This is a genomic window from Acetobacter sicerae (assembly GCF_011516765.1).
In the GTDB taxonomy this organism is placed as follows: domain Bacteria; phylum Pseudomonadota; class Alphaproteobacteria; order Acetobacterales; family Acetobacteraceae; genus Acetobacter; species Acetobacter sicerae.
In genome coordinates this window covers 1-57,550 of sequence record NZ_JAAABN010000011.1, presented here as the reverse complement: position 1 = coordinate 57,550, position 57,550 = coordinate 1, and the positions used below count along the sequence as shown (strand labels likewise).

At 58.0% G+C, this 57,550-nt stretch carries 49 protein-coding genes (1 of these 49 cut by a window edge); 22 read left to right on the top strand and 27 right to left on the bottom strand.

Annotated features, from left to right (window positions below):
- The 3 genes from GVI59_RS12660 to GVI59_RS12650 all read left to right on the top strand — a co-directional run.
- On the top strand, window positions 1-1,618 hold the 3' portion of the coding sequence (locus GVI59_RS12660) for a glycosyltransferase family 2 protein (RefSeq protein ID WP_338422099.1). 404 nt of this gene lie to the left of the window's left edge; only the last 1,618 of its 2,022 coding nucleotides appear in the window; its start codon lies beyond the left edge, outside the window; it ends in the stop codon at window positions 1,616-1,618.
- A gap of 105 nt (window positions 1,619-1,723) precedes the next feature.
- The gene (locus GVI59_RS12655) at window positions 1,724-2,359 is read left to right on the top strand and encodes a D-sedoheptulose 7-phosphate isomerase (RefSeq protein ID WP_173574574.1); all 636 of its coding nucleotides are present in this window, start codon (window positions 1,724-1,726) and stop codon (window positions 2,357-2,359) included.
- 13 nt (window positions 2,360-2,372) lie between these two features.
- A complete protein-coding gene (locus tag GVI59_RS12650; protein WP_173574573.1) occupies window positions 2,373-2,639 on the top strand; it encodes a hypothetical protein in 267 nt (88 codons plus the stop codon).
- Between the two features lie 125 nt (window positions 2,640-2,764).
- Here the strand turns inward: GVI59_RS12650 and GVI59_RS12645 are convergent, their stop codons facing one another.
- Window positions 2,765-3,055: a putative quinol monooxygenase gene (locus GVI59_RS12645; RefSeq protein ID WP_173574572.1), complete on the bottom strand. Its 291-nt coding sequence runs from the start codon at window positions 3,053-3,055 to the stop codon at window positions 2,765-2,767.
- 243 nt (window positions 3,056-3,298) lie between these two features.
- Between GVI59_RS12645 and GVI59_RS12640 the strand changes: the two genes are divergently transcribed.
- Entirely contained in the window at window positions 3,299-5,134 is a 1,836-nt protein-coding gene (locus GVI59_RS12640; protein WP_173574571.1) for a cation:proton antiporter, read from the top strand.
- On the opposite strand, the gene GVI59_RS12635 is transcribed toward GVI59_RS12640, so the two are convergent.
- A complete protein-coding gene (locus GVI59_RS12635; RefSeq protein WP_173574570.1) occupies window positions 5,112-5,648 on the bottom strand; it encodes a L,D-transpeptidase family protein in 537 nt (178 codons plus the stop codon). The two genes, GVI59_RS12640 and GVI59_RS12635, sit on opposite strands and share 23 nt — an antisense overlap.
- A 279-nt stretch (window positions 5,649-5,927) precedes the next feature.
- Here GVI59_RS12635 and GVI59_RS12630 point away from each other — a divergent pair, with 279 nt between their 5' ends.
- Window positions 5,928-6,644, top strand: coding sequence for a response regulator transcription factor (locus tag GVI59_RS12630; RefSeq protein ID WP_173574569.1), 717 nt, complete (start codon window positions 5,928-5,930; stop codon window positions 6,642-6,644).
- A 206-nt stretch (window positions 6,645-6,850) separates the two neighbouring features.
- On the opposite strand, the gene GVI59_RS12625 is transcribed toward GVI59_RS12630, so the two are convergent.
- The 6 genes from GVI59_RS12625 to GVI59_RS12600 form a co-directional block, all read right to left on the bottom strand.
- Entirely contained in the window at window positions 6,851-7,318 is a 468-nt protein-coding gene (locus tag GVI59_RS12625) for a molybdenum cofactor biosynthesis protein MoaE (RefSeq protein WP_173574568.1), read from the bottom strand.
- 5 nt (window positions 7,319-7,323) lie between these two features.
- A complete protein-coding gene (locus tag GVI59_RS12620) occupies window positions 7,324-7,587 on the bottom strand; it encodes a MoaD/ThiS family protein (protein WP_173574567.1) in 264 nt (87 codons plus the stop codon).
- Between the two features lie 136 nt (window positions 7,588-7,723).
- The gene (locus GVI59_RS12615; protein WP_173574566.1) at window positions 7,724-8,365 is read right to left on the bottom strand and encodes a hypothetical protein; all 642 of its coding nucleotides are present in this window, start codon (window positions 8,363-8,365) and stop codon (window positions 7,724-7,726) included.
- A 145-nt stretch (window positions 8,366-8,510) separates the two neighbouring features.
- Window positions 8,511-9,107, bottom strand: coding sequence for a CDP-diacylglycerol--glycerol-3-phosphate 3-phosphatidyltransferase (gene pgsA, locus GVI59_RS12610; protein WP_173574565.1), 597 nt, complete (start codon window positions 9,105-9,107; stop codon window positions 8,511-8,513).
- 188 nt (window positions 9,108-9,295) lie between these two features.
- Complete coding sequence (gene uvrC, locus GVI59_RS12605; RefSeq protein ID WP_173574564.1) at window positions 9,296-11,200, bottom strand: excinuclease ABC subunit UvrC; 1,905 nt, start codon at window positions 11,198-11,200, stop codon at window positions 9,296-9,298.
- A 294-nt stretch (window positions 11,201-11,494) separates the two neighbouring features.
- Window positions 11,495-12,568, bottom strand: coding sequence for a dipeptidase (locus tag GVI59_RS12600; protein ID WP_173574563.1), 1,074 nt, complete (start codon window positions 12,566-12,568; stop codon window positions 11,495-11,497).
- A gap of 149 nt (window positions 12,569-12,717) precedes the next feature.
- Here GVI59_RS12600 and GVI59_RS12595 point away from each other — a divergent pair, with 149 nt between their 5' ends.
- Window positions 12,718-13,512, top strand: a complete 795-nt coding sequence (locus tag GVI59_RS12595) for an exodeoxyribonuclease III (protein WP_173574562.1) — start codon at window positions 12,718-12,720, stop codon at window positions 13,510-13,512.
- Window positions 13,513-13,528: 16 nt separating this feature from the next.
- Here the strand turns inward: GVI59_RS12595 and GVI59_RS12590 are convergent, their stop codons facing one another.
- Window positions 13,529-14,629, bottom strand: a complete 1,101-nt coding sequence (locus tag GVI59_RS12590) for an aminotransferase class I/II-fold pyridoxal phosphate-dependent enzyme (RefSeq protein ID WP_242013089.1) — start codon at window positions 14,627-14,629, stop codon at window positions 13,529-13,531.
- Window positions 14,630-15,099: 470 nt separating this feature from the next.
- Here GVI59_RS12590 and GVI59_RS12585 point away from each other — a divergent pair, with 470 nt between their 5' ends.
- Window positions 15,100-17,610 (top strand): TonB-dependent receptor plug domain-containing protein, encoded by a 2,511-nt coding sequence (locus tag GVI59_RS12585; RefSeq protein ID WP_173574560.1) that lies wholly within the window; start codon window positions 15,100-15,102, stop codon window positions 17,608-17,610.
- 247 nt (window positions 17,611-17,857) lie between these two features.
- On the opposite strand, the gene GVI59_RS12580 is transcribed toward GVI59_RS12585, so the two are convergent.
- Together GVI59_RS12580 and GVI59_RS12575 are read right to left on the bottom strand one after the other, a co-directional pair.
- Window positions 17,858-19,027 carry an aminotransferase class I/II-fold pyridoxal phosphate-dependent enzyme gene (locus GVI59_RS12580; RefSeq protein ID WP_173574559.1) on the bottom strand — a complete coding sequence of 390 codons (1,170 nt, stop codon included), beginning with the start codon at window positions 19,025-19,027 and terminating at the stop codon, window positions 17,858-17,860.
- A 361-nt stretch (window positions 19,028-19,388) separates the two neighbouring features.
- Window positions 19,389-20,588: an adenosylmethionine--8-amino-7-oxononanoate transaminase gene (locus GVI59_RS12575; protein ID WP_242013092.1), complete on the bottom strand. Its 1,200-nt coding sequence runs from the start codon at window positions 20,586-20,588 to the stop codon at window positions 19,389-19,391.
- A 348-nt stretch (window positions 20,589-20,936) separates the two neighbouring features.
- Here GVI59_RS12575 and bioF point away from each other — a divergent pair, with 348 nt between their 5' ends.
- From bioF to bioD, 3 genes are read left to right on the top strand one after another with little or no spacing between them, the layout of a single operon-like run.
- Window positions 20,937-22,127, top strand: a complete 1,191-nt coding sequence (gene bioF, locus GVI59_RS12570) for an 8-amino-7-oxononanoate synthase (protein ID WP_173574557.1) — start codon at window positions 20,937-20,939, stop codon at window positions 22,125-22,127.
- Window positions 22,127-22,774 (top strand): alpha/beta hydrolase family protein, encoded by a 648-nt coding sequence (locus GVI59_RS12565; protein ID WP_173574556.1) that lies wholly within the window; start codon window positions 22,127-22,129, stop codon window positions 22,772-22,774. Before bioF ends, GVI59_RS12565 begins: the two co-directional genes overlap by 1 nt.
- Window positions 22,764-24,203: a dethiobiotin synthase gene (gene bioD, locus GVI59_RS12560; protein WP_173574555.1), complete on the top strand. Its 1,440-nt coding sequence runs from the start codon at window positions 22,764-22,766 to the stop codon at window positions 24,201-24,203. Before GVI59_RS12565 ends, bioD begins: the two co-directional genes overlap by 11 nt.
- A gap of 221 nt (window positions 24,204-24,424) precedes the next feature.
- On the opposite strand, the gene GVI59_RS12555 is transcribed toward bioD, so the two are convergent.
- From GVI59_RS12555 to ubiA, 3 genes are all read right to left on the bottom strand, one after another.
- A complete protein-coding gene (locus GVI59_RS12555; RefSeq protein ID WP_242013088.1) occupies window positions 24,425-25,642 on the bottom strand; it encodes a DEAD/DEAH box helicase in 1,218 nt (405 codons plus the stop codon).
- A 253-nt stretch (window positions 25,643-25,895) separates the two neighbouring features.
- The gene (locus GVI59_RS12550) at window positions 25,896-26,072 is read right to left on the bottom strand and encodes a hypothetical protein (RefSeq protein WP_173574553.1); all 177 of its coding nucleotides are present in this window, start codon (window positions 26,070-26,072) and stop codon (window positions 25,896-25,898) included.
- A gap of 625 nt (window positions 26,073-26,697) precedes the next feature.
- Window positions 26,698-27,624: a 4-hydroxybenzoate octaprenyltransferase gene (gene ubiA, locus GVI59_RS12545; RefSeq protein ID WP_173574552.1), complete on the bottom strand. Its 927-nt coding sequence runs from the start codon at window positions 27,622-27,624 to the stop codon at window positions 26,698-26,700.
- A gap of 255 nt (window positions 27,625-27,879) precedes the next feature.
- Here ubiA and GVI59_RS12540 point away from each other — a divergent pair, with 255 nt between their 5' ends.
- The 4 genes from GVI59_RS12540 (at window position 27,880) to GVI59_RS12525 (ending at window position 33,379) form a co-directional block, all read left to right on the top strand.
- Window positions 27,880-28,644 (top strand): 16S rRNA (uracil(1498)-N(3))-methyltransferase, encoded by a 765-nt coding sequence (locus tag GVI59_RS12540; protein WP_173574635.1) that lies wholly within the window; start codon window positions 27,880-27,882, stop codon window positions 28,642-28,644.
- 48 nt (window positions 28,645-28,692) lie between these two features.
- Entirely contained in the window at window positions 28,693-30,096 is a 1,404-nt protein-coding gene (locus tag GVI59_RS12535; RefSeq protein ID WP_173574551.1) for a glutamate--cysteine ligase, read from the top strand.
- 74 nt (window positions 30,097-30,170) lie between these two features.
- Window positions 30,171-32,099, top strand: a complete 1,929-nt coding sequence (locus tag GVI59_RS12530; RefSeq protein ID WP_173574550.1) for a bifunctional 2',3'-cyclic-nucleotide 2'-phosphodiesterase/3'-nucleotidase — start codon at window positions 30,171-30,173, stop codon at window positions 32,097-32,099.
- Between the two features lie 116 nt (window positions 32,100-32,215).
- Window positions 32,216-33,379 carry a bifunctional 2-C-methyl-D-erythritol 4-phosphate cytidylyltransferase/2-C-methyl-D-erythritol 2,4-cyclodiphosphate synthase gene (locus GVI59_RS12525; RefSeq protein ID WP_173574634.1) on the top strand — a complete coding sequence of 388 codons (1,164 nt, stop codon included), beginning with the start codon at window positions 32,216-32,218 and terminating at the stop codon, window positions 33,377-33,379.
- 191 nt (window positions 33,380-33,570) lie between these two features.
- Here GVI59_RS12525 and GVI59_RS12520 read toward each other — a convergent pair whose 3' ends face one another.
- Window positions 33,571-33,966: a nuclear transport factor 2 family protein gene (locus tag GVI59_RS12520; protein ID WP_173574549.1), complete on the bottom strand. Its 396-nt coding sequence runs from the start codon at window positions 33,964-33,966 to the stop codon at window positions 33,571-33,573.
- A gap of 93 nt (window positions 33,967-34,059) precedes the next feature.
- On the opposite strand from GVI59_RS12520, the gene GVI59_RS12515 reads away from it, so the two are divergent.
- On the top strand, window positions 34,060-34,872 hold the full coding sequence (locus tag GVI59_RS12515) for an AraC family transcriptional regulator (protein ID WP_173574548.1): 813 nt from the start codon (window positions 34,060-34,062) through the stop codon (window positions 34,870-34,872).
- 125 nt (window positions 34,873-34,997) lie between these two features.
- Here the strand turns inward: GVI59_RS12515 and GVI59_RS12510 are convergent, their stop codons facing one another.
- On the bottom strand, window positions 34,998-35,750 hold the full coding sequence (locus GVI59_RS12510) for a cation transporter (RefSeq protein WP_173574547.1): 753 nt from the start codon (window positions 35,748-35,750) through the stop codon (window positions 34,998-35,000).
- Between the two features lie 64 nt (window positions 35,751-35,814).
- Here GVI59_RS12510 and GVI59_RS12505 point away from each other — a divergent pair, with 64 nt between their 5' ends.
- Window positions 35,815-36,222, top strand: coding sequence for a MerR family transcriptional regulator (locus GVI59_RS12505; RefSeq protein ID WP_173574546.1), 408 nt, complete (start codon window positions 35,815-35,817; stop codon window positions 36,220-36,222).
- 110 nt (window positions 36,223-36,332) lie between these two features.
- Here GVI59_RS12505 and GVI59_RS12500 read toward each other — a convergent pair whose 3' ends face one another.
- Together GVI59_RS12500 and GVI59_RS12495 are read right to left on the bottom strand one after the other, a co-directional pair.
- A complete protein-coding gene (locus tag GVI59_RS12500) occupies window positions 36,333-36,764 on the bottom strand; it encodes a DUF3574 domain-containing protein (protein ID WP_173574545.1) in 432 nt (143 codons plus the stop codon).
- A complete protein-coding gene (locus GVI59_RS12495) occupies window positions 36,765-37,616 on the bottom strand; it encodes an NUDIX hydrolase (RefSeq protein WP_173574544.1) in 852 nt (283 codons plus the stop codon).
- 200 nt (window positions 37,617-37,816) lie between these two features.
- Between GVI59_RS12495 and GVI59_RS12490 the strand changes: the two genes are divergently transcribed.
- The 5 genes from GVI59_RS12490 (at window position 37,817) to GVI59_RS12470 (ending at window position 44,685) form a co-directional block, all read left to right on the top strand.
- A complete protein-coding gene (locus tag GVI59_RS12490; protein ID WP_194299130.1) occupies window positions 37,817-39,670 on the top strand; it encodes an ABCB family ABC transporter ATP-binding protein/permease in 1,854 nt (617 codons plus the stop codon).
- A 63-nt stretch (window positions 39,671-39,733) separates the two neighbouring features.
- Window positions 39,734-40,012 (top strand): hypothetical protein, encoded by a 279-nt coding sequence (locus tag GVI59_RS12485; RefSeq protein ID WP_173574543.1) that lies wholly within the window; start codon window positions 39,734-39,736, stop codon window positions 40,010-40,012.
- A gap of 190 nt (window positions 40,013-40,202) precedes the next feature.
- The gene (rpmB, locus tag GVI59_RS12480) at window positions 40,203-40,502 is read left to right on the top strand and encodes a 50S ribosomal protein L28 (protein WP_010668081.1); all 300 of its coding nucleotides are present in this window, start codon (window positions 40,203-40,205) and stop codon (window positions 40,500-40,502) included.
- A gap of 197 nt (window positions 40,503-40,699) precedes the next feature.
- The gene (fusA, locus tag GVI59_RS12475) at window positions 40,700-42,784 is read left to right on the top strand and encodes an elongation factor G (protein ID WP_173574542.1); all 2,085 of its coding nucleotides are present in this window, start codon (window positions 40,700-40,702) and stop codon (window positions 42,782-42,784) included.
- 296 nt (window positions 42,785-43,080) lie between these two features.
- Window positions 43,081-44,685, top strand: coding sequence for a glycosyltransferase 61 family protein (locus GVI59_RS12470; protein ID WP_173574541.1), 1,605 nt, complete (start codon window positions 43,081-43,083; stop codon window positions 44,683-44,685).
- Between the two features lie 427 nt (window positions 44,686-45,112).
- On the opposite strand, the gene flgH is transcribed toward GVI59_RS12470, so the two are convergent.
- The 8 genes from flgH to GVI59_RS12430 all read right to left on the bottom strand — a co-directional run bounded on the left by flgH (window position 45,113) and on the right by GVI59_RS12430 (window position 53,597).
- A complete protein-coding gene (gene flgH / locus GVI59_RS12465) occupies window positions 45,113-45,838 on the bottom strand; it encodes a flagellar basal body L-ring protein FlgH (RefSeq protein WP_173574540.1) in 726 nt (241 codons plus the stop codon).
- 29 nt (window positions 45,839-45,867) lie between these two features.
- A complete protein-coding gene (gene flgA, locus GVI59_RS12460) occupies window positions 45,868-46,863 on the bottom strand; it encodes a flagellar basal body P-ring formation chaperone FlgA (RefSeq protein ID WP_173574539.1) in 996 nt (331 codons plus the stop codon).
- Window positions 46,860-47,645 carry a flagellar basal-body rod protein FlgG gene (gene flgG, locus GVI59_RS12455; protein WP_173574632.1) on the bottom strand — a complete coding sequence of 262 codons (786 nt, stop codon included), beginning with the start codon at window positions 47,643-47,645 and terminating at the stop codon, window positions 46,860-46,862. The genes flgA and flgG overlap by 4 nt, the downstream gene beginning before the upstream one ends.
- 45 nt (window positions 47,646-47,690) lie before the next feature.
- Window positions 47,691-48,431 (bottom strand): flagellar basal-body rod protein FlgF, encoded by a 741-nt coding sequence (flgF, locus tag GVI59_RS12450; protein ID WP_173574538.1) that lies wholly within the window; start codon window positions 48,429-48,431, stop codon window positions 47,691-47,693.
- A gap of 92 nt (window positions 48,432-48,523) precedes the next feature.
- Window positions 48,524-49,726 (bottom strand): 5-demethoxyubiquinol-8 5-hydroxylase UbiM, encoded by a 1,203-nt coding sequence (gene ubiM / locus GVI59_RS12445; protein ID WP_173574631.1) that lies wholly within the window; start codon window positions 49,724-49,726, stop codon window positions 48,524-48,526.
- Window positions 49,727-49,762: 36 nt separating this feature from the next.
- Window positions 49,763-50,368: a nitroreductase family protein gene (locus GVI59_RS12440; RefSeq protein WP_173574537.1), complete on the bottom strand. Its 606-nt coding sequence runs from the start codon at window positions 50,366-50,368 to the stop codon at window positions 49,763-49,765.
- A 147-nt stretch (window positions 50,369-50,515) separates the two neighbouring features.
- A complete protein-coding gene (locus GVI59_RS12435; RefSeq protein ID WP_173574630.1) occupies window positions 50,516-51,787 on the bottom strand; it encodes an MFS transporter in 1,272 nt (423 codons plus the stop codon).
- Between the two features lie 172 nt (window positions 51,788-51,959).
- Window positions 51,960-53,597, bottom strand: coding sequence for an alginate export family protein (locus GVI59_RS12430; RefSeq protein WP_242013086.1), 1,638 nt, complete (start codon window positions 53,595-53,597; stop codon window positions 51,960-51,962).
- 1,089 nt (window positions 53,598-54,686) lie between these two features.
- On the opposite strand from GVI59_RS12430, the gene purU reads away from it, so the two are divergent.
- Window positions 54,687-55,565 (top strand): formyltetrahydrofolate deformylase, encoded by an 879-nt coding sequence (gene purU / locus GVI59_RS12425; protein ID WP_173574536.1) that lies wholly within the window; start codon window positions 54,687-54,689, stop codon window positions 55,563-55,565.
- A 506-nt stretch (window positions 55,566-56,071) separates the two neighbouring features.
- On the opposite strand, the gene GVI59_RS12420 is transcribed toward purU, so the two are convergent.
- Complete coding sequence (locus GVI59_RS12420; RefSeq protein ID WP_173574535.1) at window positions 56,072-57,433, bottom strand: dicarboxylate/amino acid:cation symporter; 1,362 nt, start codon at window positions 57,431-57,433, stop codon at window positions 56,072-56,074.
- Between the last annotated feature and the right edge of the window lie 117 nt (window positions 57,434-57,550).

Genomic DNA, 57,550 nt, shown 5'->3' with positions numbered 1-57,550 from the left:
AGGGGGTAGCCTAAAAAAATCGTGTCGAAGCCGTGTCTCTTTCGATGTCCATATGACTGTCGGAAGCGATGACATTGAAGCCGCCCGGCTCACCCTGAACTCGTTCTTCAGGCAGGAAGACGTGAACTGGACGCTGCATGTGGCCGCCTCTGCCGAGGTATTCGGGCGCCTGAATACCGATCCGGACCAGCGGCGCATCCGACGCACGACAAAGCGGCTCGAAGGGCAGGCGACCTATGTCGCTTTCATTGAACCGGGAGATCGGCTGGCAGACGGCGCTCTTGCCCGTATCGTCACAGCGCTGGAAGCCCGGCCTGAAACCATCCTGCTTTTCACGGATGAAGACAGGATTGATCGGACAGGCGATCACGTCGGAGCCTGCCTGAAGCCGGGCTGGAGCGAGGATCAACTGCTGGCAAGTGATACGCTTGGGCAGCTCTGTATCTTTTCAAGGCGTCGCGTGCAGGACGTTGCCGAGGAACTCGATGGCGTTGAGGAATCACGTGAGCTGCCACCGACCTCGGCCTGCTGGCTGTATGCGCTGAAACTCGCCGTCGTGGAGGGCAGGAAACCGGGACAGATTGTTCATTTGCCGAGTGTGCTCTTCCATCGTTTCAGAAACGATGCCGATGATGTCTTTCTCCAATCGCACTTCCGCCGGTTGGCGGAAAAGCATCTTGCGCGTCATCGACCGGATGTCGTTCTGACAGAAGCGGCTCTGGTGCCGGGAAAAACAGAAAGTCTCCGGGTTCGTTATCCGCTGCCATCCACTGTTCCGCTTGTGTCGATCATTATTCCCACAAAAGACAGGCCGGATTTTCTGCAAACCTGCCTGCGGGGGCTTCTTGAAGAAACGGATTATCCACGTTTGGAAATCATCGTGGTGGATAACGGTAGTGTCCGTTCTGACATGCTGGCGCTGCTTGAGGACCTGTCCCGCCATCCGATCGTGAGCATTCTCCGACAGGAAGGCACATTCAACTGGGCGCGGCTGAACAATCAGGCTGCGGCGCTTGGTCGCGGAGATGTGCTGCTTCTGCTCAATGATGACGTGCGAATTCTGCATCCGGGCTGGCTGGATGAGATGGTGCGGCAAAGTCTGCGTCCGGGAGTAGGTATTGTGGGCGCACGGCTGCTCTATCCGGACGGCACACTTCAACACGCCGGGGTGATGCTGTCGCGGGATGGTGCGACGCATCTCCAGCGCGGGGCGAAAGCCGGGGATATCGGGTATCTGAACGCGCTGATCTGTCAGCGGGATCTGAGCGCCGTCACTGGTGCGTGTCTGATGATCCGTAGGGAAGTCTTCGATCAGGTCGGCGGCATCGACGAATCGTTCGCGGTATCCTGCAATGATATTGATCTCTGCCTGCGTGCCGGTGCAGCGGGATGGCGGGTCGTATGGACGCCGCATGCGACCCTCACGCATGTAGATGGGGGAACACGCGGGCGGGATGTGAGCCCGGCACAGATTCTGAAACACTGGCAGGAGACGGCGCGGCTGGTCGGGCGTTGGAAAGAGTGGATGGAGCGTGATTTTCCGCTCAATCCTTCTTTGCAGGTTACGGATGATGCGCTGCTTCTGCGTTTTCCATGTCGATCCGAAGATATGACGTGAAGGAAGGCTTCCGGGGCTGCCCTGTCATGAGAGAGGCGGCTATAGAAACGGTTTAGACATGTCCTTGGCGTAGTCTCACGCTATTGTCAGCAAGGATAACAGGTGATGCTTGAGAGGGTAGCCATGGACGATGCAGCGCAAACAGTCGGGGCCGACAAGGGGTTCATGACCGACTATCTGCGTCAGTCCGCCGACGCGATGGCGGCGTTTGCGCAGGATGAGGTCTCTCAGGCGATCATGCTGGACATGGGTGCACGGATTGTGACTGCGCTGGAAAACGGCGGACGGCTGCTGATTGCGGGCAATGGCGGCAGCGCTGCCGATGCGCAGCATATCGCCGGCGAGTTTACGGCGCGGCTGATGTATGACCGCCGCCCCCTGAGCGCGGTCGCGCTGACCACTGACACGTCCGGCATCACCGCCATCGGCAATGATTACGGGTTCGCCGATATCTTCTCCCGTCAGGTCATGGCGCTGGGGCGGGAAGGGGATGTCTTCCTCGGTATCACCACCTCAGGGCGTTCACCCAACATCCTGCGGGCTTTCGAGGCTGCGCGTGAAATCGGTCTGGTGACGGCGGCTTTCACAGGACATGCCGGTGTGTTGGGCGCACATTGCGATGTGACGCTTGCGGTTCCGGCCAACTGGACGCCGGTGATCCAGCAGCTTCACATCACTGCCGCGCATATCGTCTGCGGGCTGGTCGAACGCGCTCTGTGTCCACGTCCGGTTGGTGTGTGAGCAGAAAACGGTTGTGACGGACGAAAGCAGGCAGCCGCCGGGAGAGGACGTCGCCGTTCCCCCCGTTGATCCGGTGGAGGAGCAGGCGTTTCTGGAGCGGTGTCTGCTGGAGCTTCTGGAGAAAAGGCAGGCTGACGACCGGCACATTCGGGCGCTGCAAAGCCGTGTGACCACTCTGGAAAAGCAGCTTGCAGAGGCGCGTTTCGGCCGGATCGGGCCGGTCGCGCTACAGACTGCGAGAAAACTGCTCAGACGACTGAGGCAGCGCAGGCGACTTTAAGAGTCGCTGACTGGCTCAGACGTCCGAAGCAGTTTCGGGTGAAGCTTTTTTTCAAAAAGCCTCCGGAAATTGATTCCCGTGAAACACGAAGCGCCTCGCTTGCAGGGCGTCTCCGCGTGGGTGTTTCAGACTGGCTGGAGAATGTGGATCTCGATGGGGGTTGCGAGAAGCGGTTCCAGTATGGCGGCCATATTCTTGAAATGAGGCGTTTCCAGATGGTCCTGAAGCGCCTGACGGCTTTCCCAGCGTTCGATGAAGACGAGTGTTTCGGGCGCATCGAGATCACGGAACGGCGTATAGGCATGATTGGTCGCCTCTGCGCGTGACGGCACGACACAGGCCTTCATGGCTGCGGCCGCTTCGTCTCCCTTTCCTGGTTTCACCTTCACAATGGCGACAACTTCAATCTGAGACATCTGCGTGACTCCCTGATGCGTGGACGAGCGGTGTGGCGTACGGACACGGGCCAGCACCGGCGATAGGCGCGCAGTGTGGACGGGATCGGTGTTTCCGCCAAGAGCAGCGCCTCTATGGGGAGTTGTCGTCAGTCGTGTATAAGCTGATCAGATATCAGCATTGAACGCGGCACAGAGCTTCTGCCCCGCGTGGTTTCACAGCATGGGAGAGAAAATGGCGGACATGCGTACGAGGGTCGCAGCATGACACAGGATGCAGCCTTTCTTGTCTTCCTTGTTTTCTGCGGCGGCATGGCTGCGCAGTGGATTGCCTGGCGTTTTCGTCTTCCCGCCATTGTCCTGCTCTTTGTGCTGGGGCTGGTTCTGGGGCCGGGGCTGGATATCCTTCATCCCTCCACACTGATCGGCCCTCTGTTCCATCCCATCGTCTCGCTAGCCGTGGCGCTGATCGTGTTCGAAGGCGGTCTTGCGCTGGACTTCCGACAACTCAGCGTGGCTGGCGAAGGTGTGATCCGCCTCACTCTGGTCGCTCTCCCCATCAACTGGATTCTGGGGTCCGCCGCCGCGCATTATGTCGGTGGGCTGGCGTGGGGACCTGCCTGCCTGTTCGGTTCCATTGTCGTGGTGACCGGTCCGACGGTCGTGCTGCCATTGCTGCGGCAGGCGAAACTGAAGCCACGTATCGCCGCCTTTCTGCGCTGGGAAGCCATTGTCAACGATCCGGTCGGGGCGATCCTCGCGACGCTCGTGCTGGAAATTCTGCTGATGAAGCCGAATGAAGGCACATCAATCTATTTCACCGAGATGATGCCGCATCTCCTGATCAGCATGATCGTGGCAATCGGTCTCGGCATCGGCGGAGGCTGGAGCGTCAAGCAGCTCTTTGTCCGGGATCTGATGCCCGAGACGCTCAAGATGCCGCTGCTCCTCACTCTGGCGCTGGCAGTCTACGGGTTAGGCACCCTGTTCATGGACGGGGCCGGTCTCATGGCTGCGACCGTGTTCGGCATGGCGCTGGCCAACATGCGTGTGCCGGGGCTGGGTGAACTGCAGCGGATGAAGGAGAGCATGGTCGTTCTGATCGTCTCGCTCCTGTTCATCCTGCTGACCGCCGACCTCCATCGCGTCGTTCTGGCCCGTCTGTCCTGGTCCATATTCGCTCTGACATTGGCGATGATCTTCGTTATCAGGCCGTTGGGGATTTATCTGGCGACATTGAGGAGCGGCCTGAGCTGGAGCGAACGTATCTTTGTGGGATGGATCGCGCCGCGCGGTATTGTCGCGGCGGCCGTAGCCGGTGTGTCCGGGATTCGACTGAGTGAGGCCGGTTTCGCCAGTTCCGAATTCGTCATGCCTGCCGTGTTCGCGCTCATTGCGGCGACCATGCTGCTCCATGGGTTTTCGCTGACACCTCTGGCGCGGAAACTGAAGCTGACTCTCTCCAATGTGCCCGCACTGGCGATTGTCGGGGCCAATCCCTGGACACGCAACATGGCGGAGGTCGTGGTCAGGGCCGGGACGCCGGTGACCATGGTCGATACGGCGGCGCGGGGGCTGGTGCCCGCAAAACGGGCGGGTATTCCGGTGCTGCACGCCGAGATGCTGTCCGATGCCGGCGCCGAGAGTCTGGAGGAACTGCCTGCGGACTATCTGATCGCCGCCACCCCGGACGCGATCTATAACGGCATGGTCTGCGCGCACCTTGCGCCGCATTTCGGACGGGCGCGTGTCTATCAGGTCAGTCCGGGCCTCAAGAAGCTGGATGAGTATCGCGGTCTGAGCCGGGATGCGCGCGGCAAACTGCTGGGTGAGCCTGCGTGGAACTTCACGCTTCTGGATACACTCTATCAGGATGGCTGGCGTTTCGTGGCGTTACCCGTCACGCCGGAAACCGAAGTGCAACTTTCACGACGAGTTGAAGACCGTCTCGATTTTCTCACGCTTCGACCGGGCGGCGGGGTCATGATCCACTCTGCGGAAGAAGGGCGGGACGCGCCGCCCGCTGTCGAAGAAGTGATCATTTCCATGGTGCCGCCCAGACCCAACGCCCCACCGGTTACGACGTCGCCTCAACCGTGATCGAGGCGAGCCCCATGGCGAGGACTTCCCGCAGATCGGCTTCGGTCAGGGCGATGCAGCCTTCCGTTGGGGCTCTGTCCGGCGACTGGAGATGCAGGAAAATCGCTGAGCCGCGACCTGCGACCGGCGGATTGTCGTTGTAACCCAGCACGCCGACGATGTCGTAGAGATGGTCCTCACGCCACAATTCTTCGTGACGGGCTGGGTGTGGCAGCGTGATCTGCCGGTTGTAGTCGGCATGTGATGGATCGTCGCACCAGCCATCCTGCCGGGTGATCGGCTCAAGCAAAAGGCGCGAGCCGTCGGCATGGACCGGCCCCGGTATCGGGCGGCTGACCCGATCTGCGCGGTAAAACAGCTTCCGCAGTGGGAAGGTGCCCACCGGGGTGGCGTGATCCCCTTCTTCCTTATGGTGCGTGATGCCGGCAGCGCCGATCACAGCCGGGAAAACCCGGTTTGCGCAATGCAGTCGTGCAGTGCAGCCGCTTTCAGGAATGAGTGTCGCATGTATCATGATCACGGTTCCGGTTGCAGGTGAGGTTTCGGGGGGCTGACGGGTCTGCTGACAGCCCTGTGTCGCTGTGATGCTGCAAGAGCGTCATGGAGAGCCGGTTTTTGTATCGGAATGATGGCAGAGTGGAATTGGCGTTATCCTCCGTTTCATGCCAGTCTGTCACGACGCCGTGAAGCAGAGGTTCGGCACTCGCCCGCCGAAAAGGGTGAAGTGAGTCGGTTGCCTCTTGCCGTAGTGGTAAAGGGCGCTTACTGAGCCCGCAAAAAGAAGAGGTAGTGAATGTCGGGCGCACGTCCAATCCTGATCGTTGATGATGACCAGACGCTGCGACAGATGCTGGTTGAGCAGCTGCAGGTCGAGGGTGAGTTTCAGGCCGTGGAGGCCGATTCCGTTGCCGCCGCATGGGAGGCGCTGAAGGCTCCGGATGCGCGTTTCGACGCCATCATTCTCGATGTGACGCTTCCGGACGGAGACGGCCGCGACTTCTGCGTGGAACTGCGACGGGCAGGGCTGCGCATGCCGATCGTCATGCTGACAGGCTCGGATGACGAGGCTGACATCGTGCGCGGTCTGGACGCCGGTGCGAACGATTATGTCGCCAAGCCCTTCCGCATCGCTGAACTGCTGGCCCGTCTGCGCGCCCAGCTTCGTATTTTCGAAAACAGTGAAGACGCGGTCTTTACGGTTGGTCCTTACACCTTCCGTCCGTCCGCCAAGCTGCTGGTGGAGACGACCCGCAACAAGCGCATCCGCCTGACGGAGAAAGAGGCCGCGATCCTCAAGTTTCTCTATCGAGCCGGTACGCGTCCCGTGCCACGTCAGGTGCTGCTGAATGAAGTCTGGGGCTACAACGCTGCCGTGACGACGCACACGCTTGAAACGCACATCTATCGTCTGCGTCAGAAGATCGAGCCGGATCCTTCCAATGCGACGCTGCTGATTACGGAAGGTGGTGGTTACCGCCTTGACCCGGAAGCCGGCGTTCCGGCCATTTGATGAAAAGCCGTTCTTCCTTCAGGGAAGGGCGGCTTTTTTTTATGATTGTTGTCTGTCTGGTAAACAGAAGACAGCGCGGGGTCTTCTAACAGGGCGACCGTGTTGTTTTGTGGGGTTCGGGGCTCTTCCCTGAGGCGCGTATCACCGCCTGAAAAGCGATGCCTCAAAAGCGCGGTCCTCGGCTCTTCCGGAACGTGCGGCAGGTTTCACCACCTTGCGGCGATCGCCTCATCTTCCTGTCGGCTTTCCACCCAGACTCGCCGTCCGTCGGCAAATTCTTCGGCTTTCCAGAACGGCGCACCCGTTTTCAGTCGGTCGATGAGAAAGCGTGTGGCGTCCAGAGCTGCGCCACGGTGAGCGGCGGCAGCCAGCACCAGCACGATAGGCTCTCCTACAACCAGTCGTCCCACACGATGAATGATCGTGCATCCGACCAGACTGAATCGCTGCAATGCGTCTTCAGCCAGCGTCGTCAGGCTCTGTTCGCACATGCCGGGATAATGCTCCAGCTCAAGAGCCACCAGCCCGCCACCGCCGCGCACAACTCCAAGAAAAGAGCCCAGACCACCTATATCCGGACCAAGAGTCAGCAGGCGTGCCGTTTCCGTTCCCATATCAAAGGGAGAAGGCTGCACTACAACACGGATTCTGCGGGCGTTTTCCTGCGACGACATGGCGCTTATCCACCGGTCATGGGCGGAAAAAAAGCAATCTCGTCGCCATTGTGCACAGGTGTCGAAAGGTCTCCCATGACCTTGTTGACCGCCACACGCATACGGGGAAACCGGGAAAAAACAGCCTCAAAGGTGGTGTCTGCCTGACGTCTGGCAGTCAGAAAGTCTTTCACCGTCAGAACATCCGCACTGAGCGCGACCGTTTCACTTCCCCGCCCGAACTGCTCGCGCAGACCGGCGAAATAGAGAACTGTCACACTATCACTCATGCCGAATTCCTGTTTTCGCAGTCTGACGCGTTCCGGATAATATACGGAAACTGACATTCACCAGTCAGGCGGTGTTGCCCTTATCTTATCCGATATTTCCGCCAGACCGCACCTTATTCTGACGAAACAGCACGCGTCAGTGCGTGGTGGCTGGGTCAGTCGAGAGCAGCGGCGTCACGGGAATAACAATATCCTTCTCTCCCTTGGCGGGGCCCGGAGGCGCCGCAGCGGCCTTTCCGGTGGCGTCCTTCGCACTGTGCGCAGGCGCTGCGCCACCATGAGGCAGGGAAGAGGTCTTCACGGTCTTGATCGAGCCGTCCGGATGAATCAGAGTCGTCGTGCCATCGCCATTCGGAATCTCGATAGTGGAACTGGCCGCTTTCCCACCACCAAATTTGGACGCGACATCAGGTTCTACGCTGGGCAGGGCTGCGGATGTCCCCGCACCTGAGAAAGAATCCTGGAAATCCTCGCCGATCGAGAGCTTGCCGCCATCCGGAAGGTCCCCGGCTGCTCCGCCAACCTGGGAATCGTGGTCAGACGCAACATCCGAAAGGGAAGGCAGGGGCTTCGGGGCCCCCGGCCAGATATTCCCCGCCTCAGGCAGCAAAGGGGTTTCGGTCGTGGCGTAACCACGCACCCGCCGCAGCGTCTCCGATTCCCCGTGAGGCTCGTTGGGATTGGCTCCCGGAAGTGTCGCCGTATCGGTAAGCCATTTGTCAAAGCCGGAACAACCGCTCAACACCAGTAATGACGCTACAAGAGCGGCTTTCCGCATAAGTTCTTCCTCGTCCAGATGGTCCGCGTAGTGCGGGCTTTGATACAAGCGTGACAGCCACAGGTAAATTCCAGCTTACCTGAAAGTCATGTTCTTTCACATTCTCAGGTCATGAGACTGATGAAGCGTGGCGAACAGGTCACGCTTAACCCGATGTTTTTTCGGCACCTCCGGCCTTTTCCACATGCCGCAACCCGGCCACCAGATAGTCCCATCCCGTCATCAGTGTGAGAACCGCTGCGATCCACAGCATCACGGACCCCATGAGACTGACCGGCAGCCACGGCATGTGCAGCAGAACGCCCGTGCTGTCGCCAGCCAGCAGGAACCCGATGGCGGTCATCTGGAAACCGGTCTTCCACTTCGCCAGCCGTGTGACGGGCAGGCTGATACGGGTGCCGGCGAGATATTCCCGCAAGCCGCTGACCAGAATTTCCCGGCACAGAATCACGATAGCGGGCCAGAGCGCGCCATAGGTCAGCTTGTTCAGACCCGCCAGCACCATCAGGGACGCGCCGACCAGCAGCTTGTCGGCAATCGGGTCAAGCATGCGCCCGAGATCCGACTGCATCTGACGGGAGCGGGCCAGATGGCCGTCAAAGTAGTCCGTCACCGCCGCCGCAATGAAGAGCAGACACGCCCCGGCAGCCGCCTCCGCGCGATTCATGGCCACAAGCGCGACCAGAACCGGAATGGCGACGATCCGCGACAGGGTCAGAAGATTCGGCAGATCGGTTATCATGGGGACCACGTTACTCCACTTTGCCACGAACAGGAACGGCACACAGCAGAACATCTGCCTTTTTTATCAGCAGGAAAGCTATCGCAGCGGGACACTTCCCGGGCGTTAAAAGCCCGTGAGGTTCCGAACAGCCAATAGCCGTTTCGGGTTGTCGTGCTTTCCGGGATAACCTAGCGGGCGTTCGCCTGTCAGGCCGGGGTCCAGTCCGGATGGAAGTGCCCATAAATGGCGCGGGCTGTCTCCCGGTTTACGCCCGACACCGCTTCCAGCTCGGCCAGGCCTGCCTGACTGACGCCGCGCGCCGAACCGAAATGGTTCAGCAGCGCCCGCTTGCGGGTCGGACCGATCCCCGGAATCTCGTCCAGTTCCGATTTCACGAACGCCTTCGAACGACCGGCGCGATGCGTGGTGATGGCGAACCGATGCGCCTCGTCACGCAGCCGCTGGAGGTAGTAGAGCACCGGGTCGCGCGGTTCGAGCTGGAAGGGCGGGGCGTCAAGCGTGTGGAACCACTCGCGTCCGGCATTGCGGTCTGGCCCCTTGGCGATCGACACCAGCTTCACGTCCCGGACGCCCAGTGAGTCCAGCACGCTCTGCACGGCGGAAAGCTGGCCCGCACCACCGTCGATCAGCAGCACATCCGGCCAGTCGGCCGACTTCTCGCGCCCCTGTTCCGCCGCCTCTTTCAGCGCCCGTCCGAAGCGCCGTTCCAGAACCTCGCGCATCATGCCGAAGTCATCGCCGGGGGTGATGCCGCTCCTGATGCTGTATTTCCGGTAGGACCGTCGATCGAAGCCTTCCGGGCCGCCGACGATCATCACGCCATAGGGGTTTGTCCCCATGATATGGCTGTTGTCGTAAACCTCGATCCGGTTGGGCGGTTCATTGAGACCGAACACCCTCGCCACCCCATCCAGCAGCTTGGCCTGACCAGCGCTCTCGGCCAGCTTGCGCTCAAGCGCCTCCCGGGCGTTGGTCTCGGCGTGTTCCACCACCTCGCGTCGTTCGCCACGCTGGGGCCGCAGAATCTCGACCTTGTGGCCGCGCTTGATCCCCAGCGCCTCGCTCAGCAGAGGTGTCTCCTCAAGCTCGTGATTCACGAGGATGAGCGCGGGGGGAGGCTTGTCGTCGTAGAACTGCGCCAGAAAGGCCGCCAGAATGTCGGCGTCAGTCTCGTCCTTCGTGTGGGCCGGGTAGAAGGCCCTGTTGCCGTTGTTCCGCCCGCCACGGATGAAGAACACCTGAATGCAGGCCTGCCCCGCTGTCTGCCAGACTGCGATGACATCGGCATCGCGGATGTTGGATGGATTGACGACCGTCGAGTCCTGCATGCTGGCCAGCGCCCGGATGCGATCACGCAGGATCGCCGCCCGTTCATAATCCAGCGTCTCCGCCGCCTGCTCCATTTCCTTCGCGAACTGCGCTTTCAGCGTCGCGCCTTCACCGGCGAGAAACTCCTTCGCCTGCGTGACAAGGTGGCCATAATCTTCCTGACTGATCCGGTCGACGCACGGCGCGGAACAGCGCTTGATCTGGAACAGCAGGCAGGGCCGCGTGCGTGACGAGAACACGGAGTCCGAGCAGGTCCGCAGCTGAAAAACCCGCTGCAGGATGGTGATGGTCTGATTGACCGCCCACGCCGACGCGAATGGTCCCCAGTAGCTTGCGCCTTTCTCCATCCTGCCGCGATGTTTGGCGAGCTGGGGGAAGTCGTGCTGCCCGGTCAGCATCAGCCACGGGTAGCTCTTGTCGTCGCGCAGAAGGATGTTGAAGCGCGGCTTCATGCGCTTGATGTAGTTGGCCTCAAGCAGCAGCGCTTCGGCCTCGGTATGGGTCGTGACGATCTCCATGGAAGCCGTTTCGGACACCATCCGCCGCAGGCGCTCGGGCAGGCGGGAGAGCTGCGTGTAGGACGTCACGCGCTTCTTCAGCGCCCGGGCCTTGCCGACGTAGAGCACTTCGCCTTTCGCGTTGATCATCCGGTAGACGCCGGGTGACAGCGGCATGGTCTTCAGGGCGGTCTGGATAACCTCCACGCCCGTGAGGGGGGACTCCGGCATTTCCGCAGTCGCTCCAAGGGTTTCGTCTGTCATGGAATATTCATCCACTGAACGTGTGGATAACTTTGTGGAAGAAAAGATGACAGATTGATGGACCCCCCGGTCTTCCGCCTTGAATCTTGGATTGCATATTTTTTAATCAAAGCAATTAACGTGTTGTTTTTATTGTGTTTTATCACCTGAACATTTTCCCCGAAGGGCCGAATCGGCAAAAGTGAATGGAAATACAGGGAGTCAATCCCGGAGGTGGACAAAATCGGTGATCCCATTCTGATCGCCACTTCACGCAGCGATCCCGGTTTGTTCGCAGAAGCGAATCCGTCCCTTTTACAGGCCCGCCGCGGCAGCTTCTTCACCCTTGCGGAGGAGCCGTCGGAAGTTGCCACCCCAGAACGCCTGGATCTCGCTGCGGTCGTATCCACGACGCATCAGTTCCGCTGTCAACGCGGGGGAGGCCGCTGCGTTTTCCCAGCCTTCCAGCTGGCCGCCACCGTCGAAATCCGATGAAATCCCGACATACTCGACCCCCAGCCGTTTCACGACATAGTCGAGGTGATCCATGTAGTCCGCGACCGTCGCCCGACGACCGGCCAGCTCCGCGCGGGGACGCAGAAATCCCCCGATCGCGGTGATCTGGATCAGGCCACCGCTGGCCTTCAGCGCGTCAAGCTGTACGTCGTCCAGATTACGCGGGTGATCGCACAGGGCCTTCACGCAGGCATGGGTCGCCACCACCGGCACCGAGGAGACCTCGACAGCCTGAAGCATCGTCTCCCGGCCGGTGTGAGAGACGTCGACCAGCATGCCGAGACGGTTCATCTCGGTGATGGCCTCCCGACCAAGAGCGGACAGGCCGCCGTGCATCGCCGCCGGATCAGCAAGCGCCCGGCTGGGCTGCCCGGAATCACCCAGCGCGTTGTGCCCGTTGTGGGTCAGCGTGACATAGCGTGCTCCGAGCGCCCGGAACTTCGCCAGCATGCCGATATCGTCGCCCATGCCGTAACCGTTTTCCACGCCCGGCACGACCGCCAGCGCTCCGTCACGCCACGCGGCTTCGATCTCATCCACCGTGGGGCAGACGCGGGCAGTGATGCCGTTGCGCGTGCCCTGCATCCGGTTGATCGCTTCCAGCATGGCGATTGTCTGCGTCTGCGCGGCATTGTGCCCTTCCGCGTCCAGCCTGCCCTGCGGCAGATACGCGACGAAGCACCCTGCCGAGAGATGTCCGCGCTGCATCTTGGGGAAATCGACAAAGCGATCCGGCGTATCGAGGAACGCGTCGTCACGGTCCGGCCACGGAATATCGATGTGGCTGTCGAGCGTGAGCAGCGAATTATGGAGGGCGAGCACCTCCTCGGTAATCGGGGCGGGAGCGGCCTGACGGCTGGAATCGGATATCATGGCTGAGAAATCGTGTCCGTATCGGGAGTTTGCAAGAGCGCGCCCGTCAAACGGGCCGTCCCTACTGTGCCCTGCGTGACACAGCGCTGACCAGACCCGACAGAATCCCCCTTGCCTCGGCGCGTCGTTTGGGCGATCCACCACGCCCCATGCGTATCGTGACCTGGAATATCAACTCGCTTCGCCTCCGTCTTCCGCTGCTTGCGGAGCTGGACAGGCAACTGCGTCCTGACGTGATCTGCCTTCAGGAAACCAAGGTGCCTGACGAGTTGTTCCCGGCGGAGGCGCTGACCGAACTGGGCTACGCGCATCAGGTCCGGCGCGGCATGAAAAGCTACAACGGTGTGGCGATCCTCTCCCGTCATCCTCTGGCGCCGGTTCCGGACGCGCCTGACTGGTGCGAGCGCGGCGACTGTCGCCACGCGGCGGCCAGCGTTGCCGGAGAGCACGGTCCGGTCGAAATCCACAATTTCTACGTGCCAGCGGGCGGCGACATTCCTGATGTCGAGGAAAATCCGAAATTCGCCCACAAGCTCGCCTTTGTGGATCAGGTGACCGAGTGGTTCCAGACGCATCATCGCAAGCGCACGGTGATTGTCGGTGACCTGAACATCGCCCCGCTTGAGCATGACGTTTGGAGCCACAAACAACTCCTCAAGATCGTCAGCCATACCCCGCCGGAGACGACCCGCCTCAATGCCTGGCTTGATACGGGCTTCGTCGATGCGATGCGTCACTTCGTGCCGCCGACGGAGAAGCTTTACACGTGGTGGTCCTACCGCAACCGCGACTGGAGCGCCTCCAATCGTGGACGACGGCTGGACCATATCTGGGTGACACCGGATCTGCAGGATGTGCTCCACGGCATGCAGGTCATCCGGGAGGCGCGGAACTGGACCTCGCCGTCAGACCATGTGCCGGTCATGCTGGATTTCGGAGCGTAACCTCAGCTTATTCCCATCAGGTCCGGAAAATTCGGTCCACCTGCCGGTTGAAAAGCTGCATCTCTTCCGCTGAGCCGATCGTGATACGGGAGACGTTCGGCCATATCGGCCAGTTCCGTCCAATAATGACCCCGTTTTTTTCAAAAGCTTCCGCTACTTCAGCAGCCGGACGCTTCCAGTCCACCATGATCATGTTGGCCTGACTGCCGGGGAGGACTGGGATGCCCCGCTTTGTAAGGTGCTGTTCGACAGCCTCCCGCACTGCCGTCATGTCGTCCCGCCGCTTCCTGATCTGGTCCGGCAGCAGAAGGCTTTCTTTCGCACCGGCAAGTGCCGAGACGTTGATAAGTCTTGTGGCAGCTTCCCCGTCATATCGCATCATGCGCTGATGCAGGTCAGGATGAGCGAAGCTGAGGCCCACCCTGAGCCCCGCCATGCCAAACAGCTTCGAAAAGGTTCTGAGGATCAGGAGATCCCTGCGTTCGCGCAGAAGAGAAAGCGCGCTGGGGTTGCTGGTGAAATGGATATAGGCCTCATCAACCAGCACAACGGCATCAGCAGGCTTGTTATCCAGCAGCCATCTGATCTCATCCAGAGGCGTTGAGGTGCCCGTCGGATTGTTTGGTGAGCACACATAATAAAGACCAGCCTTTGGATTTGCCTTCAGCAAGGCCCTGGTGCTCGTCGCATAATTCTCTGCGGCGGTCAGAGGTACGCGATGGACCGGGATATTGAGGTACTTCGCTACCTTCCAGGGCACCTCGAAGGTCGGATCAACCGTTACAAGTCCCCTTTCAGGCGAAGTGAAGGCTGCGACACTACGGATAAGCGGGTCCATCGAACCCTGCCAGACCAGAATCCGATCAACGGGAACGTGTTCTACACTGGCGACGGTTTGAAGGAAGTCTTCATGGAGATGAGCCGGGTCATATCTGTTGCCTGACAGGATTTCTTTCTGGGCAGCCTGAGCTGCCTGCGGCAAAGGGCCGGTCCAGTATTCATTCTTGTCTATATAGGTGGTGGCATGCGTCTGCCCTGCTTCACCTGTTGGCGTACGGGCCTGAGCTGTTGGAAAAAGTTGGGAAAAAGACACGCCTGTTCCCAGAAGGCCTGCCATTCGGGTAAATTGCCGACGTGAAAACTCCTGAGAAATAGAGTGTTTTGCAGGGCCGGGGCTTGTTGGATCGGTCATGTTTCTGTCTCTGATTGCGTCTTTTTGCAGGAAAACACTAAAACATGATTTCAGATAATGAGAAATTCAAAACATTTTCTTTTGCAGGGAGGCTCGCGCTTTCAATATCAGCGATGATGCGTTTTCGCTGAAGGCAGATTGCCTGTGCGCTGCAAGAAATCACTTATGTTTATGCCGGAACTTCAATTCATTTAGAAATGACAATCTGATGCATTTCAAAATATTGATATGAATTTCCTATGGGTATGTATAAATAATATATTCTAAATAATTTTGTATTTATTATGTGTATATATCTTTAGTTTTTATAATATAATATGTATTTATTATTAAATTGATAATATAGTTATTTTGAAATTTTTATGAGGAAATCTATAGCGTTCGGATACCAAAAAATGCACCGCACTGTTCTTCTTATGGGCACTGTTTCTCTTGTCAGTATCGCAACGCCCGCCTTGAGCGCTACGACGATCTCCAAAGCAACCCTTCATCGGACAAAACACCCTCCGTCTGTCGATAACAGACAGACTGCCCAGAATGTTTCCGTGAAGCCGTCAGTTCGCCGTCCTCATTCACAACAAAAATCCCGTGATGCAGGAAAGGATAATGCCGAAGAGATCCATGTGTCAGGAGGACATGCCTATCGTCGCGCTGCGCGGAACAGTTCCACACCCGTCACCGTTATCTCTTCTGTAGAACTTCGACGCTCAGGCCAGATCAATCTTGCCGACGCTATTGCTCGCATTGATCCCTCGATTACCACACAGGCACAGGGATGGGATTCGGCAGCCCTGACGTCTTCGATCCGTATGCGTGGTCTCAATCCCAACGAAGTCCTTGTTCTGGTGGATGGAAAGCGACGGCATACTACAGGAAATATCGTGACAGATTCAGGTCCTTTGCAGGGATCGACCCCTGTGGATCTGAATATGATCCCTACCAACGCCATTGATCATATCGAAGTGCTGCGTGATGGAGCCGGTGCCCGGTATGGTGCAGATGCTGTTGCAGGCGTCATCAACATCATCACCAAAAAAGCGGCATATGGCCTGAATGTCGTCACGGACACGGGAGCGGATGCTTATAACGGCGATGGATGGCGTTACAGGGTTGGTGCGGACGGTGGTCTGAAATGGGGAAATAATGGTTTTCTTCATCTGAGCGGCGAAGTTTATCATAAGGATTTCTTCATTTCGAAATCCCGTTCAACGCGAGACCACAGATGGTCACAGGGAGACACGTGGAACCCTTATTCAGATCACAGTGTCAGCACGCCCGAAGAAACGCGTGAAAATCTTTCCATCGAATGGGGAAAGGGTATTACTGAGGAAATCGAGACTTATGGTCTCATTACCTATGCTCATCGTCATGCCGAGACCAACCAGCATTACCGTCTTCCAAGCGCGGCGCCATCCGTTTACCCGGCGGGATTTGCTCCCATTGAAACGATCGAGGAAAATGATTTTCAGGCCAATCTGGGCGTGAAAGGCCACAATCTGTTCGGTTTCGACTGGGATCTCAGCACGTTGTATGGCGAAGATGATGAAGACCTGGGTGTAAACAACACGATCAATTCAAACATGCTGACCAATCAGGGCTGGAGCCCAACCCGTGTCCGGACTTCCAGCTACCGGCTTTCGCAATGGACCAGCAATTTTGATGCGCATCGTGCTTTCAATATAGCCAACACGGTTCCGGTGACCTTTTCTCTTGGCGCCGAACATCGTCTGGAAATGTACCACATCCAGGCTGGTGAGCCTGCCTCCTATCTCAACGGTGGCACGGCAGCATGGGCAGGTCTGACCGAGCAGAGTGCCGGTTCATGGGAACGGCATGTCTGGTCCGGCTATCTGGACAGCGATTTCCATCCTCTCAAACACTGGGATCTCGATTTTGCAGGCCGTTTCGAACATTATACGGACGCGGGGAATGCTGAAACAGGCAAGATATCGACACGTTATGACTTCACCCGGCGTATCGCCGTTCGTGCGACCATCAGTAATGGCTTTCGTGCGCCAAGCCTGCCTGAATCGCACTTCAGTTCACTGAACGTCAGTCCGACTGGAGCAACGGGATTGCTGGGTGCAACTGACGCTGCGGCAGCACAGATAGGTGCGACAAAACTCAAGGCTGAGCGATCCACCAATGTGGAAGGTGGATTCATTCTGGAACCGGTCGACGATTTTCATGTCTCTGTGGATGTTTATCAGATCAATATCCGCAATCGTATCAATGGTTCCAATTACGTCAGTGGACAAACTGCGTATGACGCCATTTCCCGGACCGGCATCACCCTCCCTTCGGGGCTTGATCTAAGTAATGTTCAGGCTAACTACCTGGCCAATATCGGTAGTACCCGCACGCAGGGACTGGATATTCAGGCTGATTATCGCTGGCGTCTCCATCGCTATGGCACGCTGGACCTTTCCCTCATGCTCAATCTGAATCGCACCCGCATGCAGCATATAAACAGCAATGCGTTCGGGCAGTCTCTCGCCAGCGCCCAGACAATCGCTTATCTGACAACAGCTTCTCCTCGCAGCAAGATCATCCTCAACGCCTACTGGACCAAGGACAACTGGGATGTGAACATCCGTGAAACCCGATACGGACAGACGTCTTCCATGTTGAGTTATTATGATCTGGCCCCGGCAAATCTACAGTATTCCACAACACAGTTCGCTCCGTTTGTGAATACGCCGGTCTGGCTCACGGATCTGGAGGTCGGCTATCGTGTCAATCCGCACTGGCACTTTGCTGTGGGAGCCAACAATATCTTCAACATGCGTCCCCGCAAAGTAAATCCGGTCAACAACTATCTCGGCGCTTCAATCTATGACGCGCACGGCGCAAATATCGGTTTCGAGGGCGCTTATTATTACGGTCGGATCAATGCGACTTTCTGAAGAGGCATTCCTCTGCAGTGGGAAATAAAAAAGTCCCTTATTCTGAAGAATAATCAGGCTGTTGTGCCGTTGCCTTGGAAAAATCCGGGTCGAGCATCTGACGCTGGCGACGAATCTGAGCCCAACCGCGTATGTTATGACGCGGCGCTTTATGCTGGTCGTCCGACTGGCTCGGGATTTGGCATCACCATCAGACCATGTGCTGGTGATGCCTGACCGCGGGGCGTAACACCCCATAGCCAGTCCATCAGGCCCGGAAAATCCGGTCCACCTGCTGGTTGAAAAGCCGCATCTCTTCCGCTGAACCGATCGTGACACGCGACATGTTTGGCCAGATCGGCCAGCTTCGACCGATGACGATCCCGCCCTGCTCAAAAGCCTGCACCACTTCCGCCACCGGACGACCCCAGTCGACCATGATCATATTGGCCTGACTGCCGGGGATGAATCTGATCCCTCTTTCTGCAAGATGCTGCTCGACAGAGTTTCTGACCGCAGTCATGCCTTCACGCCGTTTTCTGATCTGTTCCGGTAGCAGGAGGCTCGCTTTGGCTCCGGCGAGCGCAGAGACATTGATGTAGCCTGTGGCGGCCTCTCCATCATAACGCATCATGCGTTGGTGCAACGCGGGATGGGCGAAACTCAGACCGACCCTGAGGCCCGCCATACCGAACAGTTTCGAAAATGTTCTGAGGACAAGAAGATCCTTGCGGTCCCCCAACAGGGATAGGGCGCTGGAACTGTTTGTGAAGTGAATATAGGCTTCATCCACCAGAACGACAGCATCGGCAGGCTTGTTGTCCAGAAGCCACCTGACTTCATCCAGCGACGTTGGCGTGCCTGTCGGGTTGTTTGGCGAACAGAGGTAATAGAGACCGGCGTTCGGATTGGCCGCCAGCATGGCTCTGGCGTTTGTCGCATAGCGATTTTCTGCGGTCAGAGGTACGCGCTGAAGCGGAATTCCCAGATATTTCGCCACTTCCCAGACAACCTCAAAGGTCGGATCTGATGTCACCAATCCCCGTTCTGGCGAGCAGAAAGCGGGCACGCTGCGGATCAGTGGATCAGTCGATCCCTGCCAGACCAGTACGCGTTCGAACGGAACATGTTCCACACTGGCGACTGTTCGCAAAAAATCGTCATGCACATTGTCCGGATCATACCGGTTTCCAGAAAGGATTTCCTGCTGGGCTGCCTGCGCCGCCTGAGGCAAAGGGCCGGTCCAGTATTCATTTTTGTCCAGATAGATAGTGGAGGTTGTCTGTCTGGTTTCAGATGTTCGCGCCCGTGCTGATGGGACAATCCTGGAAAAGGACGCCCCAACTCCGAGGAGACCTGCCAGTCGGGCGAACTGCCGGCGGGAATAGTCATGAGATTCGGCAGTCTCTTCAGATCGGGACGTCGTTGAATCAGTCATATTCCTGTCTCTGGTCATGTTATTCCGAAGTCGAAACAGGATCATCCTCAATGACAGCCGAGATGTAAACGTCTGCGAGCCATATTGCGGGGGAAACATTCCTTGATACTGGTTTATTCTGTGTGATGGATTCAGAGATTCTTTGACGGCTGATTTTCAGCGATGTTCCATTGATGCATCCTATAAAACACGTTTTCTTGGTGTCATGTGTAAGAAAATACTTCTACAATCTCACGATGTATCTGAAGTTTGGAAGAATTCTGCGGGAATTTTCCGCTGGCCCCCACAAAGGGACATAGTCCCTTTGATCCCGGCTTGTTCAATAAATAGTCGCACGGAAAAGTCGCCATGCTCCGTGATGCTACGCTGACAGGACCGTGTGGATGGCCTGTGTCAGTGTCCGTAAGTCCTCAGGCGCGATGGTGAAAGCCGGTGTCAGATAAACGATATTGCGGAAAGGTCTGATCCAGACATTTTCCGTGATAAAGCGCGTCCGGAGCGCCGCCGGGTCAGCGATATTGTCCAGTTCCACCACCCCGATAGCGCCCATGACCCGCACATCCTTCACGCCCGGCAGCGTGCGGCAGGGTTCCAGTTGTTCGCTAAGAGCGGTTTCAAGCGCTGCAACCTGTTCAAGTCGCGATTCCTGTTCGAACAGGTCGAGCGACGCATTCGCGCAGGCGCAGGCCAGCGGGTTGGCCATGAAAGTTGGCCCGTGCATCAGGGCATGTTCGGGATTATCGGAGAGAAACGCCTCGTACACATGACGGCGTGCAACGGTCGCAGCCAGCGCCATCGTGCCGCCGGTGAGCGCCTTGGAGAGCGTGATGATGTCAGGCACGATTCCAGCCTGCTGACAGGCGAACATTGTTCCGGTCCGGCCAAATCCTGTGAAGATTTCATCCAGAATCAGTAGAAGTCCATGCCGGTCGGCGGCATTGCGCAGGCGGCGCAGCACGTCAGGCGAGTGAAACAGCATTCCGCCCGCGCCCTGCACCAGTGGTTCGACAATGATGGCGGTGATTTCGTGAGCGTGATCGGTCAGAAATGCTTCAAACGCCGCCGTAGTCTCCTCATCCCGTGGCAGGTCGATCACATGCTGTGCGGGCATCACTCCGGCGAACAGATGGTGCATCCCTTCCTCGGGGTCGCAGATCGCCATCGTGGCCAGCGTGTCGCCGTGATAGCCACCCCTGAACGCCAGCAGTTTCGTGCGTCCGGCCTCTCCGCGATTGAGGCGATACTGGATCGCCATCTTCATCGCCACCTCGACGGCGACGGAACCGGAATCCGTATAGAATACCCGCTCCAGATCGCCCGGCAGCAGGGCGGCCAGTCGGGAAGAGAGCCGCAATGCAGGCTCATGGACCATGCCACCGAACATTACATGCGGCATGCGGGCAAGCTGGGCCTCTGCACAGGCGCGGATATGCGGATGATTGTAGCCGTGGCACGCCGTCCACCATGCCGCCACACCGTCCACCAGAGAACGTCCGTCCTCAAGCGTGATTCGGCTGCCCTCCGTCGCACGAGCGGCCAGCGGGGCCGGGGCGGTCTTCATCTGGGAGTAGGGAAGCCAGATATGAGGCAGACCGTCTTCGTACCAGTCGGGTGAGGACAAGGGAAATTCCTTTCGGGGCGGCGTTGGGGCGTCTCTTTCATATCAGCGCATTGGCCGGTTGCCATCTGTGCGGCAGAGAAAAGCCTGTTTCCGGGCGGTCGATCCGCTCTCTGGATAAATGGCAGGTTTCAGAAATCTTTTCGTGTAAACAGGAGAGAAACTTGGGCGGGAAGGTGACGTGCTCCTGTCTGGCGGCCGCAACCGGAAAGGAGTTCCGGGAGCAGGAACAGCAGCGGACACCATTGCATGATTGACCCTTAATCAGCGTTCCGGCACCACCTTCGCAGCATGACCCGATTTGATTCCCTTTTCAGGCAGGCCGTTGATGCGCTTCAGGCGCAGGACCGGCGGCGCGTTCTCCGGCCCATGACTGCGGTGGGCGGGGCGCGTTTTGCACGTCCGGATGACGCATGTCTGATTGATTTTTCATCAAATGACTATCTCGGCCTGTCGCAGGATCTCCGACTGAAAGAGCGGGCCGCCGACTGGGCGCTGCGTTATGGGGCCGGAAGTGGTGCATCCCGGCTGGTGACTGGCACGCGTCTGCTGCACGAGCAGGTCGAGGGACGGGTCGCCCGCCTCAAGAAAACCGAGGGCGCCCTGCTGTTCGCCTCTGGCTGGCAGGCCAATGCCTCGCTGGTGCCGGCCCTTGCACGTCTGTCCTCGGAACAGATGGGAGCGGCACCGCTGGTTTTTGCGGACAGGTTGAATCACGCCAGCCTGCATCAGGGATGCGCGGCGGCTGGCGTCCGGCAGATCCGGTTCCGGCATAATGACCTTGATCATCTCGAAGCGCTTCTGAAAGTCCGCGTCAGTGAGCCCGGACTGAAGCTGATCCTGACCGAAAGTGTCTTCAGCATGGATGGCGATCGGGCCGATGTTCCCGGTCTGGCGACACTGGCGGAGCAGTATGGCGCTTTTCTCTGTCTCGACGAGGCTCACGCCACGGGCGTTCTTGGGGCACACGGCGCGGGGCTGGCGAGCGAAGCGCCGGACGGGGTGCATCTCATCATGGGCACGTTCAGCAAGGCGTTGGGCGGGATGGGTGCTTACATTGCCGGTTCACGCGCCCTGTGTGACTGGCTCATCAACAGCGCCTCCGGATTCATCTATTCCACCGCTCTCCCGCCAGCCATGCTCGGGGCTGCGGACGCGGCGCTGGAACTGCTGCCGGATCTGGAGGATGAAAGAGCCCGTGTTGCGCGTCATGGGGAGACGCTGCGGCAAAGCCTGCATGAAGCCGGACTGACGACAGGCGCTTCCAGCACGCAGATCGTGCCGGTCATGCTGGGTGAGGCGGCGACGGCGCTGTCTGTCGCGGCAAGTCTGGAAGCGGACGGAATGCTTGTCGCCGCGATCCGGCCGCCGACCGTGCCGAAAGGCGAGAGCCGCCTGCGAATCACTCTGTCAGCCGCCCATACGGAGGACGATGTGCAGCGTCTTGCTGACGCGGTCGTGCGTCTGTGCGGTGTGACCTGATGCAGATTGTTCTTGTGCATGGCTGGGGTTTTTTGCCCGAGATGTGGAAACCGGTGCAGGACAGGCTCGGACGGCCTGCCATCACGCTCGATCTCGGGTTCTTTGGGCCAGCGAATACAGGCTTGCCGACCGGTCAGCCCTTGTTGGCAGTTGGACATTCCCTTGGATTGCTCTGGTTGTTGACCCATGCCGGTCTGCCAGAGGGCAGTATTGTACTGGGGATCAACGGGTTTACGCGTTTCAGCCGAGCGGACGATTTTCCGGTTGGTGCCATGCCTCGCGTGTTGGATCGCATGATGAAAGGTCTCGAGCGGGATGCTGCGCCGGTTCTGCGGCAGTTTCGTGCGAACTGTGGTCTTTCCGGACAGGAAACGGAGGATTTCGGAATGCCGGAAACGACGCGTCTCCTGGACGGGCTAAGCCTTTTGCAGAAAGGTGACGCCCGCGCGCAGGGGCATCGCGTACATGCTGCTCTGGCCAGTCGGGACGATGCGATTGTCAGCCCGGCCATGACGGAGGCCTCATTTCTGGCGGAGCGGATCGGGTGGCTTGAGACAGGTGGCCATCTTCTGCCTCTGACCCATCCGGACCGGTGCGCGACATTCATTCTTGAAGCCTGTGAGGAATTCTCTGCCGATGGTCGATAAACGCCCGCAGACGGAGCAGGAACGCACGGCCATCGCCGCGCGCTTTGGTGCGGCTGAAGAGTATGATTCAGCAGCAGCCATTCAGCGGCTGGTCTCGCGCCGTCTGCTCGACAGGATTGTTCGCACGTTTGGTGATCGTAAGCCTGCGCGTATTCTGGAATTTGGCTGTGGGACCGGCGCGTTTACGGCGCTGTTGAAAGAGCGCTGGCCGGATGCGGAAGTGCTCGCCACGGATCTGGCTCCTGAAATGCTTGAGCGGGCCAGGGTCCGTTGCGGGGATGATGTAGCGTTCGCCGTTATGGATGCGGCGGCGCCGCGGCTCGCTGGTCGCTTCGATCTGATTTGCGGCAATCTTGCCCTGCAATGGATCGATCCGCCGGAACAGGCTCTGTCGGCGCTCTATGGCCTGCTGGCTCCGGGAGGCCTGCTGGCTGTCTCCACGCTCGCCGCTGAGTCTTTCGCTGAGTGGCGACAGGCGCATGCGCAGGAAGGTGTTGCGGCGAATATCCGCGTTTATCCGACACGCTCATCCTTTCAGAAAGGATGGCCGACGAATGCCGTTGGTTCACTGCTCCAGGCTCCCTTTGGACAGTGGGATTTTGAGACGCTTGTCGAACAGACAGCGGGTGGTCTGGCGTTTCTGCGTGGGCTGAAGCGGATAGGCGCGACGGCGCCCGTTGCTGGCGGACTCCCCCTGACCGCTGGTACCCTTCGAAAAGTAGTGCGTCGTTTCGATGCGGCAGGGGCTGCGCTGACATGGGATATTGCGTTCGGGCTTTTTCGTCGTGCGCCACGGGCTGGTGTTTTTGTGACGGGCACTGACACCGGAGTGGGCAAGACCTTTATCTCGGCCTGTCTGACCAGAGCCTGGGACGCGCTGTACTGGAAGCCTCTTCAGACGGGGCTGGCGGATGAGGCAGGCGACACACCGACGGTCACGGAACTTGCTGGAGCGGACGCGGATCGCATCCTTCCTCCTGCCGATACCTTTCTGGCGCCACTGTCTCCACAGGCAGCGGCAACGGCGGAGGGGCGGGCTGTTGATGTGAAACGTCTGGTTCTGCCGATGCGCCAGCCGGAGCGACCTCTTGTTGTGGAGGGCGCGGGCGGAGTGGATGTGCCTGTGGCGAAAGATCTTCTGCTGATCGATCAGATCGCGGAATTTGGTCTGCCGGTGGTGGTTGTGGCGCGCAGTGGGCTCGGAACGGTCAACCATACGCTGCTCACTCTTGAAGCATTACGTCGTCGGGGGATCGGAATTGCCGGTGTCGTGCTGAACGGGCCGCCCAATCCGGGTAATCGGGCGGCGATCGAGGAGCATGGCCACGTCGCCGTTCTGGCGGAAGTACCGTTCTTTGAGAATATCACTACGGAGAGTGTGAAGGACGCGGCCCGCCTCATGCCGCGCTGGAGTTGTTCGGAAAACTGATTGCTTTGGAGATCAGTTTCCGGATTGATGGATTGACGGCGAAAGTCGTCTCGTGAAATCTCCATTTCATTACAAACAGCTTCAGAAGACGACGCCTTTTTGAAAAAAGGCGGCACCCAAAAACTTTTTCGTTTTATCGAATGTCTGTAAGGACGCGGCTCCTTATTCAGGAAACACAAAATAATCAGTCTATTGCGTGAATTTTTATGCCATAAGGGCGTTCACCGCTTGCGGGAACGTGGCGGCGTGTCGCGTGGTGGTGTGTCCCGTGAAAGAGTAGGCACCGGCAGCGCCACCAGCTTGAGACCGAGCGTGCTTTCCACTTTCCGCATCGTCTTGCGTTCTTCCGCGGAGCAGAGCGTCGCCGCCCACCCCATGCGTCCCGCCCGTCCTGTGCGCCCGATCCGGTGCAGATAATTATCGGGCAGTTCGGGAGGGGACATGTTGATGACCTGTCCCACCTGCTCAACGTCCAGACCGCGTGCTGCGATGTCGGTGGCGACAAGAATTGTCGCCTTGCCGCTGGAAAAAGCGTCGATGGCGGCATTTCTTGCGGGCTGGGTAAGGCCCCCATGCAGCCCCACGACTTTCAGCCCCCGTTTACGGAGCTGTTTTGTCAGCAGATCGGCCTCGTCGCGGGTTGACGCGAACACGATGGCGCTGCGGTCGGGATGGCGACGAAGAAGTGCTTCCACGGCTGTCGGTTTGGCGGCCTTGTCAACGAACAGAACCGCCTGCCGGATGCTGGGTTTCTCGTCTTTTGCCGGTTCGATCCGCACTGGCTTGTACAGAAACTGCTGGGCTGCGGTCATCGTTTCCTGTGAGCCGGTGGCGGACACAAGAATAGTCTGTCGGTCGCGGGGTAGAAGGGCCAGAATACCCAGCATTTCGTCGCGGAATTCCCCGGTCATCAGCCGGTCACCCTCGTCGAGGACGAGAAAGCGGCAGGATGCCGACTCAACGCGTTCCGTGCGGAGCATATCCAGCAGACGACCGGGCGTCGCCACGATCAGGCGGGCGGTCTCAGGCGGGGCGTCATATTCCCTGTCAGGATCGTCTTTCGTGCCGCCATAGACAGCAAAAGGTTCAAGTTCGGGGCGTGTGGCCAGCAGTGTGCCCATTTCTGTGACCTGACGCGCCAGTTCACGTGTCGGGACGATGATCAGGGCCGTGTTTTTTTTCTTGCGAAGCAGATAATCGAGCAATGGCAGCAGGTAGCAGGCGGTCTTGCCTGTTCCCGTGGGAGCAAGGATTTCCGCATCATGTCCGGAAAGCAGGGCCGGAATGGCCGCCTTCTGAATGGGGGTAGGATCCTTCAGGCCTGCCTTTCCAAGACGCGCAAGCAGGGCGGCGTTCAGCTTCAGGGAAGAAAAACCGCCGTTTCCCGCGCTTTTCTGGTTGGTGGATGTCTGGGAAGACGTTGCGGTCGATGAAGGCATGACAGGTATCCGAGGGAGTCCGATGAACGTAATCGCGGCACGGACCATGGTCGGTCCGGACAGTCTGCCGAAAACAGGGGCAGGGCGTTACGGCAGACATATGCCAAAATACCATCGCGGATGCCATGTTTCCATGACATCCGTTTTGGCCGGAGGGATACTATCCTGAGAGTGGTAAGTGTTCACGCGATCGATCTGTTCTGGATAGACTGATCCGTTTCGCGTTTCGAAACGGGTTTGTGACGCTCAGATCTCAGGCGGCTTCTGCAAGTTTGGTGAGGTCTTCGTTATTGTTGTGGTTGTTGTACAGGCGGGCCTGCCTGCGTGTCTGGATGGCGAGCCAGCTGATGGGGTGACCTGCGGCCAGTGGTTCAAGCCCGGCCTGTTCCCGAGCAGTGCTACAGGCATGAAAATGGATCTCACTTTGCATTTTCTGAGACCGTCTGTGAATAAAGCTTCTGCTGACTCCAAGTTCTTTTGCGGCACTTCTAAGTGTCATCTTTTTCTTATTAAGAAGAAATGAAAGTTTTTCGTCCTGTTCTGTGGACCATATAAGTGCGCGAGGCATTAAATACTCTCTTTCTTTTGTGATCGAGTGAACATCTCCATTATTGCGATACCAACTGAAAAACGAAGGCAATATTTAACGATGAATTAACGGAAAGCGGGGTGTTGCGATAATAAGTGGTATAATTTTATTTTTTGTTTTTATATTTATACAGTCATGTAAGCGGATATTAGTTGCGTTATAGAGATACGTTGTATCGAATAATATGTTTTTATTTATGATAAAAATTATCAAAAAAGATAATTATAAAATAAAAAAGAATCGGTCCGCAATAAAACGCCCGTTCTGAAAAGGGTTATGATACGCTATCTCATTGAAATGGTTCGATTAAATCAGAAGCAGCTTCTGCCGGCACATACAGGGAGAAAGTTGCTGGGAAAATGATACAAAAAGAACGACTTCGTCATTCTTATTGTGCCGTATTGTGAAGCCCGTCCGGATGAGAACATTGCGGGCTTTTTTTCTTGAAAATGTCGTTTTGTGTGTCTCACCACACGAGACCCGCCAGACAGGCGAGTGCGAATCCAACGCCTATGTCCCTGTTGGCCCGGAACTGGATGAGACAGAGACGCGGATCCTGTGGATTGACGGAGACGGCCTGTTTCAGCAGCAGGGCGATGCAGAAAAGCGCGACTGGATAGAAGCCGATACCGGTGTGCGCGAGAAAGCCCGCGCCCAGAAAGGCGAGGCCGGCGGCGGCATAACACACACCGACAAACTCTCTGGCGCGTCCCTGCCAGAGAAGGGACGTGGATTTCACTCCGATCCGGGCGTCGTCATCCATGTCCTGAAAGCCGTAGATCGTGTCGAAGCCCAGTTGCCAGAGGATGGTCGCAGAGTACAGCAGGACCTGGGTCATGTCGCAGCGATCCGCCATAGCGGCGTAACCCATCGGAGCGCCGAAGCCGAACGTGAATCCCATGACAAGCTGCGGCCACCATGTGAACCGTTTCGCCAGCGGGTAAAGCCCGACCAGAATAAGGGAGGAAGCGCCGAGAAGCTGGGTCAGTGGATTGAGCTGGAGCAGGATGCTCAGCCCGATCAGCAGCAGAAGCAGCAGAAACAGCGCCGCGTGGCGCATTCTCAGGGCGCCGGATGCAAGGGGGCGTCCTGCGGTGCGTGTGACCTGACGGTCGATGTCCCGGTCCCACATGTCATTGACGACACATCCGGCGGACCGCATCACCAGACTGCCGATTCCGAACAGCACCAGCAGACGCACGCGCTCAAGCGGCGAGGTGGCGCCCTCCGCGCCCGGCAGCAGAATACCCCATGCGCCCGGAAGAAAGAGAAGCCAGGTGCCGATCGGCCGGTCGAGACGCGCCAGAAGCGCATAGGGGCGTAACGGAGCGGGAAGGCGGGAAATCCAGCCGGTGCTACGAATGTCCGTGTGCGGAGTGGCTGTACCTGACACTGTAATCCCTCTTCACTGGTTCTCTTGCCGGGGTTTTTCACCCTGGGCCGGGCCATCCGTCAGCCCGGTTCTTCGGAAACAACACTGGCCCGCGCCTCATGGGCTTCGGGCGGCTTCGGACTTGACCGGCGGACGAATCCCGTCGAAACCGCGCCGATTGATGCGGGGCAGACCCGTCGGGGTCAATGGTGTCGGGCTAACCTGACGGCTTCATGGCCTCCGGACTGCTCCGAGCCTGAGAGAAAGCGCCTGTCGATGTCAGCCCATCATACCCTCCCACGCCTGTATCTCCCTACGGATGTTCCGCTGACTGGGGAGACCGTCATACCGATGTCTCCCGAGCAGGCGCGTTACCTTGGGACCGTCCTGCGGAAAGGGGAGGGAGATGCTGTCAGGGTCTTCAATGCCCGGGATGGGGAATGGCTGGCCCGTATCGCGTCCGTCAGAAAGGACAGGGGCTCTTTCACAATCACGGAGAAGCTGCGTTCTCCTGTTGATGAGCGCGGCTGCACTCTCGCTTTTGCACTTTTAAAGCGGGACGCAACGGACCTCGTCATCCGGATGGGAACGGAGTTGGGGGTGTCCCGTTTCGTGCCGCTGATAACCGAACGGACGGTTGGTCAGAGAGTCAATGAGGGCCGGCTCGAATCGATTGCCATCGAGGCCGCCGAGCAGTGCGAGCGGCTGACGATTCCGCAGATTTCCACTCCTGTGCGCCTGATTGATTTTCTGGGAGCATGGCCTGCTGAAAAACGTCTTTTTATTGCTGTGGAACGACTTGAAAGTCAGGCGAAGACGCAGAAAACCGGGCTGGAACTCTCCGCGAATCCTTTCGTGGGGGCAACGGATGGTGACGGTATTCTGACAGGTCCGGAAGGGGGTTTCAGTCGGGGGGAGCTTGACGTTACGCTGGTGCGCCCCTTTGTTACGCCAATCACATTGGGAAACAGAGTTCTGCGTGCGGAGACTGCCGTCGCCGCTGCGCTTGCCTTGTTCGATTCCCAGCTCCGAAATATCTGAGGTCGGGACGTAAGCCCGATCGCCCCTGAGTGGAAGCACAGAAGCCCAATGTCGAATCCTGCCGATCAGGACACCCGCTCCATCACATCCACGCGCGATCTCGTGGATGTTCTGGCCGCAGGAAACAAGCCGCGTGATCTCTGGCGGATCGGCACTGAGCATGAAAAATTCGGCTTCGTCCGTCCTGAAGCCGCAACGGCCGAACGCCCCGCCTTTTCCTCGCCGGACTATGCGCATCAGGGGATCGGCGCGCTCCTGAAGGGCGTCGAGCAGCAGGGCGACTGGACGCCCATTACGGATGGTCCCGCCGTGATCGGCCTGAAGGGGGCCGGGATCAACAAGGGGGCCGCCATCTCGCTGGAGCCCGCCGGACAGTTCGAGCTGTCAGGCACGCCGCTGGCCAGTCTGCACGAGACACGGATCGAGCTGGACCGCCATTTCGAAACCATCCGCGCTCCCTCCCGCGCCCTTGGGCTCGGTTTCGCGCCGCTCGGTTTCCACCCTTTCGCCACCCGCGCCTCCCAGCCATGGATGCCCAAGAGCCGTTACGCCATCATGCGGTCCTACATGCCGAAGGTCGGCACGATGGGTCTCGACATGATGCAGCGGACCTGCACCGTGCAGGTCAATCTCGATTTCTCGTCCGAGGCGGACATGGTGCGCAAGATGCGCGTCTCCCTCGCGCTCCAGCCCGTTGCGACAGCGCTGTTCGCCAACTCGCCGTTCTATGAAGGCAGGCCGAACGGCTGGCTGTCCAACCGGGCGCAGGTCTGGACCGACACGGATAACGCCCGCTCGGGAATGCAGGCTTTCTGCTTTGAAGAAGGTTTTGGCTTCGAACGCTATGTGGAGTGGGCGCTCGATGTGCCGATGTATTTCATCGTGCGCGATGGAAAGCTGATCGACGTCTCAGGGCGCTCCTTCCGAGCCTGGCTCAACGGTGAGAGGCAGGACGGTCTGGAGGGGCTGACGCCGACCATCGGTGATTTTGAAGACCATCTGACGACGCTGTTCCCGGATGTGCGTCTCAAGCAGTTCCTTGAAATGCGTGGGGCCGATGCGGGATCGGCCGAAATGATGCTGGCGCAGTCGGCCCTGTGGGTCGGGCTGCTCTATGACGATGCGGCGCTGGCGGCGGCGGAGAGTCTTGTGCGCGAGCATGACTGGGAAACCTATCGCGTGCTGCGTGGGGATGTTCCGGCGCGGGCGCTCAACACGCCTTTCGGAACGGGGACCGTGCGCGACGTTGCGGCACGTATGGTGGAGATCGCGACTCAGGGGCTGCGCGCCCGCGCACTGCGCAATGAGGCCGATCAGGACGAAACCGTGCTGCTCGCACCACTACAGGCGCTTGCCGCCGGTGCGCCGACGCAGGCCGAGCGCTGGCTGGAACGCTATAACGGACCGTGGGCGGGCGACGTGAAGCGCATCCTTCTGGAAGCGGAAGTCTGACGTTCAGACTTTCTTTTCAGATTGGGCGATACAGAGTGTTGAAAGTAAAAAGTAACCTGTAGAAGGATGCGTTCATGGTGCGGCCCTGCCCCGATCCCGGAGCCGCGACAAAGACAGTAACGGATGACCGACGGACCGTCCGGTTGCGTCTGCTGGAGACATCTGATCTCCATATGTTTCTGCGTGGATGGAATTACTATCAGGCTGAAAAGGATCATGATGTCGGCCTTGCCCACATCGCCACCCTGATCCACGCTGCTCGTGACGAGGCGCCAAACTGTCTGCTGTTCGATAATGGCGATACCTGTCAGGGGTCGCCCGTCGGTGATTTCATGGCGGGAAACGGGGGCGGCGAGGAAGCGCACCCCATGATCCGGGCGATGAACCTGCTCGGATACGACGCCGCTACGATCGGCAATCATGAATTCAATTATGGATTGTCCTTTCTCAGGGAGCAGCTCAAGGACGCCGTCTTTCCGTTTGTGTGCAGCAATGTCACCCTGTGCAACGGCGCGCCACTTCTGCCCCCGTCCATCGTGCTTGATCGGGAAGTCATCGACGATCGCGGCCAGAAGTGCAGTCTGCGTATTGGTGTGATCGGTTTCGTTCCGCCACAGATCATGGTGTGGGACGCCATCCATCTGCATGAGCAGATCATGGTGATGGATATGGTGGAGGCCGCCCGACAGATCGTGCCCGAACTGCGGAAACGCTGTGATGTCATCGTGGCGCTCTGCCATTGCGGCATTTCGGCGGAGCAGCGGCAGGGCGGCGAGGAAAACGCGGCGCTCTATCTTGCGGAAATCGAAGGAATAGACGCGCTGCTGCTGGGGCACACCCATCATGTCTTTCCGGGAGACCATCATGACAATCTGCCCGGTGTGGATGCCGTGGCCGGAACGCTGCACGACGTGCCTGCCGTCATGCCCGGTTTCTGGGGCAGTCATCTGGGCGTGATCGACCTGATGCTCCGGCAGACGGAAAGAGGCTGGGTCTGCGCGGACTTTCAGGTCGAAGCCCGTCCCGTGTGTCGCCGGGAAGAGGGGCGCGCCCATGCTCTTGTGCATGAAGATCCGGCCATTCTTGAGGAAATCCAGCCCGAGCATGAGGCGACCATGGCCTGGATGGAGGAGCCTGTCGGCTGGACATCCGTCCCGTTGACCAGCTGGTTCACCTTTCTGGGATCTGATCCGTGTCTGGCGTTGGTGAATGCGGCTCAGCTGGCGTTCGCCAGACCGTTGCTGGCGGGAACGGAGTGGGAAGAACTGCCGCTTCTGTCCGCTGCCGCGCCATTCCATGCGGGGGCAATGGCGACAGACGCCTTTGTGAATATCCCGGTTGGCGAACTGACCATCCGCGATCTGGTGAATATCTATCCTTTCGCCAACATGCTGAGCGTGGTGCGCTGTAGCGGGGCAGAACTGAGAGAGTGGCTGGAGCGTTCCGCAACCGTCTTCAATCATATCCTGCCGGAAGAAGATGCCCCCCAGCCGCTGCTGGACCCGATGCCTCCGGTTTACACGTTCGATGTGATCATGGGAGACGATGTGAGCGGCGCGCTGACCTGCACGGTCGATATCAGTTCGCCCCGTCGCTACTGCGAGCAGGGTCGTCTCGTCGATTCGTCTGCCCAGCGTATCAACGATCTATGCCTCGATGGACGACCTGTTGAAGATGACCAGATGTTCGCTGTCGTGACGAATAACTACCGCGCCTCAGGTGGAGGGCACTTTCCCGGCACGGGCGCGGATCGGGTGATTGTCACGACGCACCAGCACAACAGGGATCTTCTGGTCCGCTATGTCAGGCGGCAGGGATGTCTTCTGCCGCCTCCTGCCGGAAATGGGTGGTGCTTCCGCCGACTTCCTTTTGCCGCGACGGTCTGTATGGATCTGCCCGCCGCCGCGTCTGTCGCCGCCGGACAGCGCAGTGATCTGACTTTTATGGAGCCTGTAGAGGGCGGTAACCGGTATCGGGTCGGGCGGCCTCATTTCAATATGTGAAGCAGGCTCCTCGCATCCCGATTCTTCCTCTGACCGGCAGTTCAGCGGATGAAGTTGGCCTGAACGGCCCGAACCGGCTTGACGTGCGCCGCGCCTCCGCCCATTCCTGCGCCATCATGCGTGTCGCCGCCATTCTTCTCGCGGCCGGGACCGGCAGCCGTTACGCCGCCGCAACCGGCTCCACCACCGCCAAGCAGTTCATCTCGCTTGCCGGTCGCCCTGTCATTCGCCATGCCGCCGAGGCGCTGGCCCCTCATGTCGCGCTGCTCCAGCCCGTCGGTGATGTCGCATCGCTGACCGAGGCGCTGGACGGTATGACGACCCTGCCTCCCGTCGCGGGCGGTGCGGAACGTCAGGACAGTGTCCGCGCCGGTCTTGAGGCGCTGGCCGCTCTGCCGGAAGCCGAGCGGCCCGATGTCGTGCTGGTGCATGACGGCGCACGGCCCTATGTGACCCCCTCCGTGATCGAAGGCGTGCTCAGGGCGCTGAAAGAACATCCGGGAGCCATTCCCGCAGTGCCGGTCGCCGATACGCTCAAGCGCGGCGAAGATGGCGTCATCACGGAAACGGTGCCGCGCAAGGACCTGTTCCGCGCCCAGACGCCGCAGGGCTTCCGTTTCACAATCCTGCTCGATCTGCATCGTTCCGCCGCAAAATCCGGCGTTTCCACCGCAACCGACGATGCCCTGCTGCTCGAATCCGCCGGTTTCAGCGTGGCGCTCACGCCCGGTTCCGAAGACAACATCAAGCTGACCTATGAGGAGGATCTGGTGCGCCTCGAACGCCTGATTGGCCCCACCCTGCTTCCCCGCACCGGCTTCGGCTACGATGTTCACGCCTTCGAGGAAGGGCGTCCGCTCATCATGTGCGGCATCACCATTCCGTACGATCGTGGTCTGGCCGGTCATTCGGACGCCGATGTCGGTATCCACGCGCTCTGCGACGCCATTTATGGCGCGCTGGCGGAGGGCGATATCGGTCGTCATTTCCCGCCCAGCCAGAATGAGTGGAAGGATGCGGACAGCGCCCGCTTCCTCGTCCATGCAGGTGAACTGGTTCGTAAGAAGGGCGGTATGCTGGTCAACGCTGACCTGACGCTGATCTGTGAACGCCCGAAGATTGGCCCGCACGCGCAGGCCATGCGCGAGCGTCTGGCCTCGCTGCTTCAGGTCGATGTGGACCGGATCTCGGTAAAGGCGACCACGTCCGAGCGGCTCGGTTTTACGGGACGTGAAGAAGGGATTGCCTGCACGGCGACGGCTACGGTGCTGGTTCCGTAAAAGGTGGATTTGTAGAGTTTCTGAAGCCGCCTGTTAAAATCGGCGACAGATAGGCAATGTTCTGCGGAGGGGTGTGAGGCGCAATGTGCGCTTCCACCTTCATCGCAGTCGTTTAACGGTTCGTTTGCGTTTTCCGAAAGCTGACACTCCATATCTGGAAGAGAACATCTACTCGTATTGAGTGGGTTCCCTCATTGTAACGCTCCCAGCGCCTGATCGCTTCCACTTCCTTCCAGAACGTGCGTCAGTTCATCCACAAGACAGATGCGTCCATCTCGAAACTGATAAAAGGCAACGACCTTGATCAGACTTTGCTCACCGGAACGACGTGTTGCACGTGCCACGTGAACGGTAGCTGCTTTATCGCCTTCACATACAATATGCTGAATATCTATTTCCAACGCACCAAGAGTGTTGCGTAAGGCATGTGTATGGGCCTGGAAATCGCCCAACGTCATTTCATGTCCATCGACATATTGCCGATAATCCGACGTCATGAAATCAAGCAGCCTATCCGGAGTTGAGCCAAAATCCGTGAATGTGGCGAACATTTCCCGGATGATCTGCTCGTGGTGTGTGGAGGACATGGGACACCTTTTAATCTTGTGGATTGAGTGGACCAGAAGATTTTAAAGGAGATGCTTTTGGCATTCTGTCGACCATAGGCCATAATTCGACTCATGCACGCCAAATCGTTTTCTTTTTTATCAGAAGATCCTGCTCCGTCATGTGGCGTTCACTGGCTATCTGGAAGTCCCATAAAACAGACGGACCGCCGGACCACTGACCTGCATGTTCACGAAAAGGGGCAGATATTCGTTGTGGAAAGCGGTGTTATGGCCGTGATGATTCAAAATTCCTACTGGCTGATCGGGCCGGGGCAGCTTCTCTGGCTGCCTCCCGGCTTTGTTCATGAGGCGCGCTCCCACGGTGCTATTGCAGGCTGGAGTCTGTATATTAGTGCTGAGAGGTATTCTTCAGTTGCACACAGACCTTTTCTGGCGGACTGCACGCGACTACTGATGGCTCAGGTTGAACGTCTGTCACAAAATGCCAAAGAGGCAGCATGGCAGGACAGCTTTACAAGGCTGGCCGAAAGCTTCTGGGATGAATTCCTGTCCATTCCGCGTCATTCTGCTTCACTGCCTTTTCCTGAAGATGCCCGGCTAAAACGGGTCGCAGAAGCCCTGAGCACCACTCCCTCTGATTCACGAGGGCAGCAGGAGTGGGCGGATATGGCAGGAATGTCTTTGCGGTCGTTCATTCGGCATTTTACCGCCGATACGGGAATGCAGTTTTCAGTCTGGCGACAGCGCCTGCGTATTCTTCATGCGCAGGAAAGGCTGGCGCGACGCGAGCGAGTGACCGATGTCGCCGCCGCAGTCGGTTACGAAAGTCTGGGCGCGTTTGCTGCGGCTTTTAGAAAAGGCACTGGATACAGCCCCAGCGTCTATGCACAACGCTGCCGTGGTGGAGTAACGGACTCAATGTGAACACGAAGCTGGCAAGGCTTTGTCGTTGATAAGCATTCAGTGAACGGACTGCTTTTGCCTCTTCTACGACGTGGCTGGCCCGCTTTGCGTTGCCGGGAAGTGGGCATGGGCGCATGATCCTCACCCTATGCGGCGGCTGCCTTCGTGCCAGTCGCGTCGGTTCGATATTCTCCCCATGCCTGCCGCAGGATCTGCACCGCTGATGACAGGAAGATGCCAGCCATGATCGCGGCCACCGCAAGGTCGGGCCATGCGCTGGTGGTGCTCCAGACGCCGAGCGCCGCGCCCATGACGATCAGGTTGCCGATCGCATCGTTGCGAGAGCAGAGCCACACCGAGCGCACGTTGGCGTCGCCATCCTTGTAGGGCAGGAGCAGGAACACCGAGGCAAGGTTCGCGGCCAGCGCCAGGACGCCGATCGCACCCATGATCTCGGCCTGCGGAACGCCGAGGATCAGCGTGTGGTAGACGGTGGACCCGAACACCCACAGCGCCATCAGCGACAGCGAGACGCCCTTGGCGAGTGCCGCCGTGGCTCGCGTGCGCAGGCTCGCGCCGATCACCGCCAGGCTCAAACCGTAGGTGACGGTATCGGCCAGGAAGTCGAGTGCGTCGGCCTTGAGGGCTTGCGAGCCAGCGAGCTGTCCCGCCGCGATTTCGGTCACGAACATCGCGCCATTGATCGCGATCACCGTCCACAGGACGCGCTTGTAGCGCGGGTCTATACCGTCGAAGACCGGGACACCCTTCGGGCAGCAGCTATCCTCGACGGTGCCGCATGTCGTCACCTCGACGGTTGGTGTGACTGTTTTCGTGGGCACGACCAGAAGTGGCGGAGCGCAACAGGCGGCCTCGGACTTGCTGCAGTTCTCGGACATGGGTGACTCCTTCTCGGGATCACCCTACAATCTCTAGCCACTAGAGCTTCAAGGGAAAAACACCATGAGCATCTCGATTGGCGAGTTGGCGCGGCGCACTGGGGTCAAGGTGCCGACGATCCGCTACTACGAAGGCGTCGGGCTTCTTCCGACACCGGCACGAACGGAAGGGCGGCAAAGGCGCTTCGGTGCGGACGAGGTCGCCCGGCTCAACTTCATTCGTCATTCCCGCGAGCTGGGCTTCGAGGTCGCCGACATTCGTGAGTTGCTGACGCTTAGCGAGCAGCCGGAGCGTTCCTGCGGCGAGGTGGATGCTATCGCCCGCCGCCACGTCGAGAATATTGACCGACGGATTGGGAGGCTGGTGGCGCTGCGCGCCGAGCTGCAACGCTCGCTAGATCGGTGTGCGCGCGGTACGGTCGAGGAATGCCGGGTGATCGAAGTGCTCGGCTACGGGGACGACAGGGTTTAGCGAAAGGCAGCTCAGAGTACCCCTTTCACATCGAATCAGAATGTCCGCTTCCACAGGTCGTTCGCTTGAAGCGGACCGACTGCAATCCTCCCAAATCAGTCGTTCGACATTCAAAACCGTGAACACCCCTGTGCCACGCTCACGCCCACTGACTGCTGTCTGAACCGCGCCCTATAAGCCCGGCGAACTGCCTCAATCCGCCCAGCAAGATCCGTCCTGTCCGGTGTTGCAATCCACACCAGTCTGGAAGGCTCGGAGTCCGTTCGGCCAGTATGCCGATCCCGCCAGAAACCCTGAGCAGGCAGGACAGAAAGACCGTCCGGAAAGCGCGGGACGATTTCCGTTCGGAGAAAATCCTGCCAGTCAGCATCTGTCACCGGACGGCCATCAGGTTGGGTCAGACCGAACATCAGGGTCACATGCAGATCGGTGGTCGCCGCCAGCCTGTTGCAGAGACTGGCGGAAGCCGATGAATGAGGCGGAGAACATCCGGCCACCAGCGACCCCAGCAGTAGAGCAAGAGCCACTCTCACCCGCGCCATTCAGTGCAGATCGCCCTGCAATCCCCGACGCAGCGCCACGCCTTCTTCGGACTGCGGATCAATCAGGCCAATCCGCAGAAACAGGTCGATCAGCACCAGATTGACGTTGAACTTGAATTCGTCCGTGTCTCGCACAAGTCGGAATACTTCGCCGATCGGCAGAAGCAGAAACTCCTCGACTTCGCCGTCCGCCGGGACAGGCTGGAAACTCTCCGCCAGAACAAGGTCGTAGCAGACCAGTCGGTCGCGCCGCAGTCCTTCAGGACGTTCGAGCGCGTAATGCAGCAGGCCGACTTTTTTCGCATCCCGTTGCACAAGATCTGGTGGAAGGCTGGCTTCCTCCTCGGCTTCCTTGAGGATCGCGGCGTCCGCGGTGAGCTCCGCCGGGACACCGCCCGCGACAAGGTGATCCAGCTTGCCCGGATCAAGCCGCTTGTTCCGGGCGCGACGGCCGATCCACAGGTGCAGCCCGTCTTCCTTGCGGACCAGACCGTTCAGATGGACACCGACACCGACAAAGCCGAACAGAGGCAGGGCGCCCCGGTCTATGCGTCCGAGCGGTGGCTGGCCGTCATCGCCCCACACATCGAACAATTCATTGTGCGTGCGGTAAAGCCCTCGGCGGGCCAGTTCTTCGCCAATCGATTCGAGGCGTGCCGGATCATTGAGAGACAGGCCACCTGAAGCACTGTCTTCCGTCAGCCCCATCTCTTTCAGGGCGGGAGCGATTTCCGGATCGACATATCCTGCCAGAACGCCGTTGACCCGGAACGGCAGGCGCTTGCCGGGGAGGGTGGCCGTGTTGCAGGCCCTGATGTGCCGCATGAAGCCGTCTGTGGGGATGGGGATCATGAGCGGCGTCCTGTGGACAGTCCACACACTGTTTCTTCGGAAACTGGGGTCATCGTGCTCTTCCGACGAATTCTGACCGGCGTTGTCCGGCCCATGTTTCTCCTACGGGGCGATGTTGGCTGTGACAACATTGCGGCGTGCCGACCAGTTCGACTGTCTGCGGGGTTGCAAAACAGCGACAACGTGCCACATCGGACACAATGAGCCCGCCACCAAGATCTGATACGTCGCCCGGCAAGCCTGCCGGAGTGACCCTTGCCCGCCTGCTTCCCTATCTCTGGCCGCGTGATGATCCGAAGCTGAAACTGCGCGTGACAGCGGTCGCCCTGCTGCTGCTGTCCGCCAAGCTGGTCACCGTGGCCGTGCCATGGGTGTACAGCCGGATCATTGACACGCTGTCCCATCCGGTGGGGATCGCCACAGTGCCGGTCCTGCTGATTGTGGGCTACGGTCTGGTCCGGCTGGTCGCATCGGCATTCAACGAGCTGCGCGACGCTGTGTTCGCGCCAGTCCGTTACCGGGTCGCCCGTGACGCGGCGCTTCGCAGTTTCATGCACATGCACGACCTGTCGCTGCGTTTTCATCTCGACCGTCGTACCGGAGGCGTTACCCGCGCCATCGAACGCGGCACGGAAGGCGTGGAGACCCTGCTGCGTATGGGGCTGGTGATCCTGCCGACCATGCTCGAAGCCATCCTTGTCATCGGTCTGATCTGGCAGGTGTTCGACTGGCGTTATGCCGCTCTCGTTCTGGGTGCAGTCATTGGCTACGTGGTGTTCACTTTCTCGTTCACCTCATGGCGAATCGGTATCCGTCGCCGGATGAACGACATCAACAGCGAGGCGACAGGCAAGGCGCTGGACAGTCTGCTGAACTACGAGACGGTCAAATATTTCGGCAATGAGGCGCATGAGGCGAAACGCTACGGCGACGCCCAGACCCGCTACGCCAGGGCCGCCGTTCACACCCAGTATTCTCTCAGCGCCCTGAATTTCGGGCAGGTGGTGATCATCTCGCTGGCGCTCACGCTGGTGATGCTGCTGGCCGGACACGATGTGGCGGCGGGGCATCTGACGGTGGGTCAGTTCGTGCTGATCAACACCTATCTGTTGCAGCTCTACGCACCGCTGAATTTCCTTGGCTCCATCTATTCTTCCATCCGCACGTCGCTGGTCGATCTGGAACACATGCTGGGGCTGCTGGATGAAACGGTCGAAGTCGCCGATCCTGCGCATCCGCTGCCTCTGGCGGCTCATCTGAAGGATGCGCCACCTGTCAGCGTGGCCTTTCAGGATGTGCATTTCGGTTACCGCAAGGACCGCGAAATCCTGCATGGCGTCAGTTTTTCCGTGCCGCCCGGTGGCCTGATTGCGATTGTCGGTCCAACGGGTGCGGGCAAATCCACCATCAGCCGCCTTCTGTTCCGGTTCTATGACACTTGGTCGGGGAAGGTGCTGATCGATGGGCATGACGTCCGCGACTACCGGCAGGCCGACCTGAGGGAGGCGATTGGCGTGGTGCCGCAGGATACCGTGCTGTTCAACGATACGATCGGCTACAACATCGCCTACGGTCGCCTTGGCGCCACGCAGGACGAGATCGAGCAGGCGGCTAAGCTGGCGCGTGTCCACGACTTCATCCTGTCCCTGCCGGAAGGCTACAGGACGCGGGTTGGTGAGAGGGGGCTGAAGCTCTCCGGTGGCGAGAAGCAGCGTGTGGCGATTGCCCGCACGATCCTGAAGGACCCCCGTCTTCTGATTCTGGATGAGGCGACCAGCGCCCTCGATACTCATACCGAGCGTGAGATCCAGTCGGCTCTGAGAGCCGTTTCTGCTGAACGTACCACAGTCGTGATCGCGCACCGCCTTTCAACTATCGTCGAGGCGGACGAAATACTGGTTCTGGGTGATGGGCTTGTGAAGGAGCGGGGGTGTCACGCTGACCTGATCGCTCGTGGCGGCCTCTATGCCGCCATGTGGGCGGCGCAGGACGCAGGACACGACGCAATGACACCGGACTCCGGTCTGGAGGCATCGGCTCCCGCTCACGGGTAACCGGAACGCAGACAGAAACAATCACACTCCGGCCTGCTGCCGGAGCAGCATGGGAGAATGAACATGGCAGAGAATATTCCTGAGGGAGGCGGTCAGATGGAGCAGGTGTCCGAAGAACTGACCAAATGCGCGATGGTCATCGAGCACGCCATCGACCATCTTCTGGAAGAAAATCACCCGCCTCTGGCTGTGGCGTCGGCGCTTCTGGGCGGTTCTCTGGGGCTTCTGTCGCGCACGATGGATCGTGAGACGATTCTGCGCATTCTGGACAGCGCTGTGCAGAGCGTGCGTGCGGGTGAACTGGAAGTCGCAGAAAAAGAGCGCAAGGCAGGAAGCGCCTGAAAGAAAGCCTGTCTCCATGAAAGTGTGGAGAAAAGCGGGTGCGGTCTGTGAAAAAGTGGCGGGAAGCCGTCTTTCCGTCACTGTTTGCTTGACGCGAAGCGATGCCTCCGTCATAAGCCGCGCCTGATTGTAAGGATGAAAGCCGGGCTCTGCCTCGGCCCTGTTCTGTTTTTTGACCGAGGATAAATCGATGTCCCGCCGTTGCGAGATCACAGGCAAGGGTGTGCTGACGGGCAACAATGTCAGCCACGCCAACAACAAGTCCCGCCGCCGTTTCCTGCCGAACCTGCAGGAAGTGTCGGTTCTTTCCGACATTCTCGGCACGCCGATTTCCATGCGTGTGACCACGCGCGGCCTGCGCACCATCGAGCACAACGGGGGTCTGGACTCCTATCTGCTCGATACGCCGAATCGTAACCTGACCACCGAAGCTCAGGTGATCAAGCGTCGTATTCTGCGTGCGCAGAGCAAGAAGCAGGCTGCCGCCTGAGTCACTATGCCGGTCATGATCATGACCGGCACCCTGATCGCCCCCGCGCCAGCGGGGACCGCGTGATCACACAGCCCGCCAGAGCGCAGGTCGCGTTTCAAAGGGTAGAGGGCGCGGGGAGATTTTCTCCTGTCGCGCCCTGTGTGTTTGTCGCTTTCCTCTGAATTTCTGGTTCAGCCGTTTCCCGGAGAAGCCCCGTGTCAGCCCAGTCCGAACTCTCGAAAATCCGTAATATCGGGATCACCGCGCACATTGACGCGGGTAAGACCACGACGACAGAGCGTATCCTGTATTACACAGGCGTGTCGCATAAGATCGGCGAGGTCCATGAGGGCAACACCACGACCGATTACATGGCGCAGGAGCGTGAGCGCGGCATCACCATCACGTCCGCAGCCGTGACCTGCGTGTGGGACGACCACCGCATCAACATCATCGACACCCCGGGCCACATTGACTTCAACATTGAAGTCAATCGTTCGCTCCGCGTGCTCGATGGCGCGATCTTCATCATTGAAGGTGTGGCTGGCGTGCAGCCGCAGTCCGAGACCAACTGGCGTCTGGCTGACCGCTACAATGTTCCGCGCATCATCTTCATCAACAAGCTCGACCGTACGGGCGCTGATTTCTACTACGCTTTCAGCACACTGAAAGAGAAGCTGGACATCGTTGCGATCCCGCTGCAGCTGCCGATCGGCGCTGAAGAAAACTTCGTCGGCGTTGTCGATCTGATCGAGATGAAGGCGATTGTCTGGGAAGGCGGCGAACTTGGTGCGAAGTTCCACGACGAGGAAATTCCGGCAGACCTGAAGGAAAAGGCTGAGGAAGCCCGTCAGAACCTGCTCGACACGGCTCTGGCTGTCGATAACGACGCCATGGAAGAGTATTTCGAGAAGGGTGACGTTTCCGTCGAGACCCTGAAGAAGTGCATCAAGAAGGGCACGATTTCCGGCGAATTCCGTCCGGTTCTGTGTGGCACGGCCTTCAAGAACAAGGGCGTTCAGCCTCTGCTCGATGCCGTCATCGACTTCCTGCCGGCTCCGGACGACGTGGAAGGCATCCGTTGCGCTCCGCCGGAAGGTGAGGAAGAGACCGATTCCAAAGATCTGCCGATCATCCCGGTTGATCCGGACGGCAAGTTCGCTGGTCTTGCGTTCAAGATCATCAACGACAAGTACGGCACACTGACCTTCGTCCGCGTCTATCGTGGCGTGCTGAAGACCGGTGACACCATCCTGAACACCACCAAGGGTCACAAGGAGCGTATCGGCCGTATCTATCAGATGCATGCCGACAAGCGCGAAGAACTGTCCGAAGTGCATGCTGGTGACATCGCTGCATTCGTTGGTCTGAAAGACACGCAGACGGGTGACACGCTGGCTGACAGCTCTGATCCGGTCGTTCTGGAGCGTATGAGCTTCCCGGTTCCGGTTATCGACATCTCCGTCGAGCCGAAGACGAAGGACGCCGTTGAGAAGATGACGCTGGCCCTGCAGAAGCTGGCTGGTGAAGATCCCTCACTGCGTCTGAAGACAGATCAGGAAACAGGCCAGACCATTCTGTCCGGCATGGGCGAGCTGCATCTCGACATCATCGTTGACCGTCTGCGTCGTGAGTACGGCGTTGAAGCCAACGTGGGTGCGCCGCAGGTTGCTTACCGTGAGACGATCACCAAGCCGCACGTCGAAGTCTATACCCACAAGAAGCAGTCTGGTGGTTCGGGTCAGTTCGCTGAAGTGAAGATCGAATTCGCTCCGCACGAAGGTGAGATCGAGTTCGCGAACAAGGTTGTCGGTGGCACGGTTCCGAAGGAATACATCCCGGCTGTTGAAAAGGGTATCCGCGTTCAGGCTTCCAGCGGTGTGCTGGCTGGCTTCCCGACCGTGGACTTCAAGTTCACCCTGCTCGACGGTAAGTACCATGACGTTGACTCGTCCGCTCTGGCGTTCGAAATCGCGGCAAAGGCCTGCTTCCGTGAAGGCATGAAGAACGCCGGTCCGGTGATCCTTGAGCCGATCATGGACGTGGAAGTCACCACACCGAACGATCACGTCGGTGATGTGGTTGGCGATCTTAACCGTCGTCGTGGCATGATCCAGAGTCAGGAAACGTCTGGTTCGACCGTCATGGTTCGTGCACAGGTGCCGCTGAAGGAAATGTTCGGCTACATCTCACACCTGCGTTCGATGACGAAGGGTCGTGCATCCTTCACGATGCAGTTCCATCACTACGATCCGGTGCCGCGTAACGTGGCTGAAGAGATCATGGCGAAATCTGCCTGATTCTTCTGGGAGTTCAGGTAGGAAAAAGCCGACCGAAAGGTCGGCTTTTTTTGTTTTCGGTTGCCCTCATTGGAGTATGGACCCGTAGAGACAGATTGTCTGTCGATGGAAGGTTTCTGGGTTTCTGATACGGCCTTTCTCCAATGTTGATGGGGTTTTGCGATTATCTAAGTAGAATTTTTATCTCATCGGGATATTCTGCCGAAACTTATTCTTGTGGTAGTGAAATATGATGGAAATCGTATTGGTGATCCCCAAGATGATGAATGTTCTATAAATATGGACTGGAATTTTAGATGTCGTCGATCTGCAAAACAAATACAGTTTATGGTGAGACGGTTATTCTGGATTCAGAGCCTGCTTTACTTGATTTGTGCGACGTTGTTTATGTACCTGAGCTTGATTCCAATTCATCAAGTGGGATATTTGATCAGGGGCGGAAACGGATACTACAATCCGCTTATTTCCGGGGGCCCAATCCCGAAGAGGTAGCTCCGCCTCTCATCATGGGATACCGATATGGGGACATCAATGAGTATGCCCCGGATGAAGTCTATATCTATTGTGGCTTTATCCACTCGCATTTCGGCCACTTCCTGCTGTCGACATTCAGCCGTTTCTGGTCCGCTGCCCGCGAGCGGTTTCCTCACGCTAAAATATTGTACAGCTCGCATCAGAGTATGGAGTTCTGGTTCGGGGATAACAGTTTTATGCCGAAATTATTTGGTGCGTTGAATCTTTCCCTGGATGATTTTGTCTGTTTTTCGTCTCCCCGGAAAATCAGACGTCTCATCCTGCCAGCTCCGGCATTTGAGGAAGCGAATTTTGCCTATCGTCGCTATGCGACATTCTGTCATGAGGTTGGACGCAAGCTTGCGGGTTCTCTGATGAATAAACCTGATTTGCGACCAGTCTATCTTTCCAAGTCGAAACTTCAGTCGGGTGTCAGACGCTTGATCAATGAAGATGTCATCTGCGATCGGCTGGAAGCAAACGGTGTCGAAATCGTTTACCCGGAAACATTGTCACTGGAAGAGCAGATCGCTCTCTGGGCCAATCGGCCGTATGTGACCGGTTTTGTCGGTTCAGCGTTTCATACAAGTATCTTTGTGCCGCGTGATCATGTTTTTATGATTAATTATAATATGACGACCTACAGCAATTTCTGCCTGATCGATCAGGTAAATAATGCACAGGCTGATTATTATGGTATCCCACAGGGGGGAATGACTATTCTGGATCCTGAGAAAAATCCGGAACAGACACAGGGATTTACGGAAGTCTGTATGGCGGCCGATCCAATTGGTATTGCTGACGGAATTCTTCGGATATTTGACTATAAGATCAGGGCTGATAGCAGTCGCGCTCACAAGCGTGTTGTTTTGGGTGCGTTCCAGTGGCAGAAACAGGATGCAGAGAACGAGGCCGATGCGGCGGCATTGAGAAATGTTGCTATTGATAAAAAGACAAGACAGAGCTCGCTCCATCCTTGGATTCCAGATCAGACAATTAATGCCACCAGCGGCACTCTTACCGGTACGTTTCAATTTCACACAGATACGGAAAAAAACCCTTGGTGGGAAGTTGATCTTGATGAGCCATGCAGGATCAAAAGCATCAGACTGTTCAACCGTTGCGATTCTGCTCCGGAGCGTTGTAACCGCCTTCGCATTGAGGTCGGGATGGATGAGAATTCTCTGAAAACCGTTCTGGAAAAACAGGATGCCAGAGTTATCGGAGGTGTTGATGGAATGCCTCTTGAATGGCAGGCGTCAGAACCACTTGTTGGGCGTGTGATCCGTATTACATCCCTTGCCGATGACTATTTTCATCTTGATCAGGTTGAGGTGTTGGGATGGCCAGCTTCAGAGACTGAAAATTCTGTTGAAAATACGCACTAAAGTTTAACGTATATACTGGCAATCTTTTTTCTTAGTGCGGATATAATAGTAAAAGGACATTTCTGTGCGCTGGCCATAACACGATTAAGTTATAGGCCAGCAGCAGAAATAAATTCTAAAAGTAATTTTGTAAAGTATATTTTTATACTAAGGTAGTGTTGAGTGTAATATTGAAAATTATTTTTTCTTTATGTTTTTTGAATGCAGACTTTTTCAAAAGTGCAGCATTAAAAATATTCTCTGCTCCATATTAAGTGATTGCAGATAACAGGTTTCTTGAATTGGGAAATCTGAAATTTCTTCAGTTGAAAATTTAGAAGAAAAAGACCCCGCATAATCGGCATGATGTTGCGCTGGAAGCTCGATGTTGATGAGACTTGCCTACCCGATCGGGCAGGCAAGTCTTTCTGATAGTACATGCCTGTCTTCAGAATGGCGCAACAGCATCCAGCAACTGTTGTCCATATCTTGGGGTCTGGAGGATGGAAAGCTGTCCTCTTCCACCATAGGAAATCCGGGCTTCTGCCATACGATCATGTGTAACGGTGTTGTCTGCAGTAATATCCTGCGGTCGGACGACGCCTGTGACCTGTAGTTCCCGGAGTTCGCTGTTCACGCGAACTTCCTGCCGTCCGACAACGACAAAATTGCCGTTAGGAAGAACCTGGGTAATCGTACCGGCTACTCTGACGGTCACGGTTTCGTTTCTGGTGATACGTCCGGCCGCTGTGTTGCTGTTGTTACTGGACGTGGAAAGGGCGCTGGAGCCTGTAATGTGTGAAATGGCTTTGCCATGGAAACCGAAAAGGCTCGGTATGCCCATGCTTTCGCTGCCACCACCACTTGCGCTTGTATTATCAACCATCGTGGCATTGTCAGTGATGTCGACAATGACGGTCACAAGATCACCGACCTGTGCCGCGCGCTGGTCTTTGAAAAACGCTCGGCTTCCTGGCCTCCAGAGACTGGCGACTTCAGCAGGAGGTGGCTGTAGTGGAGGCATGGGCATTGTGACCGGCCGGTAGGCCGTGTCACGCGTCGGATCCTGTGTCCGTGTCATTGCTGGCGGATGCCCGATTTCGCTCAGACTTCCAATGCCGCCATTACAGGCTGACAGGGCAAGGAGTGGAAGAAGCAATAAAGAACGTTTCATGAAAAAAATCTGATCCAATCAGGAAATGTCTAGATATTTTTCGGCGCCCTGATACCTGCAGAGCGCATCTCTCTGGAATCGGCGGGGGTTGGAGCCGTCCCGGGCGTTACCGCAATGCGTGTCCTGTCGATAATCTGACCGACAACGACCATCCGTGATGCGGGATTTAACGCATGAATCCGCTCGCCCTGAGCGCCAGAGTCCAATGCGACTCCTGCTGCAGTGAGATGAAGGCCGGACGAGGAAACATCGAGAATAATAGGCGATCCTTTTTCAATAAGGTCGATACGCGATGTCATCTCGGAGGTGAGAGGTGTGTGCGCACGAATGGCCCGTCGTGTGGACTGGCCAATGATATCTGCCGGATCAAGGATGGCCCGGGCCGGTAAGGATCGTGAGTCGACCTCAGAGATTTCGATATCTGCCTGTTCGATAATCTGTCCTGCGGGCAGATCAGTACGTGCCGTGACAACTTCCACATGGGAACTGACCGTTCCGTCCGCCCGGAACGACTGCGTGGCGTCATCGGATGTAATGGAAAAAAAGGCCGAAAATCTGCCATGCGAAGCATCATAAACAATGTTCGATAATTGCGGGTTATTCGCCAGTTCAGCAGCGACAGTTGGCCCCGAAAAGTTTGTGAGTTCGATGGCGGCGCTGTCCGAAACGCCTCGCGCCTTCAACCCATCTACGATCAGCGGCATGATGTCATCGCGAGACACTGTGTGACTGGCGCGGGTAAGGGTAGCCTGCGCCAGATCAGACATTTCCGGCCAGTCAATGCCGTATTGCTGGGCAATGGCCTCTAACTGCGGCGCGCTTATGGTGAGGCTCTGCCCAGGCGCAGGAGCGGGCCCAAGATCGCAATCCTGATCGGGGGCGATTCCGTTGAAAAGGTCTGAGAGTTTTACCTGAGAATGATGCAGCACGCTTGTTCGGCGGAGACTGGCTGCATCTGCGGGAGAGATGTTCAGACAGCCTCCCACAAGGCATGCTGCAAAAAAATGACGGGCTATACGCCTCATTTCAGTCCTGTCAGGGTCTGAAGCATTTCATCGGAGGCTGTGATGACTTTACTGTTCATCTCATAAGCGCGCTGGGCGGTGATGAGGTCCGTGATTTCGGTCACGACGTTGACGTTGGATTCTTCGACATACCCCTGACGGACATCGCCGAAACCAACGCTCTGTCCGGTGCCGGTGATGGCGTTGCCGGAAGACTGCGTCTCGGTGAACAGGTTCTGACCCATGGCCGCCAGACCGTTTTCATTCTGGAAGGTCGCCATCTGAAGCTGGCCGACAACCGTGGATTGGGTCTGCCCAGACACTGTCACCTGCACCTGACCGGTCTGATCGATCGTGACGGTCTGGGCGTTGTTTGGAACCGTGATGCCGGGGCTGACCGGATAACCATCCGCCGTTACGATCTGACCAGTGTCGGAGAGGGAGAATGTGCCGTCACGTGTGTAGGCATATTCACCGGAGGGCAGGGTGACCTGAAAATAGCCCGGTCCTTCAATGGCGAGATCGAGGCTGTTGTTCGTCTGCTCCAGCGTTCCCTGCACGTTGATGCGGTAAATGCCCGCCGTGCGTACACCAAGGCCGACCTGCGCGCCGGCGGGAACCAGAGTGCCGCTGTCGGAACTCATCGTGCCGACGCGCCGCATGTCCTGATAGATCAGATCCTGGAATTCCGGACGGCGACGCTTGAAGCCCGTCGTCGTCATGTTGGCGATATTGTTGGCGATGACCTCCACATTCGTCTGCTGGGCCTGCATGCCGGTTCCGGCAATGTCGAGAGAACGCATCATGTCGGTAAGCTTTCGTCTGTGTCAGATCGGGGTGGAGGCGGATCAGGATTGGGTCTGGGTGAGCTTGTCGATCGCATTCTGGCGACGCGTGGATTCGCTTTCGACAAGATTGGCCGTAATCTGGAAATCACGTTGCAGTTCGACGAGATTTGTCGTCTCGGTCATCATGTTGACGTTGCTGCCCTCCAGCATGCCCTGCCGGAGTTCCTTGATGTCCATTTGTGTCGTCGGGGTGCTTGCCCGGAAAAGTTCGCTGCCTTCTCCGTGCAGGTCGTAGTTGTTGGCCACCCGCACGAGGCCGATTTCCGCGGCCACGCCGTTTTCCGTGGACAGGGTGCCATCGGAGGAAATGCTGATGGTCCGGTCTTCAGGGCGCAGCACGATGGGCTGTCCCGTACGGTCCAGCAGGGCATGGCCGGCGGCATCCGTGACGCTTCCGTCAGACAGGCGCTGGAAACGGCCGTTACGGGTCAGACGCACGCCCTGTGCGGTCATGACGGAGAAGAATCCTTCGCCGGTGATGGCGATGTCGAGCGGATTGCCGGTCTGCTGGAGAGCGCCCTGCGTGAAGTCACGATAGGTCGCGCGGTCCTGCACATAGACTTCCGGATTCTCACCCGGAGCATGCGGACCGTCTTTCAGCTTGGAAAGGTAGTCTGCAAACTGAATGTGTCCTGATTTGAACCCGGCGGTTGAACCGTTTGCAAGATTGTTCGCGAGCACGCTCATGGCGCGTTGCTCAGCGTCCATGCGTGACAGCGCGATATAGGTCGTGTTGTCCATGCGGCAGACGTCTCCTTCTGGAGACACACTGCCGTGTAAAAATTGACAAACAGTTTCCCCGGACAGGATTCGCCCATCCGCTTCACAAGGCGTCAGGCGGCGGGAGAACGATCCATCAGCATGCCGGTGACGGCTGATTTCAACGGAGGAAGGGCGTCCGCGACCCGCAGGCCAAGGCTGCGGAGCAGGCGGAAGGGCGCGGCGTCATGGGTATAAAGCGTCGCAATCCCGTTCGTGGCGGCAAAGAGCGGCATCGTGGCGGCGCGGTGTTTCCGTTCAAAACGGCGTAGCACCGCAGCCGACCCGATGTCCTGACCGTGGGAAAAAGCCGTTTCCACTTCGGCGGCCAGAACTTCCGCGCCACGCAGACCCAGATTGAAACCATGCGCGGTGATGGGGTGCATCCCGACCGCAGCGTCTCCCAGAAGCGCAAGCCGTCTGGCGGCGAAGCGGTGGGCATAGACGCATTTGAGCGGATACGCATGCCGCGTGCTGACCAGCCGCATAGCGCCCAGCCGGTTGCCGACACGCTCCATGATCTCGGCGTTGAACGCGTCCTGTTCGGTGTGCATCAGACGCTGGATGTCGGCAGGAGGAAGCGTCAGGACCAGCGAGGAAGCGTGTCCGTTCACCGGCAGAAGCGCGATGGTCTGTCCCTCGGCGAACCACTGGAGCGCGACGTTATGATGCGGCAGGTCATGCGCCATGCGGCAGACCATCATCATCCGTTCGAAATCGTGGATCACGGCGCCGATCCCGGCCCGACGCCGCGTGGGAGAAAAGCGACCGTCTGCGGCGATGACGAGCCGTGTCCGCAACCGCCGTGGCTGAGCGCCCTGACAGTGGACCACGGCTGTTTCAGTATCCTGGCGCACGGTTTCGACCGTGACGTCCGGCAGAAGGGTAATCCCCGGATGTTCCAAGGCCTCGGCATACAGGGCGCGGCGGATCATGTTGTTCGAGACGAGCCAGCCGAGCGGCGCTTCTTTCGTGCCGGCAGGCTGATCCGCTTCAAAGATCAGCGGATGGTTGCCCCGGCCGGTTTCGATGCGGGCTTCGTTCAGCGGGCAGATCACGCTTTCAGGGATATGCCGCCATGCGCCGAGCCGTTCGAGGAACGCCCGGGCATGATAGGTCAGAGCGATTTCCCGACCATCGAACGCCGGTTCCGCCCAGACACCGCCGGGAGCGCGCTCCAGAACGGCGACGGAAAGTCCGGCGGCGTCCAGAGCGAGTGCTGCGGCAAGTCCAACCGGACCGCCTCCGACGATGGTGACGTCGTGATCCGGGGTCATGTCATGATCGGAAAAGGTGCTCATGGCGACCAGTCCTTAGTCCTTGTCGGCGTCGAAGGAAACCGGTTCGCCTGTCCAGTGGGCCACGTAAGGCTCGACAGGCCGGCGCTTCGTCTCGTGGTCCTTCTTCTCTGGCGTGCCGACAAAGAAGAAGCCCGCGAGCGCGTGAGGAGCCGGGAATCCCAGTTCTTCCGCCAGAACGGCATCATAGGCGACGTCGCCGGTGACCCACACGGCGCCATAGCCAGCGGCATGGAGGGCATTCAGAAGATTCATGCCCGCGGCCCCGACCGCGAGTTCCTGTTCAAGCAGGGGAATCTTGTCATCCGGACGCAGATGCATGCCCAGAACGATGGTCATCGGCATGGTGGAAAATCGCTTGTAGCGTTTCTCCAGCTTCTTCGGGTCCGGATCGGCATGGAGCCGCTTCATGCTCTCGACGATCTTTTCCGCGAGTTTGACGCGGGCGTCGCCTTTGACAACGACCAGTCGCCAGGGGCGCAGCTTGCCGTGGTCGGGCGCACGCATGACGGCTGAAAGGATCGCCTCCAGTTCCTCACCCTTGGGGGCGGGCTTGGTCAGGGCATCCGTGGAAGAGCGGGAAAGAAGGGACTCAAGCGCGATATGGGCGTGTTTGTTCATTGAAAGAGGCTCCTGCGAGAGAAGATCATGATGAGACACCATGAAGTAATCGTGGAGGTAAGCCAACTGCGAACCGTTATCGACTTGCGTGCGCCGCAGAGCTCCTCGTTTGAAAACCGCGTATCGCCACTGCCCGGACCTGTCGGCTCAGTTTCCATTGTCCGGCAGGGTGGAGCCCCGTGCCGGAAGCGTCAGCGCCGTGATCAGCGTGCAGCAGGCGCAGGCCGAGACATACCACGCAAACCAGCTTTCATGACCGGCATGCCTGCACCAGAGTGCGATATATTCCGCCGTGCCGCCGAAGACCGACACGGTGACGGCATAGGGGAACGCGACACCCAATGCGCGAATACGGGTCGGGAAGAGTTCGGCTTTCACAATGGCGTTGATGGATGTGTAGCCCGACGCCATCAGCAGGGCGACGGTGATGAGGGCGAAAGCCCCGAGTTTGGAGTGGGTGTCGGCCAGCAGGGTCATCAGGGGCACGGTGCAGAGCGTTCCAAGAACGCCGAACGCAATCAGCAGGGGCTTGCGGCCGATGCGATCAGACAGCGCGCCGAACAGAGGCTGCGCCACGGCGAACACCACAAGCGAGGCGGAGGAGATCAGCGTCGCCTCGTCCTTGCCGAAGCCCAGCGAGTTGGCGAGGAACTTCTGCATGTAAATGGTGTAGGTGTAGAAGGCGACCGTGCCTCCGAGCGTCAGCCCCACGACCGTCATCACGGCGCGTTTGTGACGCAGCAGGACTCTCAGTCCGCCCTCTTCATGCGCCTGCTCGGCTTTCCTGAAGGCACTGCTTTCCTCCATGTTCCGTCGCAGCCAGAAGATCAGAACGGCTCCGGCGGCTCCAAGAAAGAACGGGATGCGCCAGCCCCACGCGTTGATCTGCTCTGCGGTCAGAAAGACATATTGCATGAGCAGAAGCACGGCCATGGCGGCAAGCTGGCCCGTGATGAGGGTGACATAGAGAAATCCCGACCAGAAACCACGGGTTTCAGGGCTGGAAACTTCCGCAATGTAGGTCGCCGAAGCGCCGTATTCTCCACCCAGACTCAGCCCCTGCACCAGACGCGCCAGAACGAGGATGATCGGGGCGGCCAGACCGATCTGGGCGTAGGTCGGGCAGAGGGCGATGGCGAGTGACCCGGCGCACATGGCGGCGACCGACAGGGTGAGGGCGCGTTTGCGTCCATACTGGTCGGCGACGACACCCATCAGCCAGCCGCCGACAGGACGCATCAGAAAGCCCACGGCGAAGACGGCCGCCGTGTTCAGGAGCTCGGCGGTGTGGTCATGTCCGGGGAAGAAGGCGTGCGCAAAGTAGAGCGCAAAGGCCGAATAGACATACCAGTCGAAATATTCGAGCAGATTGCCCGCTGATCCGGAAAAGATACCCCGCAGACGCTGGAGGTTGGTCATCTGGTCGGGAGCGGATGATGTCATTGCAGTCTATATTCCGGAAAAAAGCGACGGGAAGAGTGTGGTTCAGCTGACCGGAATTGGGGAGCCCATAAAGATATCTCTCCAGCAACTCTGGGTGAGCAGCCTGCATCGTGGCGCAGGCCGCTGATGGCTCGGGTTCGATACACGATCAGAACGTCAGTTCAAGGTTGCTCTGCACGTAAGCGCCGGATGAAGCGCCCGCTTTGATCATGGATTTGCCAGCAAAGATGTATTCGCCGTCAATGCCGAGCGTGATATGGCGGGTCGCACGCCAGGTGAAGCTGGCCTGCGGGAGGGTGGCTGTATAGCCGCCGTGAGGACGCAGGCCATAAGCCGCCGTTCCGCTTGCGTAGAGCGCATCATTGGTGCTGTTCCGCCATACGACAGGCACTTTCGCCAGCAGGGTTGTGTTCGGTGTGGGAGACATTGTGAGAATGGGTCCGACATCAATCAGGTTCTGATTGCCGAGATAGGTGCTGATATCGAGGTAGTAGGCGGACGGTACGAAGGGCGACATATAGCTGCCCCATGAACTGGTCTTGCCTTTGGTGTAATCGCCACCGGAGATGTCATCCGCCTGAATGCCGATGGCCGGACGTCCCCACCATCTGGAGAAGCGCCATGAGGCCTGCGCATTGAAGGAATAGGCGCTGACAGGACGGGACGGCCCGTTGTTGGCTTCATTGAAGTAACCGCCCTGCCATGCGCCGCCAGCGGAGAATTCCAGCGGTCCGGCGTTACCCCAGACACGCATGCCGGGGTTGTCGCGGTGAGTCGAACCCGTGATGGTGCCAACCTGCTGAGCCAGTGGCGCCGACGCCAGGATGAAACCGAAGTAGTAGGCATCTACAAAGATCTGGCTTTTCTTGCCCATGAACGTGAATGACGGCACGGCGTACGACGTGTAGGCCCCGAAAAGCCGTGTCTTGTAACCGACCTGATCCCGGAACGGCACATTCTGCAGGGTCCAGTTGGTCTGTGTCAGATCGAAAAGGTCCACACGGAAGTTTTTCCAGAAAGAATAGACGCGCACCCCGTTCCACGAGAAGGGAATCGTTGGATAGACCGAACCGGCGGTAAAGTAGGGCGGGGCGTCCAGAAAGGTCATGCGTCCGACCATCACGCCCATGTTGGCGTGGAGGAGATGGCCCTTGACCTCGACAAAAGCCTGCTGTGCGTCGAGTTTGCTGCGCCAGCGGCCATTGTTGTAGCCGTAATAGTTGATGCCGCCGGCCTGACCGCTCATGAGTTCGCCGTACAGGCGGACATGCTCGCCCAGATGCAGATCCGCACCAAGATTCCAGCGGAAGTTGTTGCGATAGGCCGGATCTTTCTTGGTCTGTCCGAAGCCTGCGCGCTGATCGTAGAAATTGTGCTGGCGGAAGTTGCCGCTGAACGTCAGGTAGATCGAACCGCTGTCATTGAGCGGGATGTATTTCAGCGGGTCCATGAAATCGATGCGGTTCTTCCTGTCCCGCAGATTGGACCAGTCCTCCGCCCAGCGGGAGATCGCGTAGTAGCCCACAGTGCCCCAGCCGGACGCAGCACCGGTGTTGGAGTTGAAGATACCCCATGATCCCTGATGCAGGAGGGCCGGGTTTGACTGCTGCTTTGTCAGCATCAGGGTCTGTGGCTGCGCATAGTTTTCCGGACGCGATTCCAGAGGCGGCAGAAGGCTGCTGCTCCAGGGGTTCGATCTGGGGACCGGTGGCGTGCGGGGGATGCGATATTCCTCCGGAATCTGTGAGTGGTGATTCACGTTGGCGTTTGGCGCCGTCTCAGCCATGGCGGAAACCGCAAATATGCAAGGAATCCCGCTCAGCACGGTCGAGAGGACCAGATGCCGAAGTGGAGAGCGGGACAGTTTTCCGGAGAAGAAACGCGGGGTGTAGTATTTGTTTTTCATTCTTTTTGCAGCCTGACGCCGACGAAACCCATGCTGCTCTTGCATGGCAGCTAATACATACGCTGCACGCCTCTTTATGTTTCGTCACATCGAGAAATCGTGTGTGTGTCAGGAAAGTAGTTTATGTTGTAAAATTATCACAATTATTCATAATTTGAATAAATTAGCGCTCTGACGATAGAAGAAGAATTCTCTCCTGTCGGGAAAACGTTCGCTTATGAGAATGTCTTGTGTAATCGATAGTGCAATGAAGGAACGGCGGTTTGTCGAGAGAGTATGTATGGAGGCCAACTAGTGAAAATGCGTTTTTTCTGGACGAGAGGAGTAAGAAAAGCGCGAATCTGTACAGGTTTGAACAGTCAGACAACGCGTACGTTAACGCTGATACAGAAATATTTTGACATAAAATAATCTGGCTTGTGGCCTGTGAAATATGGCCTTCTCGTCCCCGACGCTACGGTCAGGAGGAGGGCGGACCATGTTCCCGCGTGTTGAGCTGTCTTTGGAACGCCACAGACGTTCTGACTGCTTGATTCCGTCGCTCATCGACAGACTGCTTTTTCATTATATTCGGACGTTCAGTCGGGAAGCTGGATGAACACACGATATCAGATGACGGCTTATAAACATGACAGTTTCCAGAGTGTTTGACCTGTCGAAAGACGGAGCCGTCATTTTGCTGTGCATGTGCAATCCTTGAGTCATTCATGGCCCTTTTGTCGCAGGAAAGAAGAATAGGCCTGCCTCGGGCAGAAACGGCGGCGTAAGGATGATGGGAGGATTTGTATCCGACAGCGCTCGACAGGCATTAGACCGTCTTAATGTTGGCAGGATATGTTCCGCCCCTTATGAGCCACACAGAGGGAATGCCTGTTTCCCCTATTGGCTGTCCGAAGCTGGTAGCTTACTGGCTCGAAGCTTTCCCTGTTACGCTCAATGGTTTTGTTCTTCAGAAATGGACTTTTGTTTATGACGACGCTCTCTCCCGACGGCAAAGGCTATATTCTGACGCTGAGCTGTCCGGATCAGCCGGGTATCGTGGCGGCCCTGAGCCAGACCCTGTTCGAGGCTGGCGCGAACATCACCGAAGCGCAGCAGTTCGATGATACGGGAAGTGGCAGTTTCTTCATGCGCATCATGTTTGATGTGATGAAAAGCGGCCACACAGAGACTGAGCTTCGTGACACTATCGAGGCAGTCATAAATCGGTTCGGGATGAAATATCGCCTGAACTGCCAGTCATATCGGCCCAAGGTCATGATCCTTGTGTCGAAATTCGATCACTGCCTTGTAGATCTTCTGTATCGCTGGCGGATCGGCGAGCTGCAGATCGATCCTGTAGGGATCATCGCCAATCATCCTGAAGAGATCTACCGGGATGTCGATTTCTACGGCATCCCCTTCCATTATCTGCCGATCACGAAAGATACGAAGACCGAGCAGGAAGCCCGCATTCTCTCGCTTGTTCAGGAGAGCCAGACGGAACTGGTCGTGCTGGCGCGCTACATGCAGATTCTGTCCAATGACATGGCGTCAGCCTTTTCAGGACGCTGCATCAACATTCATCATTCGTTCCTGCCGGGCTTCAAGGGTGCGCGTCCCTATCATCAGGCATGGAACAGGGGCGTAAAGCTGATTGGTGCGACAGCACATTACGTGACCAGCGATCTTGATGAAGGGCCGATCATTGAACAGGACGTGGAGCGCATCTCGCACGCCGACAGCCCGGAGGATCTGATCCGCAAGGGACGTGACATCGAGCGCCGGGTTCTGTCCCGGGCCGTACGGTATCACATCGAGATGCGGACCATCCTCAATGGAAACAAGGCGATCGTGTTCACATCCTGATCTGCAAGGATGATTTCCACTCTCATCGCTATGCCTGCAAATGAACAGGCGTAGTGATGAGAGCGGAATTGATTTTTCCCGTCAGGCAAAAGGAAGAATGCCTATTAAACTGTCTTTTCGCTTGTGCGGGACGTTCTGAGTAGGGATATCCGGTTTTCTGACGGGCAAGCTTGCCTTCGTTCAGCTGGGCGCTGGGTAGAAATTCCGCAAATATATATCCTGGTTGTAGTTTTCACGGTCGGTATCGCCCGTGGTGCTGTCCGAATGCGTTTCCCCGGACATTTGCCGAAAGCTTTCTGCAGGCAACAGGGGATTACCTGCATGATGATGCTACAGGCAGTTCCCTGAACAGGCATCCCCGTAAATCAGCCGCTCTTCACGAATTGGGAGCTGCTCCCGCTGGTTGTACGCGGCGGCAATAAAGTTGTCCTTTCCCTGACACAGGAAGGAATATCATGGGGCGTTCAGGATATGGGTTTACGGACAAACCTGAACGCCCCCATGTTTCAATGAAAGCCGTGCACACCTTCCTCAGGCATTTCATCATGATCGGATGCGGCGTTATCCAGAGCAAGCGCTTCCGGCGGAGGGAGCCTTCCTGACAATGCGTCCTGCAACCTGTCCATGTCCAAAGCGCCTTCCCACCGCGCCACGACGATGGTTGCGACGGCGTTACCGACAATGTTGGTCAGGGAGCGGCACTCGGACATGAACTTGTCCACGCCGAGGATCAGCGCCATGCCCGCAACCGGAATGGACGGCACGACGGACAGTGTTGCGGCCAGCGTGACAAAACCGGCTCCCGTGACGCCCGCGGCGCCCTTGGAACTGACCATGGCGACGAGCAGCAGGGCCAGCTGTTCTCCCAGAGACAGATGCACATCCGTCGCCTGCGCCACAAAGAGCGCGGCAATCGTCATGTAGATGTTGGTGCCGTCAAGGTTGAAGGAATAACCCATTGGCACGACCAGACCGACGATGGGGCGGTCACAGCCTGCGGCTTCCAGCTTTGACATCAGGGTGGGGAGGGCGGACTCTGAAGAGCTCGTCCCCAGCACGATCAGCAATTCTTCGCGCAGATAACGAAGAAGCCGGATGATCGAAAAACCACATAGTCGCGTGACAATGCCGAGAACCAGAAGAATGAACAGGATCGAGGTGAAGTAGAATGTGGCCACCAGCCAGATCAGGCTGATAACGGAGCCAATGCCAAATTTGCCGATGGTGAACGCCATGGCGCCGAACGCACCGATAGGGGCTGCGAGCATGACGATCCGCACCACGCCGAAGACAAGTTCCGTCAGTTGCTTGAACAGCTTGAGAACAGGTTCACCCCGCGGCCCCATCTGCGACAGGCTGATGCCGAACACGATGGCGACAAACAGCACCTGAAGGATCTCGCCGGAGGTGAAGGCGCTGGCGGTTGTTGTCGGAATGATCTGAAGCAGGAAGTCGGAGAAGGAATGTTCCTTCGCCCGCTCTACATAAGTGCCGACGCTGGCGGCATCGAGGGAGCGCACGTCCACATGCATGGAGGCTCCCGGCTGGACGAGATTGGCGACGACCATGCCGACAATGAGCGCAAGTGTTGAAAAAAACAGGAAATACGTCATGGCCTTTGCGCCAATTCGTCCCGCTTTTCCCAGATTGCCCATGCCGGCGATGCCGGTGGAGACGGTCAGAAAGATGACCGGCGCGATCACCATTTTCACCAGCTTGATGAAGCCATCGCCCAGCGGTCGCAGGGCGGCGCCCAGTCCGGGATCAAAATAGCCAAGCAGGATACCGGCCACCACGGCGACCAGAACCTGCACATACAGGCTTTTCCAGAGTTGCCGCCGAGGGGCTGGAGAAGAGGTTTCTGTCATTATCATCGCGGAAATCTCACAGAAGGGTTGTACATCGGGTTAGATTATGAAAAAGTCTGTTTTGTAGAAAAGAAATTTTCGTAAGCTATAAGAAAACCCGATGCAGACAGAGTGTAG

Excerpts from the sequence above, each read along its gene's own strand:
- pgsA (WP_173574565.1), bottom strand. The coding sequence starts at position 9,107 with ATGATAACCGATCTGCCGAATCTTCTGACCCTGTCGCGGATCGTCGCC.
- GVI59_RS12565 (WP_173574556.1), top strand. The coding sequence starts at position 22,127 with ATGCAGATTGTTCTTGTGCATGGCTGGGGTTTTTTGCCCGAGATGTGG.
- bioD (WP_173574555.1), top strand. The coding sequence starts at position 22,764 with ATGGTCGATAAACGCCCGCAGACGGAGCAGGAACGCACGGCCATCGCC.
- GVI59_RS12500 (WP_173574545.1), bottom strand. The coding sequence starts at position 36,764 with ATGGCGCGGGTGAGAGTGGCTCTTGCTCTACTGCTGGGGTCGCTGGTG.
- GVI59_RS12575 (WP_242013092.1), bottom strand. The coding sequence starts at position 20,588 with ATGAAGACCGCCCCGGCCCCGCTGGCCGCTCGTGCGACGGAGGGCAGC.
- flgH (WP_173574540.1), bottom strand. The coding sequence starts at position 45,838 with ATGAAACGTTCTTTATTGCTTCTTCCACTCCTTGCCCTGTCAGCCTGT.
- GVI59_RS12535 (WP_173574551.1), top strand. The coding sequence starts at position 28,693 with ATGTCGAATCCTGCCGATCAGGACACCCGCTCCATCACATCCACGCGC.
- GVI59_RS12620 (WP_173574567.1), bottom strand. The coding sequence starts at position 7,587 with ATGAGTGATAGTGTGACAGTTCTCTATTTCGCCGGTCTGCGCGAGCAG.
- GVI59_RS12435 (WP_173574630.1), bottom strand. The coding sequence starts at position 51,787 with ATGACCAACCTCCAGCGTCTGCGGGGTATCTTTTCCGGATCAGCGGGC.
- purU (WP_173574536.1), top strand. The coding sequence starts at position 54,687 with ATGACGACGCTCTCTCCCGACGGCAAAGGCTATATTCTGACGCTGAGC.
- GVI59_RS12495 (WP_173574544.1), bottom strand. The coding sequence starts at position 37,616 with ATGATCCCCATCCCCACAGACGGCTTCATGCGGCACATCAGGGCCTGC.
- GVI59_RS12600 (WP_173574563.1), bottom strand. The coding sequence starts at position 12,568 with ATGATATCCGATTCCAGCCGTCAGGCCGCTCCCGCCCCGATTACCGAG.
- GVI59_RS12490 (WP_194299130.1), top strand. The coding sequence starts at position 37,817 with ATGAGCCCGCCACCAAGATCTGATACGTCGCCCGGCAAGCCTGCCGGA.
- GVI59_RS12510 (WP_173574547.1), bottom strand. The coding sequence starts at position 35,750 with ATGTCCGAGAACTGCAGCAAGTCCGAGGCCGCCTGTTGCGCTCCGCCA.
- GVI59_RS12595 (WP_173574562.1), top strand. The coding sequence starts at position 12,718 with ATGCGTATCGTGACCTGGAATATCAACTCGCTTCGCCTCCGTCTTCCG.
- GVI59_RS12635 (WP_173574570.1), bottom strand. The coding sequence starts at position 5,648 with ATGATACATGCGACACTCATTCCTGAAAGCGGCTGCACTGCACGACTG.
- GVI59_RS12655 (WP_173574574.1), top strand. The coding sequence starts at position 1,724 with ATGCTTGAGAGGGTAGCCATGGACGATGCAGCGCAAACAGTCGGGGCC.
- ubiM (WP_173574631.1), bottom strand. The coding sequence starts at position 49,726 with ATGACCCCGGATCACGACGTCACCATCGTCGGAGGCGGTCCGGTTGGA.
- flgF (WP_173574538.1), bottom strand. The coding sequence starts at position 48,431 with ATGGACAACACGACCTATATCGCGCTGTCACGCATGGACGCTGAGCAA.
- GVI59_RS12550 (WP_173574553.1), bottom strand. The coding sequence starts at position 26,072 with ATGCAAAGTGAGATCCATTTTCATGCCTGTAGCACTGCTCGGGAACAG.
- GVI59_RS12630 (WP_173574569.1), top strand. The coding sequence starts at position 5,928 with ATGTCGGGCGCACGTCCAATCCTGATCGTTGATGATGACCAGACGCTG.
- GVI59_RS12625 (WP_173574568.1), bottom strand. The coding sequence starts at position 7,318 with ATGTCGTCGCAGGAAAACGCCCGCAGAATCCGTGTTGTAGTGCAGCCT.
- GVI59_RS12640 (WP_173574571.1), top strand. The coding sequence starts at position 3,299 with ATGACACAGGATGCAGCCTTTCTTGTCTTCCTTGTTTTCTGCGGCGGC.
- GVI59_RS12590 (WP_242013089.1), bottom strand. The coding sequence starts at position 14,629 with ATGGCAGGCCTTCTGGGAACAGGCGTGTCTTTTTCCCAACTTTTTCCA.
- GVI59_RS12430 (WP_242013086.1), bottom strand. The coding sequence starts at position 53,597 with ATGGCTGAGACGGCGCCAAACGCCAACGTGAATCACCACTCACAGATT.
- GVI59_RS12645 (WP_173574572.1), bottom strand. The coding sequence starts at position 3,055 with ATGTCTCAGATTGAAGTTGTCGCCATTGTGAAGGTGAAACCAGGAAAG.
- GVI59_RS12580 (WP_173574559.1), bottom strand. The coding sequence starts at position 19,027 with ATGACTGATTCAACGACGTCCCGATCTGAAGAGACTGCCGAATCTCAT.
- GVI59_RS12530 (WP_173574550.1), top strand. The coding sequence starts at position 30,171 with ATGGTGCGGCCCTGCCCCGATCCCGGAGCCGCGACAAAGACAGTAACG.
- GVI59_RS12515 (WP_173574548.1), top strand. The coding sequence starts at position 34,060 with ATGCACGCCAAATCGTTTTCTTTTTTATCAGAAGATCCTGCTCCGTCA.
- GVI59_RS12505 (WP_173574546.1), top strand. The coding sequence starts at position 35,815 with ATGAGCATCTCGATTGGCGAGTTGGCGCGGCGCACTGGGGTCAAGGTG.
- GVI59_RS12555 (WP_242013088.1), bottom strand. The coding sequence starts at position 25,642 with ATGCCTTCATCGACCGCAACGTCTTCCCAGACATCCACCAACCAGAAA.
- GVI59_RS12485 (WP_173574543.1), top strand. The coding sequence starts at position 39,734 with ATGGCAGAGAATATTCCTGAGGGAGGCGGTCAGATGGAGCAGGTGTCC.
- GVI59_RS12420 (WP_173574535.1), bottom strand. The coding sequence starts at position 57,433 with ATGACAGAAACCTCTTCTCCAGCCCCTCGGCGGCAACTCTGGAAAAGC.
- GVI59_RS12615 (WP_173574566.1), bottom strand. The coding sequence starts at position 8,365 with ATGCGGAAAGCCGCTCTTGTAGCGTCATTACTGGTGTTGAGCGGTTGT.
- GVI59_RS12440 (WP_173574537.1), bottom strand. The coding sequence starts at position 50,368 with ATGAACAAACACGCCCATATCGCGCTTGAGTCCCTTCTTTCCCGCTCT.
- bioF (WP_173574557.1), top strand. The coding sequence starts at position 20,937 with ATGACCCGATTTGATTCCCTTTTCAGGCAGGCCGTTGATGCGCTTCAG.
- rpmB (WP_010668081.1), top strand. The coding sequence starts at position 40,203 with ATGTCCCGCCGTTGCGAGATCACAGGCAAGGGTGTGCTGACGGGCAAC.
- GVI59_RS12525 (WP_173574634.1), top strand. The coding sequence starts at position 32,216 with ATGCGTGTCGCCGCCATTCTTCTCGCGGCCGGGACCGGCAGCCGTTAC.
- flgG (WP_173574632.1), bottom strand. The coding sequence starts at position 47,645 with ATGCGTTCTCTCGACATTGCCGGAACCGGCATGCAGGCCCAGCAGACG.
- GVI59_RS12520 (WP_173574549.1), bottom strand. The coding sequence starts at position 33,966 with ATGTCCTCCACACACCACGAGCAGATCATCCGGGAAATGTTCGCCACA.
- GVI59_RS12470 (WP_173574541.1), top strand. The coding sequence starts at position 43,081 with ATGTCGTCGATCTGCAAAACAAATACAGTTTATGGTGAGACGGTTATT.
- GVI59_RS12585 (WP_173574560.1), top strand. The coding sequence starts at position 15,100 with ATGCACCGCACTGTTCTTCTTATGGGCACTGTTTCTCTTGTCAGTATC.
- uvrC (WP_173574564.1), bottom strand. The coding sequence starts at position 11,200 with ATGACAGACGAAACCCTTGGAGCGACTGCGGAAATGCCGGAGTCCCCC.
- flgA (WP_173574539.1), bottom strand. The coding sequence starts at position 46,863 with ATGAGGCGTATAGCCCGTCATTTTTTTGCAGCATGCCTTGTGGGAGGC.
- GVI59_RS12540 (WP_173574635.1), top strand. The coding sequence starts at position 27,880 with ATGTCAGCCCATCATACCCTCCCACGCCTGTATCTCCCTACGGATGTT.